Raw genomic sequence first — 42,131 nt, 5'->3', positions numbered from 1 at the left:
GCGCGCCCCGGTGTGGTGGGGCGCGGGCCAGGTCGGGCCGGGGGGGTGGGGGCTACCGGCCCGGCCCGGTGTGGTGTGCCATCCCGCCGCCCCCCCCCCCCCCGGGGGGGGCCCCCACGCCGCACAATCCCCGTCGCGACCACCCTTTTCGTCATTCGAACTGCCGTACTTTAGGACGGCGTCGTCCTGGATTGTCGACGGACGTGTAACACGGGTTATCGCGCGGCGAGCCTGCGGGAACCTCCCCGGCATGACCCAGAACACCCCGCTGTCCCCCCGCCCCGTCCACGAAGTCGCCCACCGCGTGCGGTCGTCCGCCCAGTTGCGCACCCAGGGGGTGTCCGCCGCGCAGACCGCCGCCCAGTGCCTGCCCGGCGGTCCCTGGCAGCAGCTGCTCCCCGGCGTGTACCTCCTGCACCCGGGTGAGCCCACGGACGACGACCGGGTGCGCGGGGCCCTGCTGTACGCCGGACGCCCGCCGGCCGGGGCCCGCCGGACGGTGCCGGCCCAGTCGGGGCCGGGCTACGGCGAGGCCATGGTCACGGGCCTGGCCGCCCTGGCCCTCTACGGCTTCACCTCGGCGCCCCCCGGGATCGCGCTGCACCGGATCGACGTGCTGGTGCCGCGCACCAGGCGGCTGCGCTCCACCCGGTTCGTCCAGGTGACCCGGGCGGCCGTGCTGCCCCGGCCGCAGCGCCGGCTCGGGGTGCCGCTGGCCCCGGTGGAGCGGGCCCTCGCCGACGCGGTGGCCTCGCTCGCGGACGCCTCGACGGTGCGCCGCATCCTGACGGAGGCGGTGCGCGGCGGGCACTGCGAACCGGCGTCCGTCGTACGGGAGCTGAACGAGGCCAAGCTGCTGGGCCGCGCGCACGTCGTGGACGCGGTGGACGCGCTGCTCGTCGAGGGGCGGGCGATGGCGGAGGGCCGGCTGTACGAGATGGTGCGCGCCCACCGGCTGCCCCAGCCGCTGTGGAACGTGGAGCTGTCCCTGCCGGGCGGCCGCTTCCTGGGAGGGATGGACGCGTACTGGCCGGAACACGCGGTGGCGCTCGAACTGGGCAGCCGCTCCCCCCGGGAGGAGCACGTCTCGTACGCCGCCGAGCGGGAGCACCTGGAGCGGCTCGGGGTGACGGTGGTGCGGGTGACGCCGAAGCAGCTGCGGGACTCGACGGCACAGCTGTCGGTGGTGCTGCGTACGGCGATGATGGCGGCCGAGGACCGGGATCCGGCGGCGTACGTGGTGGTCACGCCGCGGTGAGTGGCGCAATGGCCCCGGTGGCGGATCTACGCCATGTCGCTCTCTCGTCCTCGTCAACTCTCCACAAACCCCTGTCATTTACGAAAGGCTGAGCGGTCATCCGGTACCGAATTCCGGACTCTCTCTTTCTTTCACCCACAGGGATGCTGATGACCAAGGAATCCCCCAGCTCCATACCCGGGGCGAGACGCGCGGCGCGCATGGCCGCCGCAGCCGGTCTGGCGGCCGCGCTGGCCGCCTCCGGCGCCGCCCCGGTCTTCGCCGCCGACGACCCGGCGGCCTCCCCCGTGAAGCCCTCCGCCACGAGCACGAACGGCGACAAGCTGGGCGAGGCCGACGCCGATGTGCTGGCGAAGGCCGAGGCCAAGGGCGAGAAGAACATCACGATGATGGTCGCCACCACCCCCGGCGCGACCGAGAAGGTCGCCGAACAGCTGGACGCCGTCAAGGGGTCCGTGCTGGGGCAGACGTACGACAAGCTCGGCTACGTCCGGGCGACCGTGCCGACCGCGACCGCCGAGGCCACCATCAAGGCCGCGCAGAAGCTGTCGTCGGTCCAGGGCATCGATCTCAAGCAGGAGATCAAGCTGGACGACCCGACGCCCAAGGGCGACCGGGCCGCCGGGGCGAAGCAGCCGAAGGCCACGGGCAGTTACGCGGCGCCGAACAAGAAGACGCCCGCGAAGAACCCGTACAACCCGTCCTTCGAGACGGGCGCGGTCGACTTCGTCAAGCAGCACCCGAAGGCGGACGGCCGCGGGATCACCATCGGTGTCCTGGACTCCGGTGTCGACCTCGGTCACCCCGCGCTCCAGAAGACCACCACCGGCGAGCGCAAGATCGTCGACTGGGTGACGGCGACCGACCCCGTCAGCGACGGCGACGGCACCTGGCTGCGGATGGACCAGGTCGTGTCGGGCCCGACGTTCACGAGCGGCGGCACGACGTACTCCGCGCCGAAGGGTTCGTACGCCTTCCGCGTCTTCAAGGAGTCCGCGACCCGCGGCGGCGACATGGCGGGCGACCTCAACCGCGACGGTGACACCACCGACCAGTGGGGCGTGCTGTACGACCCGGTCACCGGCACCACGCGGGTCGACCTGAACAACAACGCGGACTTCGGTGACGACGCCGTCCTGAAGCCGTACAAGGAGAAGCACCAGGTCTCCTACTTCGGTACGGACGACCCGCGGACCGACGTCGTCGAGCGCATCCCGTTCGTCGTCGAGACCCGCAAGAGCGTCGTCGTCGACGCGGCCGGCAAGACCGCCGACTACGTCAACATCGGGGTCATCGAGAGCGAGCACGGCACGCACGTCGCGGGCATCACCGCGGCCAACGGCCTGTTCGGCGGCGCGATGAACGGTGCGGCGCCCGGCGCCAAGATCGTCTCCTCGCGTGCCTGCACCTGGTCCGGCGGCTGCACCAACATCGCGCTGACCGAGGGCATGATCGACCTCGTCGTCAACCGCGGCGTCGACGTCGTCAACATGTCGATCGGCGGCCTGCCGCCGCTCAACGACGGCAACAACGCCCGCGCCGAGCTCTACAAGCGGCTCATCGACATCTACGGCGTCCAGCTGGTCATCTCGGCCGGCAACGACGGCCCCGGTGTCAACACCATCGGTGACCCCGGCCTCGCCGACCACGTCATCTCGGTGGGCGCGTCCATCTCCAAGGAGACCTGGGCGGCCAACTACGGCTCGAACGTCACCAAGAAGTACGACATGCTGCCCTTCTCCTCGCGCGGTCCGCGTGAGGACGGCGGCTTCGCGCCGATCCTGACCGCCCCGGGCGCCTCGATCAACACCACCCAGACCTGGCTGCCCGGCGGTCCGGTCAAGGAGGCGGGCTACTCGCTGCCGGCCGGCTACTCCATGCTGCAGGGCACCTCGATGTCCTCGCCGCAGGCCGCCGGCGCGACGGCGCTGCTGCTGTCCGCCGCGAAGCAGAAGCACATCGAGCTGCCCCCGGCCGATCTGCGGACCGCGCTGACCAGCACCGCCACCCACATCGACGGGGTGCCCGCGCACGCCCAGGGTTCCGGTCTGATCAACATCGTCGGTGCCTGGAAGCAGATCGAGAAGAAGGGCAGCCCGGCGCACGAGTACACCGTGAAGGCGCCGGTCGACACCGCGATCGACTTCGCGCTGAAGACCCCGGGCTTCGGCACCGGCCTGTACGACCGTGAGGGCGGCCTGAAGGCCGGCCAGAAGAAGTCGTACGACGTCACCGTCACCCGCACCACGGGCCCGGACAAGGCCGTCAAGCACAAGCTGTCGTGGAAGAACAACGACGGCACCTTCACCCTGACCGGTCCGGGCACCGTCTCGCTGCCGCTCGGCAAGCCGGTGACCGTCAAGGTCCAGGCGAAGCCCCGCACGGCGGGCGTCCACAGCGCGATCCTGCTGGTGGACGACGCGAAGACCAAGGGCGTGGACCAGCAGATCCTCTCCACGGTGGTCGTCGCCAAGGAGCTGGTGAAGCCGGGGTACGCGTTCTCGACGAGCGGCTCGGTGCAGCGCAACGGCACCACGTCGTACTTCCTGAACGTCCCGGAGGGCGCCGAGACCCTGGAGGTCGCGCTGAGCGCCCTGCGCTCGGGCAGCCAGACGCGGTTCATCTCCATCCACCCCTACGGGGTCGCGGTGGAGGACAGCTCCACGATCTACTGCTACCCGAACTACGAGAACCCGACGAACACCTGCCGTCCGGACACGCGCTCCTACAAGGACCCGCAGCCGGGCGTCTGGGAGGTCGAGGTCGAGGCCCGCCGTACGTCGCCGCTGCTGGACAACCCGTACAAGCTGGATGTCTCGCTCCTCGGCGCCTCCTTCGACCCGGCGGTGCAGACCATCGCCGAGGCGAAGATCGGCACCCCGGCCGCGGTGGACTGGACGGTGACCAACAACGCGGGTGACCTGGAGGGCTCCCTGAAGGGCGGCTCGCTGGGCTCGGCCGACGTCGAGCGCCCGTCGATCTCGACGGGCGGCGAGTACGTCAAGGAGGTGACCATCGGCGAGGGAGTGGAGAAGCTCGACATCGCCGTGGGCAACACCTCCGACGCCAACGCCGACATCGACCTGTACGTCCTCAAGGACGGCACCCAGGTCGGCGCCTCGACGACGGCGGGCTCGGAGGAGTCGGTCAGCCTGGTGAACCCGGCGGCCGGCACCTACACCGTCGTCATCGACGGCTACTCGGTCCCGGCGGGGACCACCGAGTACGACTACCGCGACGTGTACTACGCGTCGTCGCTCGGTGAGATCAAGGTCGACGAGTCCAAGGCCGTGAAGCTGGCCAACGGCGCGTCCGCCCAGGTCGGGGCCGAGGTCGTGGTCGCCGGAGCGGCTCCCGAGGGCCGGCAGTTCTTCGGCGAGGTCCAGCTGGTGAACGCCCGCGGCACCGCGGCGGGCACCGGCAGCGTCGTGATCGAGAAGGTCGCGCCGTAACCGGAACGGCCGTGTGATCCGTACGACACCGCACGACTGTGGGGCGGGTGCTCTCAAGGGCTCCCGCCCCACAGCTCTGTGCGCGGTGCGTCCGCCTGCCGGACAATGGATTGGACAAGGAAGCCGTGGACATACGCATCATGGACCGGCAACGTGCCCGTTCGCATCTGTGAGGGAGTCCCCGTGAAGGTCGGAATCGTCGGCGCCACCGGTCAGGTCGGCACAGTCATGCGCAGGATCCTGGCCGAGCGGAAGTTCCCCGTCGCCGAACTGCGGCTCTTCGCCTCCGCGCGCTCCGCGGGCTCCACGATCTCCTACGAGGGCCAGGACATCACCGTCGAGGACGCCTCCACGGCGGACTACACCGGCCTCGACATCGTCCTGTTCTCCGCCGGTGGCGCGACCTCGAAGGCACTCGCCGAGAAGGTCGCCTCGCAGGGTGCCGTCGTGATCGACAACTCCTCCGCCTGGCGCAAGGACCCCGAGGTCCCGCTGGTGGTCTCCGAGGTCAACGCGCACGCGATCGCGAACCGCCCCAAGGGCATCATCGCCAACCCGAACTGCACCACGATGGCCGCCATGCCCGTCCTGCGCCCGCTGCACGACGAGGCGCAGCTCGACGCGCTGACCGTCGCGACCTACCAGGCCGTGTCCGGCTCCGGTGTCGCCGGTGTCGCGGAGCTGCACGGCCAGGCGTCCAAGGTCGTCGCCGAGGCGGACAAGCTGACGCACGACGGCGACGCGGTCGACTTCCCCGAGCCGGCCGTCTACAAGCGCCCGATCGCCTTCAACGTGCTGCCGCTCGCCGGCTCGATCGTCGACGACGGCTCCTTCGAGACGGACGAGGAGCAGAAGCTCCGCAACGAGTCCCGCAAGATCCTGGAGATCCCGGAGCTCAAGGTGTCCGGCACCTGCGTCCGGGTCCCGGTCTTCTCGGGCCACTCGCTCCAGATCAACGCCCGTTTCGCCCGGCCGATCAGCGTCGAGCGCGCCTACGAGCTGCTCGAGGACGCCGAGGGCGTCGAGCTCTCCGAGATCCCGACCCCGCTCCAGGCGGCCGGCAAGGACGCCTCCTACGTGGGCCGCATCCGCGTCGACGAGACCGTCGAGCACGGTCTGGCGCTGTTCGTCTCCAACGACAACCTGCGCAAGGGCGCCGCGCTGAACGCCGTCCAGATCGCGGAGCTGGTGGCGGCGGAGCTCAAGGGCTGACGCCCTCGACCCACCCGTGCGAGGGGGCGGCCACCGGGATCCGGTGGCCGCCCCCTCGTGTCTGTTCCGCCCTCAGAGCGCGAGGTGCCTGCGCAGGGCTGTGTCGATCTCGGCCATGCGCTGCCGGGGGACGGCGCCGACGCGCTTCAGCACACGGTCCAGGGAGACCGCGCGGACCTGTTCGCACTGCGCCTTCGAGTCCCTCGACAGCCCACTCTCCGCAGCTCGGAGCAGCGCCTGAAAGGTGAGGACGCGCGAGGTGTTGGACGTCAGGGGCACGACGGTGACCACGCCCCGCCCATGCGACTCGACCGACAGGTTCGCCGCGTTGTTCGACACGATCACGGCTGGTCTGACCTTGTTGGCCTCGCTGCCCCTGGCCGGTTCCAGATCAACCAGATGAATGTCGCCTCTACGCATCAGCGATCCCGTCTCCGACCGTGCGATCCCAGAGAGCGGCATCCTCGCCCGCATCCCATTCCTCGAAGGCTTCGGTGTACTCCGCCTCCAGCCCCGCCTCGCGCAGCAACTCGATGGCGGCGTGTATCACCGCCGACCGGGAGTCAGCGTCGGTCTTCGCGGCGTACTCGTCGACGAAGGCGACATCCTCCTGCGGCAGGCTCACACTGATCTTCATGCCATCAATCCTACCAAGGTAGGAACAATGTAGCCACCCGTCGGTGCTACCCCCGCCGTACCACCATCGGCCCGGCGGAAAACGGACATCGCGCTGGGCCCACCCCGCGTGGAAGGATGACCGGAAACATCGCATATCAAGGAGATGACCGCGTGCCTGGCACGAATCTGACCCGCGAAGAGGCACAGGAGCGGGCGCGCCTGCTGACCGTGGACGCGTACGAGATCGATCTCGACCTCTCCGGCGCACAGGAGGGCGGCACCTACAGGTCCGTCACCACCGTGCGCTTCGACTCCGCCGAAGCCGGTGCGGAGACCTTCATCGACCTGGTCGCCCCCGCGGTGCACGACATCGTGCTGAACGGCAAGGACCTGGACATCGCCGCCGTCTTCCGGGACTCGCGGATCACGCTGAAGCACCTCCAGGCCGGCACGAACGAGCTGAAGGTCGTCGCCGACTGCTCGTACACCAACACCGGCGAGGGCCTGCACCGCTTCGTCGACCCGGTCGACGAGCAGGCCTACCTGTACACCCAGTTCGAGGTCCCGGACGCCCGCCGGGTGTTCGCGAGCTTCGAGCAGCCCGACCTGAAGGCGACCTTCCGGTTCACCGTGAAGGCGCCCTCCGGCTGGACGGTGATCTCCAACTCGCCGACGCCCGAGCCCGTGGACGACGTCTGGTCGTTCGAGCCGACGCCGCGCATCTCCACGTACATCACGGCCCTGATCGCCGGTCCGTACCACGCGGTGCACAGCAGCTACGAGAAGGACGGCCGGTCCGTGCCGCTCGGCATCTACTGCCGTCCGTCGCTGGCCGAGTACCTCGACGCGGACGAGATCTTCGCGGTCACGCGGCAGGGCTTCGACTGGTTCCAGGAGAAGTTCGACTACGCGTACCCCTTCGCCAAGTACGACCAGCTCTTCGTCCCCGAGTTCAACGCCGGGGCCATGGAGAACGCGGGCGCGGTCACCATCCGCGACCAGTACGTCTTCCGCTCGAAGGTCACCGACGCGGCCTACGAGACGCGCGCCGAGACGATCCTCCACGAGCTGGCCCACATGTGGTTCGGCGACCTGGTCACCATGGAGTGGTGGAACGACCTCTGGCTGAACGAGTCGTTCGCCACGTACACCTCCATCGCGTGCCAGGCCGACGCGGAGGGCTCGAAGTGGCCGCACTCCTGGACCACGTTCGCCAACTCCATGAAGACCTGGGCGTACCGGCAGGACCAGCTGCCGTCGACGCACCCGATCATGGCGGACATCCAGGACCTCGACGACGTCCTGGTGAACTTCGACGGGATCACGTACGCGAAGGGCGCCTCGGTCCTGAAGCAGCTCGTCGCGTACGTCGGCAAGGACGCGTTCTTCCAGGGCGTGCAGGCCTACTTCAAGGCCCACGCGTTCGGGAACACCCGCCTGGCGGATCTGCTGGGCGCGCTGGAGGAGACCTCCGGGCGTGACCTGAAGACCTGGTCGAAGGCATGGCTGGAGACGGCCGGCATCAACATCCTGCGCCCGGAGATCGAGACCGACGGGAACGGCCACGTCACCTCGTTCACCGTGCTCCAGGAGGCACCCGCGCTGCCCGCCGGCGCGAAGGGCGAGCCGACGCTGCGCCCGCACCGGATCGCCATCGGCTGCTACGACCTCGACGGCGCCGGCAAGCTGGTCCGCACGGACCGGATCGAGCTGGACGTCGAGGGCGAGCGCACCACCGTGCCGTTCCCGGCCGGCACGCCGCGCCCGGCGGTCGTCCTGCTCAACGACGACGACCTGTCGTACGCGAAGGTCCGCCTCGACGAGGAGTCGCTGCGGGTCGTCACGGCCCACCTGGGTGACTTCGCCGAGTCCCTGCCGCGTGCGCTGAGCTGGGCCTCGGCCTGGGACATGACGCGCGACGGCGAGCTGGCGACGCGTGACTACCTCGCGCTGGTCCTCTCGGGGATCGGCAAGGAGACGGACATCGGCGTCGTGCAGTCGCTGCACCGCCAGGTGAAGCTGGCCCTGGACCTCTACGCCGCCCCGGAGTGGCGCGAGGCGGGCCTGAACCAGTGGACCGAGGCGACGCTGGCGCACCTGCGCGCGGCGGAGCCGGGCGGCGACCACCAGCTGGCGTGGGCCCGCGCCTTCGCGGCGACGGCCCGCAGCCCGCTCCACCTGGACGTGCTGCAGTCGCTGCTGGACGGCACCCAGGAGATCGAGGGCCTGGCCGTCGACACGGAGCTCCGCTGGGCGTTCGTGCAGCGCCTCGCGGCGACGGGCCTCATCGACGAGGAGGAGATCGCCGCCGAGTACGAGCGCGACAGGACGGCCGCGGGTGAGCGGCACGCGGCGTCCGCACGGGCGGCCCAGCCCTCCGAGGAGGCGAAGGCCGAGGCATGGGCGTCGGTCGTCGAGTCGGACAAGCTGCCGAACTCCCTCCAGGAGTCGGTGATCGTCGGCTTCGTGCAGACCGAACAGCGTGAGCTGCTGGCGCCGTACGCGGAGAAGTTCTTCGCGGCGGTCAAGGACGTCTGGGACACGCGGAGCCACGAGATGGCCCAGCAGATCGCGGTCGGTCTCTACCCGTCGCTCCAGGTCTCGCAGGAGACCCTGGACGCCACGGACGCATGGCTGGACTCGGCGCGGCCGAGCGCCGCGCTGCGCCGGCTGATGTCGGAGTCGCGGTCGGGCGTGGAGCGGGCGCTGAAGGCCCAGGCGGCGGACGCCGCCGCGGCCACCGCGTAGCGGAGACCCGCACACGGTCAGGGGGCGTCTCCGGCGGGGGCGCCCCCTTCGTGGTACCGGGTCCTGGGACCGGCTCAGCGGAGGCAGGCGGCGAGCAGGGCGATGTCGTCCGTCTTGCCCTTGCCGAACATCGCCAGCAGGTGGTCGCACAGCTCCTCGACCTCGGCTGGTGCCCGGGAGAAGGTGCCGCTCAGGGCCTCCAGGCTCTCGTCGAGGTCTTCCCGGGGGACCTCGACGAGGCCGTCGGTCAGCAGCAGGAGCGTGGAGTTCTCCGGCACGTCGTGGCGCACGACCTGAGGGTGCGGCAGGTTGAGCCCGAGGAGCGGCCCGTGCTCGCTCAGGTAGCGGGTGGATCCGTCCGGGTGACGCAGCAGGGGCGGTATGTGGCCGGCGTTGGCCACCTGGATCCGCCGACCGCCGGGCTCCACGAGCACGAGACAGACGGTGACGGTCATGGACGGCCGCAGCCGCACCAGGAGGGCGTCCAGGTTCGTCAGGAGGGACTGAGGGGTGTGCCCCTCGATGGCGTAGGCCCGCAGGGCGTGCCGGATCTCGCCCATGATCATGGCGGCCTTGAGCGAGTGCCCGGCCACGTCCCCGATGGCCAGCAGCAGACCGTCCGGGGTCTGGATGGCCTCGTAGAAGTCGCCGCCGATCTCCGCGTCGTCCGCGGCGGGTTCGTAGCGTACGGCCATGTCCACACCGGGCACCTCGGGGAGCCTGTCCGGCAGGAAGCTGCGCTGGAGGGTGAGGACCAGCGCGTGTTCCTCGCTGCGCGTACGCAGGGCTTCCAGGGCCAGCGCGCAGGCCTGCGCCAGCTGCGACAGGAGCTCACGGTCGTCGGTGCCGGCCAGCGCCGTGGCGGCGACGGCGAACGCGACGGCGGGCCGGCCCCGCTTCGTACGGGCGAGGGTCAGGGCGACCTGCCCGGGGAACACGTCCGCCCGGCCGTCTCCCGCGTGGCCGGTGAGCGCGCGCCATTCCGCGTCGGACAGGAGCACCGTCTCCGTCCCGGTCCGTTCGCCGAGGGCCCGCTCGGTCAGGGCGTCCAACAGCCGTGATCCCTCGTGGACGCCGGTGACCGACGGCTCCGCGTCCCCGGGGCGGGGGCTCACCCCGGCCCGGGCGAGGTGGAGCGTCCGGTTGTCGGGGCTGAGTCCCACGGCGACGGCCGGCGACTCCATGAGCGCGGCCGCACCGGCCGCCGCCGCGGCGACGAACGTCTCCCCGTCCCGGGCGGCGTACACGGCCAGGGTGCTGCTGTTCAGCGCGGCCACCCGGGTGGCGAGCCGCTCCGCACGGCGCCGGGCGCGGGCGTAGCGCAGTGCCGCGGTGACCGTGGCCAGCAGTTCGTCCGGGGCGATCGGCTCGGTGAGGTAGGCGTCGGCACCGCGGTGGAGGCCCTGGGTGCGGTCGCTCAGCTCGATGGCCGTCGCGGAGACGTGGATGACCGGCAGCGAGGCGGTCCGGGGGTCGGCCTTGATCTGCTCGCACACCTCGAAGCCGCTCATGTCGGGCAGCCTCACGTCGACGACGGCCAGCTCGGGCAGCTCGCCGTCGGGAGCACCGGCGAGCAGGGCCAGGCCCTCCGTCCCGTCGGAGGCCTCCACCACCGTGTGGCCGACCCGCCGGAGCCAGCTGCTGACGATGTAGCGGTTCGTGTCGTTGTCGTCCAGCACCAGCACCTTCGCGGCGGCGCTGTCCTGGGACAGATGCGTACTCATGCGGTGCCGTCCTTCCCGTCCCCTCCCGGCAGGGCGGGCGTGACGTGTTCCGAGAGGGCCGCGACCAGCTTGGGCAGGGTGATCGTGGACTTCCCGAGGACCGCCCGTGCGTGCGTGAGCCGGTCCTGGTCCAGGTCCTCGGGGGGTGTGGAGGTGAGGATGACGACGGGGACGGCGCGCAGCTCGGGGTCCGCCGCGAGCTGCGCCAGCACCGCGTAGCCGTCGAGGTCGGGCAGGTGCAGATCGAGCAGGACGGCGTCCGGGCGCTCACGGCGCACGACCGAGCTGGCCAGTCCACCCTCGCCCACCTCGACCACCCGTCCGGCGAGCCGGTCCAGGAGGGGGCGGATCGTGGCACGGAAGGCGTCGTCGTCGTCGACGGTGACGAGGGCGGCCACCAGCGGTGCCGGCGTCTCCTGGTCGTCGGGCCCCGCCGTGGCCGGCCCGTCGGCGGGCAGCCGTACGGTGACCACGGTCCCGGACCCCGGGCTGCTGGTCAGCGAGAGCCGGCCGCCGAGGAGCTCGGTGAGCCGCCGTGCGTAGGGCAGGCCGAGGCCGGTCCCGGAGCGCCCGCGCTGGTGCGGTCCCCGTACCTGGTAGAACTCCTCGAAGATCTGCTGCTGCTCCTCCTCGGGGATGCCGATGCCGGTGTCCGACACGGTGAAGACGACCTGGTCGCCCTCGGGGCCGTCCTCCCGGGTGACGTCGAGGCGCACGGTCCCGGCGGGCGTGAACTTCAGTGCGTTGGACAGCAGATTGCGCAGGATGCGGGTGAGCATGACCTCGTCGCTGACGATCCGCGCGTCGGACTCGGCCACGATGAGTTCGGCGGCGCCCGCGGTCCCGTAGCCGCGCAGGGTGCCCCGCAGCTGCCCGAGGGCCACGCGCAGGTTCACCACCGCCCAGGTGGGCTCCAGGCGTCCGGACTCCGCCTTGGCGACGTCCAGGAGTTCGTCGACGAGGGCGAGCAGGGTCGCTCCCGAGGCGGAGATGAGGGAGACCTGCCGGCGCTGCTCCTCGTCGAGGCGTTCCACGTCGAATTCGAGCAGCATCCGGGCCAGCCCGACGACGGAGTTGACCGGCGTACGGAGCTCGTGGCTGACATTGGCCCAGAATCTGGTCTTGGCCTCGCTCGCCTCGCGCAGCTGGCGGGACTTGTCCTCCAGTTCGGCGTAGAGGGCCACGACGCCGCGGTTGGTCTCCTCCAGCTCCTCCGAGAGCTCGGAGTAGAGCGCCACGACCCCCCGGTTGGTCTCCTCCAGCTCATCGTTCAGCCGGCGGAGTTCCTCGCGCTGTGCCCTGGACTCCTCCAGAGCGGCGATCAGGTCACTGGTCTGCGCGCGGGTGTCGTCCAGCACGCTGATGCCCTTGTGCGCCAGCATGGCCTCCCTGGCCTGCTGGACGGACTCGGCCGTCCGGGCTTCCCCGGCGATCTGCTGCTCGATCGCCACCGTCCGCTCCGGCGGGGTGTGCCGGAGCGGGACGAGGCGGGCCGCCGCTCTCATGGCCTCCTCGCCGGGCCCACGGCCGTCCTGCCAGGACATGGCGACCCGCAGGACGGGCCGCGGGCTGCTGACGACACCGAAACTGACGGTCAGTCCGGAGCACCCCAGCAGGTCCCTGCCGAGTTCGCTCAGCGCGGTCGCCAGACGGATCTGGTCCTGGTTGTCCACCCCGAGCGCCTCGGCCGCCGACTTGCCGCTGCGGCGCAGCACGAACACGTCCTGCTCCGTCGCGAGGGCGAACGAGACGAGGGGGTCGGCCTCCTGGGCCGCGAAGGTGTTCACCAAGGTCCTTTCGCCACGACGACACCCGCGTCGTCACGCCGTACGCCCGCCTCACGCAGGAGCTGGGCGGCGGCCACCAGCGGCGAGTGCTCCAGGAACCCGGGCAGCGCCGCCGCCTGCCAGCGTTCGGTGAGACCGTCGGAGTGCATGATCACGGCGCCGTCCCGGGGCAGCCGCTGCCGTACGGACCGCAGGGTCGGCAGGTGGTGGCCCACGATGCCGGGGGCCGACGCCAGGGAACGGCGGGTGCCCGTCGCGGGGTCCACGACGAAGGTGCTGACGTTCCCGACGCCGCAGAAGTACACGCTCCGCTCGCCCGGTTCGATGCGTACGACGGCGACGGCGCCCCCTCTGCCCCCGCGCAGCGCCTTGTGGACGTCCATGACGATCGCGTCGGGCTGCCGGGCGTCCGAGTCGCGGAAGGCTGCCACCGCCGCCTGCGCGGCCCGGCCGGCCAGGGGCCCGTGCCCCAGTCCGTCGCAGAAGAGCACCAGCAGAGCCGGCTCGTCCGCGCCGGAACCGGCCCGGACGTCCCGGGGCACCGCGGCCGGGTGCCGTGAACCGTCCGGGTACAGCTGGTCGTCCGTGCCCCGCGGCCCGTCCGCGTGCCGCGAGCCGTCCGCCGTACGCCGGAAGCCGGTCAGCTGCGCCCATCCCAGAGGGTCCTCCGACGGCGGGGCCGAGGAGGGCGTCAGGGTCTGCCGCCGGTCACCCCCGCCGTCGGCCGGGACGCCGGCCCGGCGGGCGGCCCAGGCGTCCCCGCACACGTCCTCCCCGGTGATCGCCCTCGTCAGGCCCTCCACCACGGGGTTCCCGGATACGGCGATGCGGCGTGCCGCCTCCTTCGTCCAGAAGCGCGCGGTCAGTACGGTGCCCCGGCCGGGCAGGGAGTGCAGGTCGAAGAAGTCGGCGAGGCGGGAGATGGTGCCCAGGCCGATGCCGAGGGTGCCCGAGGTCGACGTGCCGTCGGCGAGCGCGGAGGTGACGTCCGCCATCCCCGGTCCCTCGTCGGTCGTGACGAATTCGAGCCCGGCGTCGCTCGGCGTCCTGACCGTACGCAGCAGGAACGCCCCGTCGACAGCGTACTTGCGCAGATTGGTCGCGGCCTCGCTCACGGCCAGGGCGACCTCGGCGCACCGCTGCTCGTCGAAACCGATGCGCCTGGCCAGCGAGACCGCCGCGACCCGGGCCGCGGTGGGGAGCTCCTCCTGGTCCCGGAGCCAGACGACGTCCTCCGCGTCCAGGACCGCCGGGATCAGCGAGCCCACTTGGTCACCGCGACCTGGGTTCCGCTGCCGACCTCGGTGTCCAGGGCGAAGTCGTCGACCAGGCGGCGTGCCCCGCTCAGCCCCAGCCCGAGACCGCCCCCGGAGGTCCATCCGTCGGTCAGCGCCTGGTCGACGTCGGGAATGCCGGGGCCGGAGTCCTCGAACACCGCGGTCACACCGACCCGGCTGTCACGGCGGACCAGTCCGACGCGCATGACTCCCCCGCCGCCGTAGACCAGGGTGTTCCGCGCGAGTTCGCTCGCGGCGGTGACGAGCTTGGTCTGGTCGACGAGCGAGAGCTTGCAGCGCTGGGCGAGCGAGCGCACCAGCTGACGTGCCCGGACCACGTCGTCGTTGGAGCTGATGGGGACGGTCTCGTGATCGGCGTCGGGGACGGGCTGGAGCCCGTTCATCGCTGCGCCGGGCGGGTGGTGTCCCGCCGGGCCAGGATGTCCAGCCCCTTCTCCAGTGTCAGAGCGGTACGCACGCCTCCGAGCGACAGCCCGAGCTCCACCAGCGTGATGGCGACGGCGGGCCTCATGCCCACGACGACGGTCTGCGCGTCGAGCATGCGGGAGATGGCCGCCGTGGTCGCCAGCATGCGGCCGACGAAGGAGTCGACGATCTCGACGGCGGTGATGTCGATGACCACCCCGGTGGCCCCGGATTCGACGATGCGGGCCGCCAGGTCGTCCTGGAGCTCCAGGACGACCTGGTCCTCCAGCTCGACCTGGATGGAGACGAGGAGCACGTCACCGATCTTGAGTACGGGTACGCGTTCGGTCACGCCAGGCCACCGGGCTGTGCGACCACCGCGCTGCTGCCGCGCAGCGCGTGCTTGAGGGCGTCGGCCAGCGACGACTTGGTGACGATGTCGCCGAACTGGATCCCGAGGGCGACGATCGTCTGGGCGATCTGCGGGCGGATACCGGAGATGATGCACTCGGCACCCATCAGCCGGGCGGCCACCACCGTCTTGAGCAGGTGCTGGGCGACCTCGGTGTCCACCGCCGGCACACCCGTGATGTCGATGATCGCCTGGTCCGACCCGGTGTCGACGAGGGCCTGGAGCAGCTTCTCCATCACCACCTGGGTCCGGGCCGAGTCCAGGGTGCCCACCAGCGGAACGGCGACCACGCCGTCCCACAGCTTCACCACAGGGGTCGAGAGTTCCATCAGCTGCTCGGCCTGAGCGCTGATGATCTCCTCACGCGTCCTGGCGTACACCTCGATCGTGAACAGACCGAGCGCGTCGATGAGTTTGCTCAGCCGGAGGTAGGCGAGGATGTCCGCCGCCGGAGTGTCCTCCGTGGGCGCGAGGACGTCCTTGGCCGCCAGCACGCTGGTGGCGGTCTCGGTCGGGGTGAAGCCCTGACGGGCGCGTGCGCGGGAGAGCTCGGCGAGGAGCGCCCGCGTCTCCGCGAAGGCGTCCCCCTGCCAGTCGAACCCGCCGGCGCGCAGGCCCGACACCAGGGCGTCGTAGAGCTCGCGGAGTTCGCGGTCGAGTTCCGCGAGCGAGATGCGTCCGCGCAGGGTACGCGAGACGGTCTCCACCCAGACCGCGGCGAGCGACTCCTGCTGCGCCGACAGCAGCTCGACGAGCCTGCCCGATATGTCTTGTTCGGTCACCGAGATGACTCCCTCTGCTTCAGCCCCGTGTGGTGCGCTGCTCGGCAGCGTAGCGCGACCACGCGTGTGCCCCTGCACCGCACCTTCACACCATGGAACCTGCGGCACGCCCGAGGGAGGAGACGTGGCCGCCCCCGCCCGGCCTCCCCGCAGGACAGCGGTGGAAGCCGCCCGGCGGGCGGGCGCCGGATGCGCAGCCGTCCGCCGGGCGGGAGTTGTGGGTGGCCCGGGGTATCAGCCCCTGGACTGCTCGTAGCGGCGGGCCAGTTCGGCCGCGCCCGTATCGGTCGGCGAGCCGTGCAGGCGCATCCGGGCCACGCCCCCGTCGGGGTAGGCGTCGAGGCGTACGTGGGTGACCACGGCCTCGGTGTCCAGGACGAAGCGGTGCACGGTGTCGGGCTGGAGCCGGGTGCGGGGCAGGATCTCGAACCACTCGCCGCTCTCGCCGTCGCGCCCCTGGAGCCCGATCCACCCGGCCGCGTTGCCCTTGAGATAGGCCGTGTCGATCTCGACCGCGCGCACCGCGCCCTGGGCGGGCAGCCGGAAACGCACCCAGTCGTTGGTGTCGCGGACCCGGCGGCGGCGGTTCTCCCAGCCGTCGTCCATCTTGCGGGAGGTGCCGGGCAGGATGATCTGGGCCGGCGAGGAGTAGAAGCGGTCGGAGGCGTCCTCGTACGTGCCGCCGTTCAGGATCGAGATCAGGTCGACGGTGCCGAGCGCCGCGAGCCAGGCCGGGTCGGGGACGACCTCGCCGTGGACCCGGAGGCGGGCGATGCCGCCGTCGGGGTGCTGGCAGATCCGCAGGTGGGTGTAGCGGCGGCCACCGGTGACCTCGAAGCCGTTGGCGGCGTGGCCGCGCACGGGGGTCGGCGGGACCAGCTCCTCCCACTTCACGTCGTCGGCGAGGAGCTCCTCCGGGCCCGGGGCGCCTTCCACGGACGTCGCCTGGACGGAGACGCGCTGAGGGTAGTTGCCGCGGAAGTGGGCGGTGTCGACGACGACGCCGCGGATGATCCCGGGGGCGCCCAGCCGGACGATCGCCCAGTCGTGGTCCTCGGGCGCGGGGAAGGGGTTCCCCCCGTCCGCGCCCCGGCGGCGGCGGGTCTCCCAGCCGTCCATGATCTTGCCCTTGTGGCCGAAGCGCTCCGGGTCGAAGACCGCGCGTTCGCGGATCAGGAGGTTCTCGCGCTCGGCGAAGAACTCGTCGTTGGCCGCGATCACCCCCGCGCCGAGGCGGCGGTCCGCGAGGTCGGTCAGTCCGGTGAACGGGAAGTCGCCCGCCCGGTAGTCGGCGTAGGGGTCGCCGCCTCCGTAGGGGGCCGCGTCGTTGGCGTGCGGGTCGGTGGAAGAGGGCTCCGTCTGGTTCTTGTCGGTGGGCATGTCCCCACTGTGCCGCCGTGCGACCGATCAGGTCCATCGAAACTTTTCGTACGGTTCTTTCAGTTCGACTGAACGGTCTGGCCCGCCACCCGCTCCAGGGCCGTCACCACCCGCGCCACCGCCGGCCCGCGCTCGGCGCCCTGCCGCACCGCCGCGACGACATGGCGGTACGGGCGGTCCTCCTCCAGCACGCGCATCTCCACGCCGTCGCGCGGCCGGTCGGAGGCCGAGACCATACGGGGGATCAGGGCGACGCCCATGCCGGCTCGCACCATGGCCAGGATCGCCGTCCAGCCGGCCGCGCTGTGGGCCTGCTCGGGGACGAACCCCGCGGCCTCGCAGGCGGCGGTGGTGATCTCCGACCAGGGGCCGGAGCCGCCGAAGATCCAGGGCTCCCCGGAGAGGTCCGCCAGCCGCAGCGCGGGCGCCCCGGCCAGCGGATGGCCGGCGGGCAGCGCCACGTCCAGCGGGTCGGCCAGCAGCGGCAGCAGGGTGAAGCGGGGGTCGCGGGCCGTCGGGGCGTGCGCCGCCAGGGAGAGCGCCAGGTCCACCTCACCGGCCGACAGCAGCTCGTAGGCCTGGGCCGCCTCCGCCTCCCGTACGCGCACCTGGGGCCCGGGCCGGTCGTCGGCCGCCAGGAGTTCCACGGCCGGTACGACGAGGGCGGGCACGGCGGTCGAGAAGGCGCCGACGCGCACGAGGCCCGCCTCGCCCCGCAGATAGCCGGTCAGTTCGGCGTCGGCCCGCTCCAGCTGGGCGAAGACCGCCTCGGCGTGGCGCAGCACGAGGTGCGCGGCGTCGGTGAGCCGGACGCGGCGGCCCTGCGCCTCCAGCAGCGGCACGCCGAGCTGCCTGGCGAGGTTGGTGAGCTGCTGCGAGACGGCCGACGGGGTCATGAGCAGGGCCTCGGCCGTGGCGGTGACCGTGCCCCGGTCGCGCAGGGTGCGCAGGATGCGGAGCTTCTTGACGTCCCACTCGGTCATGGCCGCAACCTACCCGGAGCCCGGACATGCCGGTGCGCCGCGCGGTACGTCGTACCGGCGGCGCACACGGGAAGGAAAGCTAGGCCTGCTTCTTGGACTTGTCGAGGACCATGACGAGTCCGGCGATGACCAGGAACAGGACGATCGGTGTCGCGACGTAGAGGCCGAGGGTCTCCAGCACGTTCAGGCCCGGGCCCGGGTCGTCACCGTCGTCGCGGGTCAGCGCGAGCGCGGGGGACGACATGAGCAGCATCATCAGCGTCGTACCGGCCGCGACGGCGCCGGCGCGCATAGCGTTCTTCTTGTCCACGGTGCAAACGTAGCGAACGCCTACGAGGGGCGCGCGCCCGGGGGTGCCGTAGGGGACTCCGGGCCCTCCGTCAGGACGGCCATGAGCCGGTGCAGCCGGGGCGAGGCGGTGATCTCCTCCAGGGTGACGGGGTGGCCCTCCGCGTCGGCGATGGGCAGCCGCCAGTTGGGGTACTGGTCCCAGGTCCCGGGGAGGTTCTGCGGGCGCCGGTCGCCCACGGTGTCCGGGAGCCAGACCCCGGCCATCCGGGCGGGGGTGCGCCGCAGGAAGCGGTGGACGGCGCGGACGGCCGCCTCCTCGTCGCCGTCGCCCTCGGGCAGCAGCCGGAGCCGGGCCAGGTAGGCCAGCCACTCGGCGGTGTCGGCGGCGTCCTCGGCCAGCTCCTGCTCCAGGCCGCGGGTGAGCAGCCCGAGCCGGTGGCGGAGCGTCACATGCTCCCCCGTCAGCCGGGCGGCGGTGGACGGCAGGTCGTGGGTGGTGGCCGTGGCCACGCAGTCCTCGCGCCACTTCTCGGGGGCGAGCGGCCGCCCGGTGCCGCCCCAGTCGCGCTCGAACCAGAGCACGGAGGTGCCGAGCACCCCACGCCGGGCGAGCGCCTCGCGCACACCGGGCTCGACGGTGCCGAGGTCCTCCCCTATGACGACGGCACCGGCCCGGTGCGCCTCCAGGACGAGGACGGCGAGCATCGCCTCGGCGTCCTGGCTGACGTACGCGCCCTCGGTGGGCGGTTGCCCCTCGGGCACCCACCAGAGCCGGAAGAGGCCCATGACGTGGTCGATGCGCAGGGCGCCGGCATGGGCGAGCAGACCGCGCAGCAGCCGGCGGTAGGGGGCGTATCCGGATGCCGCGAGGGCGTCGGGTCGCCAGGGCGGCAGCCCCCAGTCCTGGCCGTGGGCGTTGAAGGCGTCGGGGGGCGCGCCGACGGACATGCCCAGCGCGAAGGCGTCCTGCTGGGCCCAGGTGTCGGCGCCGTCGGGGTGGACGCCGACGGCGAGGTCGTGGACGATCCCGACGGCCATCCCGGACTCGCGTGCGGCGCTCTGCGCGGTGGCGAGCTGGGTGTCCGTCAGCCAGGCGAGCCGGCAGTGGAAGTCGACCCGGTCCAGCAGCTCGGTGCGGGCGCGGGCGCTCTGCGGGGAGCGGGGGTCGCGCAGCCCTTCGGGCCAGTCGCGCCACCGGGGGCCGTGCACCTCGGCCAGGGCGCACCACAGGGCGTGGTCCTCCAGGGCCTGGCCCTGTCCGGCGAGGAAGTCGCAGTAGGCGGCGCGGCGGCCGGGGGTCAGGGGGACCTCGTGGACGATCTCCAGGGCCTGCTTCTTGAGGGCCCAGACGGCGTCGCGGTCGATCAGCGCGCCCTTGTTCAGCACGGCCTCGCGCAGGGCCGCGGCCTGCTGGCGCAGGTCGTCCAGGGCCGTCCTGCCCGGCTCGGCGACATGGCCGTACTCCGGGATCGACTCGATGTGCAGATGGACGGGGTCGGGGAAGCGGCGCGATGAGGGGCGGTACGGGGACGGGTCGGTCGGGCTGCCCGGTACGGCGGCGTGCAGCGGATTGACCTGGACGAACCCACTGCCCAGGGTCCGCCCCGCCCAGGCGGCGAGGTCCGCCAGGTCGGAGAGGTCGCCCATGCCCCAGGAGCGCTCGGACAGCAGCGAGTAGAGCTGGACGAGGAAGCCGTGCGTACGGGCGGGCGGCTGGGGTACGCGGTCCGGGGCGACGACGAGCGTGGCGGCCGCGTGATGGCGGTCCGGCGTACGGACGGTGAGCCGGTGCACGCCGAGGGGCGGTTCGGTCCACCAGGAGGGCGTCGGCGGGGTGTCCGCGGACGGGGCGGGCGCCGGGAGCACCCGCATGCGCAGGGGCGAGGGCGCGTCCGCGGTCCCGGACTCAGGGGCGACGGTCAGCAGCGCGCCGGCCGGCAGCCCGGTGAGCGCGGCCGGCAGCGGCTCTCCCGACCAGACCACCACCGTCGGCGGGAGCAGTCGGGAGGCCGCCGCCGATTCGGCTGCGGCGAGTGATCTCCGTACCTCCGCGGGAGTGTCGGCGTCGACGCCCAGCGCGGCGAGCACGGCCGTGACCGTGTCGTCGGGGACGGACACCGTGACATCCGCGGACGGGGAGAAGGAGGTGGCGACGCCGTGCAGTGCGGCGAGCCGGGACAAGCCCATTCAGACTCCTGGCGACTCCATGCCCCCTGCGGTGCCGGGTGCTGTCGGCTCGCTGGTCAGAGGGGCGACGGCGGCGAGCGGTGGCTCGCTCGTGAGGGGTGTGGCGTCGGCGAGCGGGGGCTCGCTGGTGAGCGGGGCGCTGTCGGCGAACGCGGGCTCGCCGGTCAGGTGGGAGACATCGGCGAGCGGAAGCTCACTGATCATCGGAGGGGCGGTGAAGGTCGGGGACGTGTCGCGTGCCAGCGGATCGGGATCCATGGGGCTCGGTACCTGTTTGGAGAGGGCAGAGAGCAGAAGCTGCGCGGATGCGGGCATGTTGGCCTCCTGGCCGTGGACAACAGGACACAGCAGGCCTACCCAGCGGGCGCGGGAGCAGACGTGGACGTGACATAGGCGTTATGACAACGACCCCAACGTGCCCTGGGTCACACTTCGTTCCCGCGCGCGTCGGGTATGGACCGTTTTCGGCCACTCGGCAACTCTCCCTCACGGCCCACGCGTCACACCGTGCGACACGACGGGCATATCGGCACGACACGGCCATGTGCGTTGACACCTCCGCGCCCGGGTGGTGGGCTCGTACGTCATCGCCGGGCGAGCTCGGGGGGCCGGGTCGGGGGCGACACCGGGAAGCAGGCCGGGGACGGAGTCGGGGACGAAGGAGTGCGGCGTGCGGCTCGGGCGCAGGGGTCAGGCGGCGGCTGTCGCCCTGGCCGTGATCGGCGGGCTGCTCGGCCCGCTCGCCCCGGCGGCCCTCGCGGCCCCCGACGGCCCCGCCGCGACCGCCCGGAAGCGCACCGGTGACGCACCGCTGCCGGCCGTCCATCCCCGGCCTCAGTCGCTCAAGGCGTCCGGGCGGCCCGTCGCCCTGGGGACCGAGGTGACCGTCCTGGCCGACGCCGAGGCCGATCCGTACGCCGTGGACGCGCTCCGGGAGCTCCTGCGTGACTCCGGCGTACGCACGGTGCACGACGCCCTGCCCGGCGAGGGGCCCGTCATCCTGCTCGGCGGGACCGGCGCGGGCCGGGCGCTGCGCGCCCTGGGCGCGGCCGCACGGGGCGATCTGCCGTCCGGCGGCTACCGCCTCGCCGTGGGCACGGCGGGCGAGCGCCCCACGGTGGCCCTGGACGGTGTCGGCGAGGACGGCCTGTTCCACGGGGTCCAGACGCTGCGCGGGCTCGTGCGGGGCGGCACCGTCGCCGGTGCCGTGGTCCGCGACTGGCCGGGGACCGCCGTGCGCGGGACGACCGAGGGCTTCTACGGACAGCCGTGGACCCTGGACGAGCGGCTCGCCCAGCTGGACTTCATGGGCCGCACGAAGCAGAACCGCTATCTCTACGCGGCCGGCGACGACCCGTACCGGCAGTCCCGCTGGCGTGAGCCCTACCCCGCCGACGAGCGCGCCGCCTTCCGCGCGCTGGCCGCGAAGGCGCGGACCGAGCACGTCACCCTTGGCTGGGCCGTCTCGCCCGGGCAGGCGATGTGCATGGCGTCCGACGGGGACGTACGGGCGCTGACCCGGAAGATCGACGCGATGTGGGCGCTGGGGGTGCGGGCCTTCCAGCTGCAGTTCCAGAACGTCAGCTACAGCGAGTGGCACTGCGACCGGGACGCGGAGACGTTCGGCAGCGGGCCCGAGGCGGCGGCCGGGGCGCAGGCCCGGGTCGCGAGCGCGGTCGCCCGGCACCTGGCGGACCGGCACCCGGACGCGGAGCCGCTGTCGGTGATGCCGACCGAGTTCTACCAGGACGGCGCCACCGACTACCGCACGGCGCTCGCCGAGGAGCTGGACGACCGGGTGCAGGTGGCGTGGACCGGCGTCGGCGTCGTACCGAGGACGATCACCGGCCGTGAGCTGGCGGAGGCCCGGGCGGCCTTCCGCCACCCCCTGGTCACCATGGACAACTACCCGGTCAACGACTACGCGCAGGACCGGATCTTCCTCGGCCCGTACACCGGCCGGGACCCGGCGGTGGCCGGCGGGTCGGCGGCGCTGCTCGCCAACGCCATGGAGCAGCCCTCGGCGTCCCGTGTACCGCTGTTCACGGCGGCGGACTTCGCCTGGAATCCGAAGGGGTACCGGCCGCAGGAGTCCTGGCGGGCGGCCCTGGACGACCTGGCGGGCGGTGACGGCGCGGCCCGGGCCGCGCTGGGCGCCCTGGCGGGGAACAGCGCCGGGTCGGTGCTGGGCGGCGACGAGTCCGCGTACCTCCGGCCGCTGCTGGCCGCGTTCCAGGCCTCGCGTACGGCCGCGGACGGGGCGCGCCGGGAGAAGGCGGCCCGTGAGCTGCGGGCCGCCTTCACCGTCATGCGGCAGGCCCCGGAGCGGCTGGAGGCGACCGCGGGCGGCCGGCTGCGGGACGAGGTGGCCCCGTGGACGGCGCAGCTGGCCCGGTACGGCAGGGCGGGTGAGCTCGCCGTGGACCTCCTGCTCGCGCAGGAGCGGGGCGACGGTGCGGCCGCCTGGCGGGCCGAGCTGGCCCTCGAACCGCTGCGCGAGGCGATCCGGGCGAGCACGGCGACGGTCGGCAAGGGCGTCCTGGACCCGTTCCTGGACCGGGTCGACGCGGCGGCCGACGCCTGGAACGGCACCGACCGCGACACCGGGGCGGTGGCCCGCGACGCCCACGGTTACACGGTCCGGCTCGGCCGCGCACGCCCGCTGGAGGCCGTCACCACGCTGACCCGGCCGGGTGACGCGGCGGCGGACGCGGTCCTGGAGGCCCATGTCCCCGGGGAGGGCTGGCGCCGTGTCGGCCCCCTGTCGGCCACGGGCTGGACGCAGACGGCGGCGAAGGGGCTGCGGGCGGACGCGCTGCGGGTCACCGCCCCGTCCGCCCGCCCGGTACTCGTCGGCCCGCCGGCCCCCGGGGCCCCGGACGTGTCCCCGCCCCGGGACTCCCCCGAGGTGCGGGCGCTGGTCCCCTGGTTCGGTGACGAGCCCGCGGCCCGGCTCGGCCTCGTCCGCGACCGGACGGACGCCGTGATCGGCGGCGGTACGCAGCGGGTCGAGGCGAGGCTGGCCGGCGGGCGGCCCGGAGAGGTGAAGGGCGCGCTGACGGCGAAGGCCCCCGAGGGCATCGAGGTGAAGGTGCCGAAGCGGGCGGCGGTGACCGGCGGCTCGCGCACCGACATCCCCGTCGACATCACCGTGCCCGACGGCACCCCGGCCGGTGAGTACGAGGTGCCGCTGCGCTTCGCCGGCGAGGAGAGCACGCTGACCGTGCGCGCGTTCCCGCCGGCCTCGGGCCCCGATCTGGCGCGTACGGCGAAGGTGTCCTCGTCCGGTGACGAGACCCCGGACTTCCCCGCCGCGGCCGCCTCGGACGGCGACCCCGAAACCCGCTGGTCCTCGCCCGCCGAGGACGACGCGTGGTGGCAGGCCGAGCTGCCGGAGCCGGTCCGGCTGGGCCGGGTCGTGCTGCGCTGGCAGGACGCCCACGCCTCCCGCTACCGCGTGCGGGTCTCCCCGGACGGCCGTACCTGGCGCACGGCGGCGACCGTCCAGGACGGCGGGGGCGGGCGCGAGTCGGTCCGGATGGACGCCCGGGACACCCGCTTCATCAGGATCCAGGGCGACGCCCGGGCCACCGAGTACGGCTACTCGCTCTGGTCGGTCGAGGCCTACGCGGTCGCCGGAAAGGGCCGGGACGCGCGCTGAGGCGCGCGGAAGCCCCGGGGCGCGCGGATGCCCCGGGGCGCGCCCGGAGACGCGTGAGGCCCGGTTCCTCAGGCGGAAACGCCGTCGATCCGGGCCATCACGTCGTCCGCGCCGAACGGCTGCAGATAGGGCAGCCAGCGCGGATCCCGGTGCCCCGTCCCGATGATCCGCCAGGCGAGACCGCTGGGCGGCGCCGGCTGGTGGCGCAGCCGCCAGCCCAGCTCGGGCAGATGGCGGTCCGCCTTGACGTGGTTGCAGCGGCGGCAGGCCGCCACCACGTTGTCCCAGGCGTGCTGCCCGCCGCGACTGCGCGGGATGACGTGGTCGACGCTGGTCGCGGCGGCCCCGCAGTACATGCAGCGTCCGCCGTCCCTGGCGAAGAGCGCCCGGCGGGTGAGCGGGACGGGACCTCGGTAGGGGACCCGTACGAAGCGCTTGAGACGGACGACGCTGGGCGCGGGCACGGCACGGGTGGCACTGTGCATGAAGGCGCCGGATTCCTCGAGGCAGATGGCCTTGTTCTCGAGGACGAGGACGAGCGCGCGGCGGAGTGGTACGACGCCGAGCGGCTCGTACGAAGCGTTGAGAACCAGGACGTGCGGCACGGTGGATGCCTCCTTGTACGCCGGCGACGCGTGGCTCGCGCCGGGACGATCCGATCCAAGTCTCTCCTCATGCCTGGTCCGAGCGCCACCACGTGCGAGTAACGGGCCGGAGGGATTTTTCTCACCGTCCCGTCCGCCTCACGCGCGCCGGGGGCGCCGGAACCCGTGTTCCAGCAGGGCGAGCGGCCCCCCGGTGTGACCGTCCACGCACCGTGCGTCCCCGGGTGAGACGTGTCTCTCCCTCCCCGGCTGCAACGAACCACTCCCCCGGCTTCGTTACTGTGGTTGGTCTGCTGTCGCACCCCTGGAGGTCCCCGCCGTGTCCCTGTCCGCCCTCCTGGCCGCGACTCCGTCCCCCGGGGCCGCGGGTTCGCTGGACGAAGCCGCCGAGCGGGCCGGGAACGCCGCAGGCTGGGTCGAGGAGAACTGGTCCACCTGGCTGAACACCGGTCTCCGTATCGTCCTCATCGCGGCCATCGCGATCGTGCTGCGCTATCTGATCAGGCGCGCCCTGACCAATCTGATCGACCGGATGAACCGCAGCGCCCAGGCGGTGGAGGGCACGGCGCTCGGCGGGCTGCTGGTCAACGCGGAGCGCCGCCGCCAGCGCTCGGAGGCCATCGGCTCCGTACTCCGTTCGGTGACGTCGTTCCTGATCCTCGGCACCGCGGCGCTCATGATCCTGGGCGCCTTCCAGATCAATCTGGCTCCCCTGCTGGCCTCCGCGGGGGTCGCCGGTGTGGCCCTGGGCTTCGGCGCGCGCAACCTGGTCACCGACTTCCTCTCCGGCGTCTTCATGATCCTGGAGGACCAGTACGGCGTCGGCGACCAGATCGACGCGGGCGTCGCCTCCGGTGAGGTCATCGAGGTCGGCCTGCGGGTCACGAAGCTGCGCGGCGACAACGGCGAGATCTGGTACGTGCGCAACGGCGAGGTCAAGCGGATCGGCAACCTCAGCCAGGGCTGGTCCACCGCCGGCGTCGACGTCACGGTCCGCCCGGTGGAGGACCTGGATCTGGTCCGCAAGGCGATCGCCGGGGCCGGCGAGACCATGACCAAGGAAGAGCCCTGGTCGGAGCGGCTGTGGGGGCCCGTGGACGTCCTCGGCCTGGACGCGGTCCTGCTCGACTCGATGACCCTGCGGGTCACGGCGAAGACCATGCCGGGCAAGTCGCTGGGCGTCGAGCGCGAGCTGCGCTGGCGCATCAAGCAGGCGCTGGACGCCGCCGGCATCCGGATGATCGGCACCGTCCCCCTCCAGACGGACGGGGAGTCCCCCGCCGACCCGACGGCGGCCATGGCGGCCCCCTCGGCGTACGCGTCGGCGACCTCACCGCAGTCCCTGGCGGCGACCCCGATACCGCCGGCCAATCTGACGAAGTGACCGGCGAAGGACGGCCGGTGCGCGCGGCGCCCCCGCAGGTAACGCTTTGGTTGCCTCGGGGGCGCTTCCCATTGACGCCCCGGTGACGCCGCCATACCTTCCTCTCACCGATAGGAAAGTTTCCTAACAGAGGGCAGGCGCGTCGCTCATGGCCGGAACCACACCAGGCACCCCCAGCGTTCTGCGGGCCATGAACGACCGGGCCGCGCTCGATCTCCTCGTGACCCAGGGTCCGCTCACCCGTACGCGTATCGGCGAGCTGACCGGGCTCTCCAAGCCCACCGCGTCCCAGCTGCTGGCGCGTCTGGAGGAGGCGGGGCTGGTCCGTTCGACGGGCAGCCAGAGCGGGCGTCCCGGACCGAACGCCGTGCTGTACGAGATCGACCCGGCCTCCGCCCACGTCGCGGCGCTCTCCGTCGGGCCCACCGGGATCGACGCCGTGGTCGCCGACATCACCGGCGCGGTGGTCGGCTCCTGCCGGGTGGAGGCCGACGCGGTCGCGGAGGACGTACGGCACCGCACCGCCCAGCTCGTCGCCGAGGCCGTGGACGGCGCCCTGCGGCCGACCGGGCTCGGCCATGACGACCTCGCCGCCGTGGTGGTGGGCACCCCGGGCGCGATAGACCCGCACACCGGGCAGCTGCGCTACGCGCCCCATCTGCCCGGCTGGCACTCACGCACCCTGCTCGCCGACCTCGCCGAGGTGGTCGGCAGGCCGGTCGTCATCGAGAACGACGTGAACCTCGCGGCCGTCGCCGAGCAGTACGAGGGCGCCGCGCAGGACCACGACCACTTCGTGCTGGCCTGGCTCGACGAGGGGGTCGGCGCCGCGATCGTGCTGAACGGCGCCCTCCTGCGCGGTGCCACCGGCGGCGCCGGGGAGATCGGCTACATGCCGCTGCCCGGTGCCCCGCTCGCCCGGGGCGGCGCGGCCGACTGGGCGGGGCCGGACGCGGGGGGCGGCTTCCAGAGCCAGGTCTCCTGCCCCGCCGTACGCGACCTGGCCGGGGGCAGACCCCTGGCCGAGGCCCTCGCCGACGAGGCCGTACGTGCGGAGGTCGCCCGCAGGCTGGCCGCCGGGCTCGCCTCCGTGGTCGCCGTGGTCGATCCCGAGCTGGTCGTCCTCTCCGGCCTCGTCGCCCAGGCCGGCGGGGAGGAGCTCCGCGCGTGCGTGGAGGCCGAGATGACCGGGCTGGCCCTGCCCAGGCCGTTGCTCCGTATCAGCGACATCGAGGGCGACCCGATCCTGACCGGTGCGTTGCGGACCGCCCTCTCCCAGGCGCGCGACAGCACCTTCGACACCGCCTGACCCCCGCCCCGCCCGTCCACGCCGCGCCGTGACCGCCCGTACCGGGTGGCCCGTACGGCACCCCCATGCCCGGTGAGCCCCGCGCGCCCCGGTGCCGAGCCGTACCCCCGGCCCCTGCCCGACCACCCTCTCCGTCCCTCCTCCCGGCAAAGGAAGTCCGCCATGGCGCTACGGCGCATTCGTACCCGCGTGCCCCTGGCGCTCGGCGCAGCCGCGTTGCTGCTGTCCGGCTGCGCGAACCCGAGCACCGGCAGCAACACCGACGACCCCACGAAACCCGTCACGCTGAAGTTCTGGCACGGCTGGTCGGCGCCCGGCGAGGTCAAGGCGATCAACGAGAACATCGCCCGGTTCGAGAAGCTGCACCCCAACATCGACGTCGTCTCCATCGGCAATGTGAGCGACGAGACGATCAACCAGGCGCTGCGGGCCGGCGGCGGCGACGCCCCCGACGTCGTCACCTCGTTCACCACCAACAACGTCGGCCAGTACTGCTCCTCCGGCATGTGGGCGGACCTCGACCCCTTCATGAGGAAGAGCGGGATCGACAAGACGAAGGTCTTCCCCGAGACCCTGCTGGACTACACGCAGTACGAGGGCGTGCAGTGCGCGTCCCCGCTGCTCGCCGACGCGTTCGGCATGTACTACAACAAGGACGCCTTCGAGGAGGCGGGCATCAGCCGTCCTCCGCGGACCATGTCCGAGATGAAGGCGGACGCGGTCAAGCTGACGCGGAAGAAGAAGGACGGCTCGCTGGAACGGGCGGGCTTCATGCCGAACTTCCAGCTCTACCAGAACTCCCCCGACCGGATGTTCGCGCAGTGGGGACCCGAGTACTTCGACTCCGAGGGCAAGGCGAAGCTCGCCGACGAGCCCAGGACCGAGCAGTTCTTCTCCGCCATGCGCGGCCTCGCCGACGCGCAGGGCGGCTACCGGGCCATGGAGCGGCTGCGCGCCACCTTCGGTGACGAGATGTCGTCCCAGAACGGCTTCCTGACCGGCAAGCTCGCCATGCACCTGGACGGCGAGTGGCGCGGGCTGATGCTCGACGAGGCCAAGGCGAAGTTCAATTGGGGGGTCGCGCCGCTGCCGGTCCCCGACGACCAGGCGGACACCTACGGACGCGGCTATCTGACGGGCACCGTGGCGGGCATCGCGCACAGCAGCCGGCACCAGAACGCCGCGTGGGAGCTGGTGAAGTACCTGACCGTCGACACCGAACCGGTCGTCCGCTTCGCCAACGCCATCCACAACGTGCCGTCCACCTTCGAGGCGCTCAAGTCGCCCGACCTGGACGCCGATCCGGCCTTCCGGACCTTCATCGGGATCGCGCAGAACCCGCACAGCCAGGCCGTGCCGCCGTCGAACAACGGCGGTCAGTACATCACCTCGTTCGGCGACTTCTCGCAGGGCGTCGAAGCGGGCCGGACCAAGGACCTGCACCGGGCCCTGAAGGAACTCGACGAGCAGATCGACGCCGACAACCTCCAGTCGGAAAACTGAGGAGCCGAGTCATGGCACTTTCCCTCTCCACCCCGGCGAAGTCCGCCGGCCGGGGGACCGATCCGGCCCCCCGCACCTCCCCTCTGCGGCGCAAGCGCAACCGCGAGCGGCTGCGCACCCTGGGGTTCCTCTCACCCTGGCTGGTCGGCTTCTCGGTCTTCTTCGGCTACCCGCTGATCGCGACCGTCTACTTCTCGTTCATGCACTACAACCAGATCAAGGAGCCCACCTTCGTCGGGCTGCGGAACTGGAGGTACGTGCTGGAGCAGATGCCGCTGTTCGGCCCGGCCCTGTGGAACACGCTGTGGCTGGTGGTCGTGATGGTCGCGCTGCGCGTGGCGTTCGGCCTCGGCATCGGCCTGCTGATCACGAAGATCAAGACCGGGGTGGGGCTGTTCCGTACGGCCTTCTACATCCCGTACCTGGCCCCGCCGGTCGCGGCCACCGTCGCCTTCGTCTTCCTGCTGAACCCGTCCACCGGACCGGTCAACGAGATCCTCTCGTGGGTCGGCCTGCACGGCCCGAGCTGGTTCAACGACCCGAACTGGTCGAAGCCCTCGCTGGTCCTGCTCTCCCTCTGGGGCATCGGCGACCTGATGGTCATCTTCATGGCCTCGCTGCTGGACGTGCCGAAGGAGCAGTACGAGGCGGCCGACCTGGACGGCGCGGGCTCCTGGACGAAGTTCCGCTACGTCACCTGGCCCACCATCACGCCGATCGTGCTGTTCGCCGTCGTCACCGGCGTCGTGCAGACGATGCAGTACTACACGCAGGCCCTCGTCGCGGGGAAGCTCGCCTCCGGCGTCTCCATCGGCCCCGGCACCGTGATCCAGCCCGGCTACCCGGACCACTCCACCCTGACCGTTCCGCAGCTCGTCTACTCGATGGGCTTCCAGAACTTCAACACCGGTGCCGCGTGCGTCCTCTCGCTCGTGCTCTTCGCCATCGCCATGGCCGTCACCCTTCTGCTGATGCGCAAGAGCGTCGGCCTCATCCCGGCGGAGGACTGAGATCGCCATGACCACCACCACCCTGACCGGGCCGGACACCGCCGTGGCGAGCCGCCCGAGCGGCACCGACGCCGCGCGCCACCGCCGTAAGCGCGTCCTGAACTGGATCGCGGTCCACTCCGTGGCCGTCGCGCTCGCGCTGTTCTTCGTCCTGCCCTTCGTCTTCGTCCTCCTCACCTCGGTGATGAGCGACGACCAGGCGATGAGCGGTGACCTGTGGCCGGACTCCTGGAACTGGTCGAACTACTCGACGGTCTTCCACACCCCGGGATTCCTCGGCTGGTGGCGCAACTCGCTGATGTACGCGCTGCTGGGCACCGTGTTCACGGTGTGCTCGTCGGTGCCGGTCGCCTACGCGCTCGCCAAGTTCCGCTTCCGGGGACGGCGTACGGCGATGATCCTGGTCATCTCCACGATGATGCTGCCCCCGCAGGTCATCATCATCCCGATGTACCTGGTGTGGGCCCAGCAGTTCCACCTGTCGGGCTCGCTCTGGCCGCTGATCATCCCCATGGCGTTCGGCGACGCCTACTCGATCTTCCTGCTGCGGCAGTTCCTGCTCACCATCCCGCAGGAGTACATCGAGTCGGCGAAGGTCGACGGATGCGGTGAGTTCCGCACCCTCCTCAGGATCGTCGTACCGATGGCGAAGCCGGGCATCGCGGCCATCGCGCTCTTCCAGTTCTTCTACTGCTGGAACGACTACTTCGGCCCGCAGATCTACGCCGCGCAGAATCCGGGCGCCTGGACCCTGAGCTACGGCCTGGAGTCCTTCAAGAGCGCCCACGCGGTCAACTGGAACCTGACGATGGCCGCGACCCTGCTCGTCATGGCGCCGGTCATCATCGTGTTCTTCTTCGCACAGAAGGCCTTCGTCGAAGGCGTCACCCTCACCGGAGTAAAGGGCTGAGAAGCATGAAGCTCGCAGTAGTTGGCGGCGGGTCCACCTACACCCCCGAACTGATCGACGGTTTCGCGAGGCTGCGGGACACCCTGCCGGTCGAGGAGCTCGTGCTCGTCGACCCGGCGGCCGACCGGCTGGAGCTGGTCGGCGGCCTGGCGCGGCGGATCTTCGCCAAGCAGGGCCACCCGGGCCGGATCGTCACCACCTCCGACCTGGACGCCGGGGTCGCCGGCGCCGACGCGGTGCTGCTCCAGCTCCGCGTCGGCGGGCAGGCCGCCCGCAACCAGGACGAGACCTGGCCGCTCGAATGCGGCTGCGTCGGCCAGGAGACCACCGGGGCCGGCGGCCTCGCCAAGGCCCTCCGTACCGTCCCGGTGGTCCTCGACATCGCCGAGCGGGTGCGCCGCACCAACCCCGACGCCTGGATCATCGACTTCACCAACCCGGTGGGCATCGTCACCCGGGCGCTGCTCCAGGCCGGGCACAAGGCCGTCGGCCTGTGCAACGTGGCGATCGGCTTCCAGCGCAAGTTCGCCGCGCTGCTCGATGTGACGCCCTCCGAGGTCCACCTCGACCATGTCGGGCTCAACCATCTGACGTGGGAGTTCGGGGTGCGCCTCGGCGGCCCCGAGGGCGAGGACGTCCTGCCGAAGCTGCTGGCGGAGCACGGCGAGAGGATCGCGGGCGACCTGCGCATGCCCCGGCAGGTCATCGACCGCCTCGGCGTGGTCCCCTCGTACTACCTGCGGTACTTCTACGCGCACGACGAGGTCGTACGGGAGCTCGGCACGAAGCCGTCCCGCGCGGCGGAGGTCGCCGCGATGGAGAAGGAACTCCTGGAGATGTACGGGGACCCGGCCCTGGACGAGAAGCCGGCGCTGCTGGGCAAGCGGGGCGGTGCCTTCTACTCGGAGGCGGCCGTCGACCTGGCCTCCTCCCTGCTCGGCGGGGGCGGCTCCGCCGTGCAGGTGGTCAACACGTACAACAAGGGGACGCTGCCGTTCCTGCCGGACGACGCCGTGATCGAGGTGCAGGCCCGGGTCGACGGCACGGGCGCGACCCCGCTGGCCGTGCCCGCGCCGGACCCCCTGTTCGCCGGGCTGATCGGGCACGTCACCGCGTACGAGGACCTGGCCCTGGACGCCGCGCTGCGCGGTGGCCGCGACCGGGTGTTCAAGGCACTGCTGGCCAATCCGCTGGTCGGCCAGTTCGAGTACGCCGAGGCACTCACCGACAAGCTGATCGCGCACAACCGGGAGCACCTGGCGTGGGCCTGACCGCACATGTGCTCGCGATCGACGCGGGCAACAGCAAGACCGACGTGGCCGTGATCGGCGCCGACGGGACGGTCCTCGGCACCGGGCGCGGGGGCGGTTTCCAGCCGCCCATCGTCGGGATCGGCACGGCCGTCGACGCGCTGGAGGCGGCGGTACGGCCCGCCCTGGCGCAGGCGGGGGTGGACGGCGTCGACCATGTGTCGGCCTGTCTCGCCAACGCCGATCTCCCGGTCGAGGAGCGGGAGTTGGCCCAGGCTCTGGAGGGCCGGGGCTGGGGCGCCACCGTGGAGGTGCGCAACGACACCTTCGCGATACTGCGCGCCGGGGTCGACGAGCCCCGCGGTGTGGCGGTGGTGTGCGGCGCGGGGATCAACTGCGTCGGGATGCGCCCGGACGGCGCGACCGCCCGCTTCCCCGCGATCGGCCGGATCTCCGGTGACTGGGGCGGCGGTTCGGGGCTGGCCGAGGAGGCTCTGTGGTTCGCCGCGAGGGCCGAGGACGGCCGCGGCGAGCCGACCGAGCTGGCCCGGGCCCTCCCGGGGCACTTCGGGCTCGACTCGATGTACGCCCTGATCGAGGCGCTGCACCTGGGCCACATCCCGTACGCCCGCCGGCACGAGCTGACTCCCGTGCTGTTCTCCACGGGAGCGGCCGGGGACCCGGTCGCGCGCGGCCTGGTGGACCGGCTCGGCGAGGAGGTCGTGGCGATGGCCTCGGTCGCGCTGGACCGGCTCGGCCTGCTGGACGAGGAGGTGCCGGTGGTGCTGGGCGGCAGTGTGCTGGCGGCGCGTCACCCGGCCCTGGACGAGCGGATCGCCGCGCTCCTCTCCGTACGCGCCCCGAAGGCGCTGGTCCGGGTCGTCTCGGCTCCTCCGGTGCTGGGCGCGGCGCTGCTGGGGCTGGACCACACGGGCGCCGCCCCGGAGGCGCGGGCCAGGCTGCGCGCCCGGTACGTCTGAGGTCCGTACGTCAAGGGCGCCCCGCGGCAGTGCCGCGCGGGGCGCCCTTCGCGTACGGGAACCGATCGGTCGCCCCGAACGTGTTCATGGTGGGGAGGGGGACGGGGGGAACAGGCTGCTCGGGGGCCCGCCCGGCCGATCGCCTTGATCGTCGGCGCTCCTCCTGATCGAATACCGGGGACGGTACGGGATCCGGGCATTCCTGGTGGACTGCGGCCCCTGGGGCCATACTTCAGGCCAGGACGCGTCGTCCCCCGATCGGCCGGGGGGCCGGGCCGTCGTCATGACCGAGGGGGAGGTCACGTGACATACCCGCCGAGCGGGCCCGCGCTGCGCGAGCCCGGGCCGGACCTGTCGTCCGCGCCCGTGACCCTGCCCACGCAGCGCCGCGGCGCCCCGTCCTTGGCCGTCGAGCGGCTGCGCGCGGCCGCGACGACCGAGCCGGGCAGGCTGCAGATCATCGGTGCCGCGCTGGCGCTGCTGGTCGTGGTGTTCGGGGCGGTCACCGTCCTGGAGGTCTCGGGGCGCGCCTCGTCCGCGGCCGACGTGGTGACCCGCAGTCAGCCGCTGAGCGCGGACGCCGCGAGCATCTACCGCTCGCTGGCCGACGCGGACACGATGGCGGCGAGCGGCTTCCTGGCCGGCGCGCAGGAGCCGAAGGACGTGCACGAGCAGTACGAGAAGGACATCAAGGAGGCCTCGCGGCTGCTGGTGAAGGCGGCGGGGAGCACCGACACCTCGTCCGCGTCGCACCAGGAGATCACCACCCTGGGCGAGCTGCTTCCCGAGTACACCGGCCTGATCGAGCGGGCCAGGGCGAACAACCGGCAGGGGCTGCCGCTCGGCGGCGCCTACCTCCGGTACGCCAACCAGAAGATGACGAACGAGATCCTCCCCGCGGCCGAGCGGCTGTACACCGCGGAGACCCGCCGGCTCGGCACCGACTCGGCCGACGCGCGGCAGTGGCCGTTCCTCTCGCTGGCCGCCGGGCTCGTGGCGCTGGCCGCGCTGGTGTGGATGCAGCGGCGCAACTACCGCCGGACCAACCGCGTCTTCAACCACGGGCTGCTCGCCGCGACGGCGGCGGCCACGGTGGTGCTGCTGTGGCTGGCCGTGGGACACACGGTCGCCCGGGCCGAGCTGCATGGTGCGATGGTGAACGGGCAGCAGTCACTCGACGTCCTCAACAAGGCCCGGATCAACTCGCTGAAGGCGCGCGCCAACGAGAACCTCACGTTGGTCGCCCGAGGCGCGGTCCTGACCCCGGACGGCACACAGGACCAGTACGAGACCGACTACGGCACGGGGATGAAGGCACTGGGCACGCAGCTGGAGAGCGCGGCGAAGCTCGCCGGCGACGACGCCACGGGGCGCGCGCCCGTGGAGGCCGCCGCCACCAGCGTGTCCGAGTGGCAGGACCGGCACAAGAAGGCCAGGGAGACGGACGACCAGGGCGACTACGACAGCGCGCTGTCGCAGATCATCGGTCCGGAGAAGTCCACGGGTGAGTCCTTCGACAAGGTCGACGACGCGCTGGAGCTGGCGCTCGCCCATGAAGAGGACCAGTTCGACACGGCGGCCGCGGACGGCCGCGGGGCTCTGGGCGGACTTCCTGCCGGGGCCGCCGTCCTCGCCGTGCTGGGTGCGGTCGCCGCGATCGTCGGCGTCAACCGCAGGCTCTCGGAGTACCGGTGAGGGGACGAGCGATGACCAGGGCGAACGGCCGGGCCGCGCGCGGCGGACTGCGCGGCTGGGGCGGTGTGACGGGCATGGCGGTGGCCTGCGCCGTCACCGCCTCGCTCACCCTGCTGCCGCTGGCGCACAGCAACGGGACGCTCGGGCAGGGCTCCGGCCACGGCGTCACCTCCGCGGTGCCCGCGAAGGCCGAGGAGTGCAAGGACCCGGAGGCGAGTCTTCCGGCGTCCAAGGCCGACGGCCCGAACATCAAGAAGATCAAGGAGCGCGGCAAGCTGATAGCGGGTGTCGACCAGAACAGCTTCCGGTGGGGCTACCGGAACGCGGAGGCCGGCACGCTCGAAGGCTTCGACATCGACCTCGTGCGGGCGATCGCGGGGAACATCCTCGGCGACCGTGACGCGGTGATCTTCCGCGCCATTCCCACCAACCAGCGCATCGCCGCCCTGGAGCACGACAAGGTGGACGTCGTCGTCCGCACGATGACGATCAACTGCAAGCGCGCCGAACAGGTCGCGTTCTCCACGGCCTACTTCCAGGCCGGCCAGCAGGTCCTGGCGCCCAAGGAGTCCACGATCGACGGCTACAACGCGTCGCTCAAGGGCAAGCGGGTCTGCACGGCGGAGGGTTCGACGGCGTACGACGCGCTGGACGCGAAGTCCTTCGGCGCGGTCTACAAGGACGCGCACGACGGCACGGCGACGGACGAGGACCAGCTGACGGTCCCCAACCAGCTGGACTGCCTGGTGCGGCTCCAGCTCGGCGAGGTCGACGCGGTGGTCACGGACAACGCGCTGGCGGCGGGCCAGGCGGCCCAGGACCCGGCGGTGGAGCTGAAGGGCGACGGGCCGTTCACCACCGAGTACTACGGGGTGGCCGCGAAGCTCGGCTCGGACGACCTGGTGGCCCGGGTCAACCAGGTGCTGGCCGAGTACCGCCAGGGCGGGGCGCAGAGCCCCTGGATGAAGTCGTACCGCACCTGGCTGGAGGAGGGGCTGCCCGGCATCGAGGGGCCTCCGGCGCCCAAGTACCGGAGCAACTGAATCTGTCCGGGCCCTCGCGGGTCCGGCGGCCGAACGGAGAGGTGATCGATGGGCGTGGCGGGATCCTTCCCCGGATTCGCGGGGAGGCCCCCCGGCCCGGTCATGGACCGGGACGAGGCGGACCGTGCGCTGGCCCGGCTCGGCGCGGAGCACGAGGCCATCGAGACCTCGCTCCTCGCCCTGCAGGACCACGCCGGCCGCCGGCTCCTGGAGGGCGCCGACCTGACCGGCGTCACCAAGGAGCGCTGGGCCGCGGCCGAACGGTCCATCACCCTGCTGTGGGGGTACTTCGACGCGTACGCGGGGGCGCTGGCCAGGGCCCGGGAGATCCGGTCCGGGCGCCGCTACCCCGGCAAGGACGACCTGGCGGCGCTGACCGACGTGCTGCGCGGCGACAGTGTGACCGTCGCCAACCCGGCCGCGGTCGGTTCGGATCCCTCCACCGGCGGCCCGGCCAGGCTCTCCGAGCGGTTCACGCTGGAGGAGCTGGTCGCCCGGATGAACGACCTGTACGCCCGTTCGCTGGACATGGTCGTCGCCGCGGACTCCGTGTGGTCGGCGCTGCCCGCCCGGATAGACCTGCTCGCGGCGGAGCTGCGCCGTACGCGCTCGCTGGCGCAGTCCGTCGGCGTACGCCCCGGGGAGCATCCTGCCGGGGACGACCTGGAGGCCATCACCGAGGAGCTGACCACCCTGCGGGTCCAGGTGATCTCCGACCCCCTGGCGTTCTGGCTGCCCGGGCCGGGCAGCGCGGCTCCCGGCGGCGGGCGCCCCGACACCTCGCGCTACGACCGTGCGGCCCGTGCCCTGGAGGACGTACGACGGGAGATCGAGGCGGTGCTCGCGGTCCGGCAGGACGCCGAACAGCGCCTGGTCCAGCTGCGTGACGTCCTGTCCCGAGCGGACCGTACGCTCGCGGAGGCCCGGTCCGCGCGCGGCGAGGTGCTGGCGAAGATCGCCGCCTCGGAGGTGCCGGCGGTCAGCGGCCCGCCGACCGCCCTCCAGGAGCGGCTGGCCACCGCCTCCGAGTACCGCAGGCACGCCCAGTGGAACAGGCTGTCGCCGCTGCTGGACTCGCTGGAGCGGGAGGCCGAGGACGAACTGCTGCGCGCCCGGGAGTCGCTGACGTCCGTGACGGCGCCGCTGGCGGTCCGTGCGGAGCTGCGCGGCAGGCTCGACGCGTACAAGGCGAAGGTGGCCCGGCACGGGCTGGCCGAGGACCCGCTCCTGATCGAGCGGTACGACGCGGCCCGCCGGATGCTGTGGAGCGCACCGTGCGATCTGCGGGTCGCCGAGCAGGCGGTGCTGCGCTACCAGCGGGCCGCCACGGATCTGCTGACACCGCGCCCCCGGGGCGAGGACGGCGGACAGGGGGAGACATCGTGAGTACGCAGTGCCAGCGCCCCACGTGCGAGGGCAGCTACGAGGACATGGGCGGCGGCGAGCTGTACTGCGACACCTGCGGCCTCGCGCCGGTCGTGTCGCCGACGGGCCTGGTGAGTTCGCCGCCCACCGGCGTCGCGGCCGGCGGCCGGGGTGCCGGCGGCCGGGGTGCCGGCGGCCGGGGAAGCAGCAGCACCTCGCAGCGGACCGGGTCGCAGACGTCGGCGCGCTCCTCGTCCCGTTCGTCGACCTCCCGGCGCTCGGTCTCCGGGCGGCTCTCCCGTTCCCTGTCCGGGAGTTCGACGTCCCGCTCGGTGTCGGTGCGCTCCTCGGGCGTCTCGACGGGTTCCTCGTCCGGGCGCGGCAGGCTGGGCGCGGGTCTGGTGCTCGTCCCCGACGTACCGCGGCCCGACCCGCAGACGGCGGTGATGCAGAACCCCGAGGTCCCCGAGCGGAAGCGATTCTGCTCGCGCTCCGACTGCGGTGCGCCGGTGGGCCGGGCGCGGGGCGAGCGGCCGGGCCGTACCGAGGGGTTCTGCACCAAGTGCGGGCACCCCTACTCCTTCGTGCCCAAGCTGCGCGGCGGGGACATCGTGCACGGGCAGTACGAGGTGGCGGGCTGTCTGGCGCACGGCGGGCTCGGCTGGGTCTATCTCGCGGTGGACCGGGCGGTCTCGGACCGCTGGGTGGTCCTCAAGGGCCTGCTGGACACCGGGGACCAGGACGCCATGGCGGCGGCCATCTCGGAGCGGCGGTTCCTCGCGGAGATCGAGCACTCCAACATCGTCCGCATCTACAACTTCGTGGAGCACCTGGACCAGCGCACCGGTTCGCTCGACGGCTACATCGTCATGGAGTACGTCGGCGGGAAGTCGCTCAAGGAGATCGCCAACGAGCGCCGCACCCCGGCCGGGAAGCGGGATCCGCTGCCGGTGGAGCAGGCCTGCGCGTACGGGATCGAGGCGCTGGAGGCGCTCGGCCACCTGCACAGCCGCAACGTCCTGTACTGCGACTTCAAGGTCGACAACGCGATCCAGACCGAGGACCAGCTCAAGCTCATCGACATGGGCGCGGTGCGCCGGATGGACGACGACGAGTCGGCCATCTACGGCACCGTCGGCTACCAGGCGCCCGAGGTGGCGGAGGTCGGCCCGTCCGTCGCCTCCGACCTCTACACGGTCGCGCGGACGCTGGCGGTGCTGACGTTCGACTTCCAGGGGTACACCAACGTCTTCGTGGACTCGCTCCCCGACCCGGACAACATCGAGGTCTTCCGGAGGTACGAGTCGTTCTACCGGCTGCTGGTGCGGGCCACGGACCCGGATCCGGCCCGGCGGTTCTCGTCGGCCGCGGAGATGGCGGAGCAGCTGACGGGTGTGCTGCGGGAGGTGGTGGCCGTCCAGACGGGCCGTCCGCGCCCGGCGCTCTCGACCCTGTTCGGTACGGAACTGCGCGTGACGGACACGGCGTTGTTCGCGGAGATGGCCGGTGAGGTGTCACGGCTCGGCGTCCGGACGGGCCCCTCGGGCGGTACGGGGCGCTTCGGACGCCGGCGGGCGGCGGTGGCCGTCCCGGCCGCGACGCTCCCGGCCCCCTCCCTGACGGCCGCCCCGCCCGTCGCCCCCGCACCGCAGGCCGCCCCGCCCGGTGCCGCTCCGCTGTACACGCCCGACACCCATGTCCGGGGCGGCACCGGTGGTGGCGGCGTGGCGTACCCGCAGCCTCCGGCGGCCGTTCCGGCTCCTCGCGCGCCGGTCCAGGGCGCCGGCGCGCTCCCCGCCGTGTACCCGGGTGCCGGGCCCCGGCTGGCCGCGTTCGACGCGCGGGCTACCTCGCTGGCCCTGCCGGTCCCCCGGGTCGACCCGAACGACCCCAACGCCGGTTTCCTCGCGGGGGTGATGGCGTCGGCACCCGCCGAGCTGATCGCCGCGCTGCACTCGGTGCCGGCGGCCTCGCTGGAGACCCGGCTGCGGGAGCTGCGGGCCCGCCTGGAGATGGGCGAACTCGACTCCGCCGTACGGGCGCTGACCTCGGTCGAGACGCAGCACCCGGACGACTGGCGGGTGGTCTGGTACCGCGGGATCACCTCGCTGGTGACCGGTGACAACGAGAACGCGGCGCTGTCCTTCGACGCGCTGTACGACGCCTTCCCGGGCGAGCCCGCGCCGAAGCTCGCGCTGGGGGTCTGCGCGGAGGTCCTGGGGCAGCTGGACAACGCCGCGGAGTACTACCGCCTGGTGTGGACGACGGACCCGAGCTTCGTGAGCTCGGCGTTCGGTCTGGCCCGGGTGCAGATCGCCGCGGGTGACCGGGGGGCGGCGGTGCGCACCCTGGAGTCCGTACCGGAGTCGTCGATCCACTACACGGCGGCCCGGGTGGCCGCAGTGCGCGCCCGGCTCCGTGAACGGGCCCCGCACGAGCCGCTGATCGACGATCTGTCCGCCGCCGCGGACCAGGTGACGGCGCTGCGGGACTACGGCCTGGACGCGGTGAGACGCGAGCAGTTGTCGACCGAGGTTCTGGGGACGGCACTCGACTGGGTACTCTCCGGTAGTCCCACGGATCGGCCGGCGGCCGCGCCCTCTCCCGCGACTGCGGGCCCGAGGACGGTGCTGGGCAGCGAGCTGGACGAGCGGGGCCTCAGGTTCGGCCTCGAACGTTCGTACAGGATGCTCGCCCGGCTCGCGCAGCGGGGCGACGAGAGGATCGAACTGGTGGAGCGGGCCAACCGTTTCCGCCCCCGGACCTGGGTGTGAAGATGTCACAGAGCCACCAGCAGGCCTCCTTGCCGGGGTGCCCCAGCTGTGAGGAACCGCTGGAGTCGGGCGACCTGTTCTGCGGAGCGTGCGGGTACGACCTGTCGGCCGTGCCCGCGCCGCCGGACGACCGTCCGACGGTCGCCATCACGGTGCCCGCGCAGGGCACGGGAGCGGCCGCCGCCGGCGGTCCGGTGGAATGGCCCTCCGCCTCCGTGACGGACAGTGCCGACGTCCCGGCGCCGACGCACCGCCCGGCCGACCTGCCGGGGGTGGACTCGGGCGGCAAGCCCCTGCCCACCGCTGAGGGCACGGCGGTCCGCTACGACGAGCCGGACGCCCCCGACGCCGACGCCTCCGGCGATTTCGAACTGGCCGCGCCCGATCCGCGTACGGCGGAGCACGCCACCGCCGGGGCCGCGACGGCGGGCGCCAAGGTCTGTGTGGCCTGCCGCTCGGGCCGGGTGGACACCGACGGTTACTGCGAGAACTGCGGTCACGCCCAGCCCCGCGAGCGCGACCACATGGAGCAGGAGCTCGGTCCGGTGGCCGCGGTCAGCGACCGCGGGCTGCGCCACCACCGCAACGAGGACGCGTTCGCGGTGTCCACGGCGTCCCTGCCGGACGGTTCACCGGCCGTCGTCGCCATCGTCTGCGACGGGGTCTCCTCGGCGAGCCGCCCCGACGAGGCGTCGGCCGCCGCGGCGGGCGCCGCCAACGAGGCGCTGCTGGAGTCGCTGCCGCGCGGCACGCACCCGCAGCAGGCGATGCACGAGGCGATCATGGCCGCGTCGGAGGCCGTCAACGCGCTGGCCCAGGACCCGGGTCAGGCGCTGGAGCACGATCAGCACCGGCACCAGAACGCCCCGGCCTGCACCCTGGTCGGCGCGATCATGGCGGGCGGCCTGCTGGTCGTCGGCTGGGTCGGCGACAGCCGCGTCTACTGGGTCCCCGAGGACCGCTCCCACGCGTCCGCCCGGCTCACGGAGGACGACTCCTGGGCCGCGCAGATGGTGGCGGCCGGCCTGATGAACGAGGCGGAGGCGTACGCCGACGAGCGCGCCCACGCGATCACGGGCTGGCTCGGCGCCGACGCGTACGAACTGGAGCCGCACACCGCGTCCTTCAAGCCCGACCGGTCCGGCCTGGTGGTGGTCTGCACCGACGGCCTGTGGAACTACGCGGAGGGGGCCGACGAGATGGCGGCGGCCGTACCGTCCGACGCGTACGAACGGCCGTTGCACGGGGCCCAGGTGCTGGTCGGTCACGCGCTCGACGGCGGGGGCCACGACAACGTAACAGTGGCGCTGCTGCCGTTCACCGTGACGGCCCCAGGGGCAGGATCGGCCTGAGTCACACCCGGGACGCCGCCGCCCGGGCGGCGTTCCGCCCTGCCCTGTCCGCCTGCCCTGTCCGCACTTTCCGCGCTCCGTGCCGGTGTTCCGCGCCCCCAACTCCGTCCGTACAGCCGTTCTCCGTCTTCGTCTGACCTACGTGGAGCCTCAAGGAGCCGCTCAGATGGCCAACTTCTCCAAGTCCAGCGTGCCGCAGTTCTCGGTCGAGGTGTACCAGAACGAATTCCTGCCCGAGGGCGGCCGCGAGGTCAACGCGATCGTCACCGTCACGTCCACGGGCGGGGGGACGACCGGCGGGGTGCCGCTGGCCGGCGGGGCCCCGGTCTCCGCGCGCCCTCCGGGGCAGGCGCCGGACGCCGCCGTGGTCCTCATGGTCGACTGCTCGGGCTCGATGGACTACCCGCCGACGAAGATGCGCAACGCGCGCGACGCGACGGCGGCGGCCATCGACACCCTGCGGGACGGCACCCGGTTCGCCGTGGTCGCGGGGACGCATGTGGCCAAGGACGTGTACCCGGGCAACGGGCAGCTGGCGACGGCCGATCCGGCGACCAAGGCCCAGGCGAAGGAGGCCCTGCGCCGGCTGAGCGCGGGCGGCGGCACCGCGATCGGGACGTGGCTGCGGCTGGCCGACCGGCTGCTCGGGGCCGCCGACGTCGACATCCGGCACGGCATCCTCCTGACCGACGGGCGCAACGAGCACGAGTCCCCGGAGGATCTGCGGGCCGCGCTGGACTCCTGTGCGGGCCG

The 42,131-nt window shown here is 72.5% G+C and carries 32 protein-coding genes (1 of these 32 only partly in view); 18 read left to right on the top strand and 14 right to left on the bottom strand.

What is annotated here, in order from left to right; genetic code table 11:
- The first annotated feature begins 250 nt into the window (after nucleotides 1-250).
- The 3 genes from ACZ607_RS00880 (at nucleotide 251) to ACZ607_RS00870 (ending at nucleotide 5,922) form a co-directional block, all read left to right on the top strand.
- Nucleotides 251-1,258, top strand: coding sequence for a hypothetical protein (locus tag ACZ607_RS00880; protein ID WP_469730414.1), 1,008 nt, complete (start codon nucleotides 251-253; stop codon nucleotides 1,256-1,258).
- A 143-nt stretch (nucleotides 1,259-1,401) separates the two neighbouring features.
- A complete protein-coding gene (locus ACZ607_RS00875) occupies nucleotides 1,402-4,710 on the top strand; it encodes a S8 family serine peptidase (RefSeq protein WP_469730413.1) in 3,309 nt (1,102 codons plus the stop codon).
- A 183-nt stretch (nucleotides 4,711-4,893) separates the two neighbouring features.
- Nucleotides 4,894-5,922 (top strand): aspartate-semialdehyde dehydrogenase, encoded by a 1,029-nt coding sequence (locus ACZ607_RS00870; RefSeq protein WP_469730411.1) that lies wholly within the window; start codon nucleotides 4,894-4,896, stop codon nucleotides 5,920-5,922.
- A 72-nt stretch (nucleotides 5,923-5,994) separates the two neighbouring features.
- Here ACZ607_RS00870 and ACZ607_RS00865 read toward each other — a convergent pair whose 3' ends face one another.
- Nucleotides 5,995-6,342, bottom strand: coding sequence for a type II toxin-antitoxin system PemK/MazF family toxin (locus tag ACZ607_RS00865; protein ID WP_469730410.1), 348 nt, complete (start codon nucleotides 6,340-6,342; stop codon nucleotides 5,995-5,997).
- Nucleotides 6,335-6,559, bottom strand: a complete 225-nt coding sequence (locus ACZ607_RS00860) for a ribbon-helix-helix domain-containing protein (protein ID WP_322985210.1) — start codon at nucleotides 6,557-6,559, stop codon at nucleotides 6,335-6,337. The genes ACZ607_RS00865 and ACZ607_RS00860 overlap by 8 nt, the downstream gene beginning before the upstream one ends.
- Before the next feature lie 152 nt (nucleotides 6,560-6,711).
- On the opposite strand from ACZ607_RS00860, the gene pepN reads away from it, so the two are divergent.
- Nucleotides 6,712-9,288, top strand: a complete 2,577-nt coding sequence (gene pepN / locus ACZ607_RS00855; RefSeq protein ID WP_469730408.1) for an aminopeptidase N — start codon at nucleotides 6,712-6,714, stop codon at nucleotides 9,286-9,288.
- Between the two features lie 74 nt (nucleotides 9,289-9,362).
- Here pepN and ACZ607_RS00850 read toward each other — a convergent pair whose 3' ends face one another.
- The 11 genes from ACZ607_RS00850 to ACZ607_RS00800 form a co-directional block, all read right to left on the bottom strand.
- Nucleotides 9,363-11,012: a SpoIIE family protein phosphatase gene (locus ACZ607_RS00850; RefSeq protein ID WP_469730407.1), complete on the bottom strand. Its 1,650-nt coding sequence runs from the start codon at nucleotides 11,010-11,012 to the stop codon at nucleotides 9,363-9,365.
- Nucleotides 11,009-12,799 carry a sensor histidine kinase gene (locus tag ACZ607_RS00845; protein WP_469730405.1) on the bottom strand — a complete coding sequence of 597 codons (1,791 nt, stop codon included), beginning with the start codon at nucleotides 12,797-12,799 and terminating at the stop codon, nucleotides 11,009-11,011. Before ACZ607_RS00845 ends, ACZ607_RS00850 begins: the two co-directional genes overlap by 4 nt.
- Complete coding sequence (locus ACZ607_RS00840) at nucleotides 12,796-14,067, bottom strand: ATP-binding SpoIIE family protein phosphatase (protein ID WP_469730403.1); 1,272 nt, start codon at nucleotides 14,065-14,067, stop codon at nucleotides 12,796-12,798. Before ACZ607_RS00840 ends, ACZ607_RS00845 begins: the two co-directional genes overlap by 4 nt.
- Nucleotides 14,055-14,480, bottom strand: a complete 426-nt coding sequence (locus ACZ607_RS00835; RefSeq protein WP_469730401.1) for an anti-sigma regulatory factor — start codon at nucleotides 14,478-14,480, stop codon at nucleotides 14,055-14,057. The genes ACZ607_RS00840 and ACZ607_RS00835 overlap by 13 nt, the downstream gene beginning before the upstream one ends.
- Nucleotides 14,477-14,854: an STAS domain-containing protein gene (locus ACZ607_RS00830; RefSeq protein ID WP_099172599.1), complete on the bottom strand. Its 378-nt coding sequence runs from the start codon at nucleotides 14,852-14,854 to the stop codon at nucleotides 14,477-14,479. Before ACZ607_RS00830 ends, ACZ607_RS00835 begins: the two co-directional genes overlap by 4 nt.
- Nucleotides 14,851-15,696 carry an STAS domain-containing protein gene (locus tag ACZ607_RS00825; RefSeq protein WP_469730399.1) on the bottom strand — a complete coding sequence of 282 codons (846 nt, stop codon included), beginning with the start codon at nucleotides 15,694-15,696 and terminating at the stop codon, nucleotides 14,851-14,853. Before ACZ607_RS00825 ends, ACZ607_RS00830 begins: the two co-directional genes overlap by 4 nt.
- Before the next feature lie 234 nt (nucleotides 15,697-15,930).
- A complete protein-coding gene (gene alc / locus ACZ607_RS00820; protein ID WP_469730397.1) occupies nucleotides 15,931-17,076 on the bottom strand; it encodes an allantoicase in 1,146 nt (381 codons plus the stop codon).
- Nucleotides 17,077-17,135: 59 nt separating this feature from the next.
- Entirely contained in the window at nucleotides 17,136-18,059 is a 924-nt protein-coding gene (locus ACZ607_RS00815; RefSeq protein ID WP_469730396.1) for a LysR substrate-binding domain-containing protein, read from the bottom strand.
- 79 nt (nucleotides 18,060-18,138) lie between these two features.
- Nucleotides 18,139-18,369, bottom strand: coding sequence for a hypothetical protein (locus ACZ607_RS00810; protein ID WP_241748442.1), 231 nt, complete (start codon nucleotides 18,367-18,369; stop codon nucleotides 18,139-18,141).
- Nucleotides 18,370-18,389: 20 nt separating this feature from the next.
- The gene (gene malQ / locus ACZ607_RS00805) at nucleotides 18,390-20,537 is read right to left on the bottom strand and encodes a 4-alpha-glucanotransferase (RefSeq protein WP_469730394.1); all 2,148 of its coding nucleotides are present in this window, start codon (nucleotides 20,535-20,537) and stop codon (nucleotides 18,390-18,392) included.
- A complete protein-coding gene (locus ACZ607_RS00800; protein ID WP_099172605.1) occupies nucleotides 20,538-20,852 on the bottom strand; it encodes a hypothetical protein in 315 nt (104 codons plus the stop codon).
- A 355-nt stretch (nucleotides 20,853-21,207) separates the two neighbouring features.
- Here ACZ607_RS00800 and ACZ607_RS00795 point away from each other — a divergent pair, with 355 nt between their 5' ends.
- The gene (locus tag ACZ607_RS00795) at nucleotides 21,208-24,198 is read left to right on the top strand and encodes a beta-N-acetylglucosaminidase domain-containing protein (protein ID WP_469730393.1); all 2,991 of its coding nucleotides are present in this window, start codon (nucleotides 21,208-21,210) and stop codon (nucleotides 24,196-24,198) included.
- Nucleotides 24,199-24,266: 68 nt separating this feature from the next.
- On the opposite strand, the gene ACZ607_RS00790 is transcribed toward ACZ607_RS00795, so the two are convergent.
- A complete protein-coding gene (locus ACZ607_RS00790; RefSeq protein ID WP_104785722.1) occupies nucleotides 24,267-24,803 on the bottom strand; it encodes an HNH endonuclease in 537 nt (178 codons plus the stop codon).
- A gap of 319 nt (nucleotides 24,804-25,122) precedes the next feature.
- Here ACZ607_RS00790 and ACZ607_RS00785 point away from each other — a divergent pair, with 319 nt between their 5' ends.
- From ACZ607_RS00785 to ACZ607_RS00725, 13 genes are all read left to right on the top strand, one after another.
- Nucleotides 25,123-26,187: a mechanosensitive ion channel family protein gene (locus ACZ607_RS00785; RefSeq protein WP_469730391.1), complete on the top strand. Its 1,065-nt coding sequence runs from the start codon at nucleotides 25,123-25,125 to the stop codon at nucleotides 26,185-26,187.
- Between the two features lie 148 nt (nucleotides 26,188-26,335).
- The gene (locus ACZ607_RS00780; protein WP_469730389.1) at nucleotides 26,336-27,496 is read left to right on the top strand and encodes an ROK family transcriptional regulator; all 1,161 of its coding nucleotides are present in this window, start codon (nucleotides 26,336-26,338) and stop codon (nucleotides 27,494-27,496) included.
- Nucleotides 27,497-27,658: 162 nt separating this feature from the next.
- Nucleotides 27,659-28,999 (top strand): ABC transporter substrate-binding protein, encoded by a 1,341-nt coding sequence (locus tag ACZ607_RS00775; protein WP_469730387.1) that lies wholly within the window; start codon nucleotides 27,659-27,661, stop codon nucleotides 28,997-28,999.
- Nucleotides 29,000-29,010: 11 nt separating this feature from the next.
- A complete protein-coding gene (locus ACZ607_RS00770; protein WP_469730386.1) occupies nucleotides 29,011-30,009 on the top strand; it encodes a carbohydrate ABC transporter permease in 999 nt (332 codons plus the stop codon).
- Nucleotides 30,010-30,016: 7 nt separating this feature from the next.
- A complete protein-coding gene (locus ACZ607_RS00765) occupies nucleotides 30,017-30,919 on the top strand; it encodes a carbohydrate ABC transporter permease (RefSeq protein ID WP_469730384.1) in 903 nt (300 codons plus the stop codon).
- 5 nt (nucleotides 30,920-30,924) lie between these two features.
- Nucleotides 30,925-32,190 (top strand): 6-phospho-beta-glucosidase, encoded by a 1,266-nt coding sequence (locus tag ACZ607_RS00760; protein ID WP_469730382.1) that lies wholly within the window; start codon nucleotides 30,925-30,927, stop codon nucleotides 32,188-32,190.
- Complete coding sequence (locus ACZ607_RS00755) at nucleotides 32,181-33,149, top strand: N-acetylglucosamine kinase (RefSeq protein ID WP_469730380.1); 969 nt, start codon at nucleotides 32,181-32,183, stop codon at nucleotides 33,147-33,149. Before ACZ607_RS00760 ends, ACZ607_RS00755 begins: the two co-directional genes overlap by 10 nt.
- Before the next feature lie 303 nt (nucleotides 33,150-33,452).
- Nucleotides 33,453-34,844: a hypothetical protein gene (locus ACZ607_RS00750; protein ID WP_469730378.1), complete on the top strand. Its 1,392-nt coding sequence runs from the start codon at nucleotides 33,453-33,455 to the stop codon at nucleotides 34,842-34,844.
- 11 nt (nucleotides 34,845-34,855) lie between these two features.
- Nucleotides 34,856-35,887: a glutamate ABC transporter substrate-binding protein gene (locus ACZ607_RS00745; RefSeq protein ID WP_469730376.1), complete on the top strand. Its 1,032-nt coding sequence runs from the start codon at nucleotides 34,856-34,858 to the stop codon at nucleotides 35,885-35,887.
- Between the two features lie 48 nt (nucleotides 35,888-35,935).
- Nucleotides 35,936-37,273 (top strand): coiled-coil domain-containing protein, encoded by a 1,338-nt coding sequence (locus tag ACZ607_RS00740; protein ID WP_469730374.1) that lies wholly within the window; start codon nucleotides 35,936-35,938, stop codon nucleotides 37,271-37,273.
- Nucleotides 37,270-40,026, top strand: coding sequence for a serine/threonine-protein kinase (locus ACZ607_RS00735; protein ID WP_469730372.1), 2,757 nt, complete (start codon nucleotides 37,270-37,272; stop codon nucleotides 40,024-40,026). The genes ACZ607_RS00740 and ACZ607_RS00735 overlap by 4 nt, the downstream gene beginning before the upstream one ends.
- Nucleotides 40,027-40,028: 2 nt before the next feature.
- Entirely contained in the window at nucleotides 40,029-41,378 is a 1,350-nt protein-coding gene (locus ACZ607_RS00730) for a PP2C family serine/threonine-protein phosphatase (protein ID WP_469730370.1), read from the top strand.
- A gap of 166 nt (nucleotides 41,379-41,544) precedes the next feature.
- Nucleotides 41,545-42,131 carry the 5' end (the start) of a vWA domain-containing protein gene (locus tag ACZ607_RS00725; RefSeq protein ID WP_469730368.1) on the top strand. It continues 775 nt past the right edge of the window, so only the first 587 of its 1,362 coding nucleotides appear in the window; it begins with the start codon at nucleotides 41,545-41,547; the stop codon falls past the right edge of the window.

The organism is Streptomyces sp. NPDC104381 (assembly GCF_055583745.1).
The sequence above is the reverse complement of the archived record's forward strand: the minus strand, read 5'-3'. Positions and strand labels throughout refer to the sequence as shown.

Coding starts and splice junctions, on each gene's coding strand:
- ACZ607_RS00880 (WP_469730414.1), top strand. CDS start 251: ATGACCCAGAACACCCCGCTGTCCCCCCGCCCCGTCCACGAAGTCGCC.
- ACZ607_RS00875 (WP_469730413.1), top strand. CDS start 1,402: ATGCTGATGACCAAGGAATCCCCCAGCTCCATACCCGGGGCGAGACGC.
- ACZ607_RS00865 (WP_469730410.1), bottom strand. CDS start 6,342: ATGCGTAGAGGCGACATTCATCTGGTTGATCTGGAACCGGCCAGGGGC.
- ACZ607_RS00860 (WP_322985210.1), bottom strand. CDS start 6,559: ATGAAGATCAGTGTGAGCCTGCCGCAGGAGGATGTCGCCTTCGTCGAC.
- ACZ607_RS00850 (WP_469730407.1), bottom strand. CDS start 11,012: ATGAGTACGCATCTGTCCCAGGACAGCGCCGCCGCGAAGGTGCTGGTG.
- ACZ607_RS00835 (WP_469730401.1), bottom strand. CDS start 14,480: ATGAACGGGCTCCAGCCCGTCCCCGACGCCGATCACGAGACCGTCCCC.
- alc (WP_469730397.1), bottom strand. CDS start 17,076: ATGCCCACCGACAAGAACCAGACGGAGCCCTCTTCCACCGACCCGCAC.
- ACZ607_RS00815 (WP_469730396.1), bottom strand. CDS start 18,059: ATGACCGAGTGGGACGTCAAGAAGCTCCGCATCCTGCGCACCCTGCGC.
- malQ (WP_469730394.1), bottom strand. CDS start 20,537: ATGGGCTTGTCCCGGCTCGCCGCACTGCACGGCGTCGCCACCTCCTTC.
- ACZ607_RS00800 (WP_099172605.1), bottom strand. CDS start 20,852: ATGCCCGCATCCGCGCAGCTTCTGCTCTCTGCCCTCTCCAAACAGGTA.
- ACZ607_RS00780 (WP_469730389.1), top strand. CDS start 26,336: ATGGCCGGAACCACACCAGGCACCCCCAGCGTTCTGCGGGCCATGAAC.
- ACZ607_RS00775 (WP_469730387.1), top strand. CDS start 27,659: ATGGCGCTACGGCGCATTCGTACCCGCGTGCCCCTGGCGCTCGGCGCA.
- ACZ607_RS00770 (WP_469730386.1), top strand. CDS start 29,011: ATGGCACTTTCCCTCTCCACCCCGGCGAAGTCCGCCGGCCGGGGGACC.
- ACZ607_RS00765 (WP_469730384.1), top strand. CDS start 30,017: ATGACCACCACCACCCTGACCGGGCCGGACACCGCCGTGGCGAGCCGC.
- ACZ607_RS00760 (WP_469730382.1), top strand. CDS start 30,925: ATGAAGCTCGCAGTAGTTGGCGGCGGGTCCACCTACACCCCCGAACTG.
- ACZ607_RS00745 (WP_469730376.1), top strand. CDS start 34,856: ATGACCAGGGCGAACGGCCGGGCCGCGCGCGGCGGACTGCGCGGCTGG.
- ACZ607_RS00740 (WP_469730374.1), top strand. CDS start 35,936: ATGGGCGTGGCGGGATCCTTCCCCGGATTCGCGGGGAGGCCCCCCGGC.
- ACZ607_RS00730 (WP_469730370.1), top strand. CDS start 40,029: ATGTCACAGAGCCACCAGCAGGCCTCCTTGCCGGGGTGCCCCAGCTGT.